The organism is Dyadobacter chenhuakuii (assembly GCF_023821985.2).
In the GTDB taxonomy this organism is placed as follows: Bacteria; Bacteroidota; Bacteroidia; order Cytophagales; family Spirosomataceae; genus Dyadobacter; species Dyadobacter chenhuakuii.
The window spans coordinates 3,056,583-3,114,253 of sequence record NZ_CP098805.1 but is presented as its reverse complement, the minus strand read 5'-3'; the positions used below and the strand labels follow the sequence as shown (position 1 = coordinate 3,114,253).

The following is a 57,671-nucleotide window of genomic DNA, read 5'->3' as shown; positions in this document are numbered from 1 at the left end:
TTTGCAATTGATCGGCCAGTTTTTTACGGAGTCGTTTTTGGTTGTAATGCTTGCATTTGGGATAGCGCTGCTCTTGTTGCATTTGTCGTTGTCCTGGTTTAACGATCTGTCTGCCAAGGCAATGGCTCTGCCATTTAGCAGCTCCGATTTTTGGTTGATGAGCGTTGCATTTATCCTCATAACAGGCATTTTGGCAGGAAGTTATCCCGCATTCTACCTCACTTCTTTCCAGCCTATGAAAGTGTTAAAGGGAAGCATTATCCACGTCGGCCGATTTGCCTCCATGCCCCGTAAAGTGCTTGTAGTTATTCAGTTCACTGTTTCAATAGCGCTTGTGATCTGCACCATCATCATTTATAGCCAGATAAGGTTTGCCAGGAACCGTCCGGTAGGGTACGCACGTGACGGATTGCTGATGATTGAGATGAAGTCAGATGATTTTTATGCAAAATCCACACTTATCAGCGCCGAGTTGAAACAGACGGGTGTTGTGAAGGAAGTGGCGCTGTCGCAAAGCCCGGTTACCGATGTCTGGTCAGCAAACGGAGGTTTCAGCTGGGAGGGTATGGCAATGGAAAACCCGCCTGGATTCAGTACGTTGACCGTATCACACGAGTACGCAGATGTTGTGAACTGGAAATTTGTTGCAGGCCGTAATTTTTCCAATATGGCTTCGGATTCTGCCGGTTTCATTATCAACGAGACAGCTGCCAGGTTACTTGGTTTTAAACAGCCTGTCGGGCAGACTGTAAGCTGGCAGAGCCAATGGATGACCGGTAATGTCAAAAAGAATTTCAGGATTTTAGGAGTTGTGGAGGACATGGTAATGGAATCGCCGTTCCAGAAAGTGGCGCCTAGCGTCTTTTTCCTTTTTGGATCTCCAAATTGGGTCAATATCAGGCTGAACGATCAAGCCAGCGCCAGCACTGCCTTACCGAAAATCGAAGCGGTTTTCAGGAAGCTGACGCCGACGGTACCATTTGAATACAAATTTGCAGACCAGGAATACGATGCCAAATTCCGGTCAGAAGAGCGTATGGGCAAGCTGGCGGGTTTCTTTGCATCGCTTGCAATATTTATCTCCTGCCTAGGGCTTTTTGGGCTGGCATCTTTCGTGGCCGAACAGCGGACAAAAGAAATCGGGATCCGCAAAGTTTTGGGTGCTTCCGTCAGTAACCTCTGGCAAATGTTGTCACAGGATTTTGTACGGCTTGTGATTATTTCGGTTCTAATTGCTACGCCGGTTGCCCGGTATGCGATGCAGGAATGGTTGATGAAATATGCTTATCGCACTGAAATTTCGGGGTGGATATTTGCCGGAACAGGCGCAGGAGCATTGGTAATCACGTTATTAACCGTTAGTTACCAGGCTATTCGCGCAGCATTGCTTGATCCGGTGCAAACATTGAAAAGTGAGTAGGGTCGGGAACGCCGTTTAATAACATTGAAATAATTTTTGGGTAGAAAGTTTTAGTGCAAACGTCTTTATCTTGCAAGGTAATCCTTCATATAATTGCGTTATGCTCAGGTTTAAGGCCATTTTTTACATTGCAATCTGCCTTTTAACATTTCAATGTCTGCGGGTGAACGCGCAAAATGGAAATGCTTTGCCCTTAGGTTTGAAAGCGGGGCTTGAAGCCGGTGCATACATTTCCTCGCCCGAAAAAACCCCATTTTGGCTGCGCACCAACCAATTCGGCATTGTGCCCAACACCGGCCCTGCGGGACAAATCCAGGGTACGATTCGAAAAGACTATGTGTTTTTTGACAGCCTTTCCAACCGTCCACAAAAAACAGATTGGGGATTTGCTGTAAATCCTGTCCTCAACTACAATGAGCAGAATCAGTTTAAGGTTCTGTTGCCGGAAGCGCATGTGAAGGCGAGGTTCAAAATGCTGGAAATTTATGTGGGTAGAAGGCGTGAGGTGATGGGACTGGGCGATACGACATTATCATCCGGGTTTTATGCAGGCTCGGGTAATGCCCTTCCTATTCCAAAGGTCCAGATCGGAACCATCACCTTCGTTCCCTTGAAATTTACACGCAATTTTCTCGCTGTCCACGCCGGCTTCTCGCATGGCTGGTTTGATACGGATTATATAAAGGGCGTGAGGCTCCATCAGAAGTTTATGTATCTGCGACTGGGCAAGCCTACATCAAAAAGTAAATTTTATTTCGGTTTAAACCACAATGTTCTTTGGGCCGGGCATTCCGAGGAGCTCAAAAAACATCCTGAACTGGCAGTGAACGGCGAATTGCCATCGTCCTGGAAGTTCTATCCCAATGTGGTGCTGGCTTACACTTCCAAAAACTGGTTTACCAAAAACGGTTACGGTTCTTTTGACAGTTACCGTTTAGGTAATCATTTGGGAAGCTATGATTTTGCGTTTGAAACTAAGGTTGGCGACAAGCAGCTGTTTGTGTATCACCAGCATCCGTTCGAAGATGTATCGAGTATGCTTTTTAAGAATGTGCCGGATGGTTTGTACGGTATTAATCTAAAAATGAATGCATTACAAAATAGTGCAGGCTTTGCTCTTTCACGGGTAACATTAGAATTCCTTTCTACAAAAGACCAGTCGGGATCCACATTTTACATTCCCGGAAGCACTTATCAGGGCGCGGATAATTATTTCAACCATTCTCAATATTCCAAAGGCTGGTCTTATTTCGACCGGACCGTGGGCACGCCGTTTATTGTGCCTGGTAAGGATATGGACCAGTCAAAAAAGACGAGTTCACGCTATTTTCCCAGCAACCGGGTGAATGTTTGGTATGCAGGCGTGCAGGGAGGCTGGGGGAATATGCTTGCGCTTACATTGAAGGTCTCGTACAGCCAGAATTTCGGGATGCCGGGCGAAAATTTCAAGCCGGTTCGCGGGCAGTTATCCACCTATTTAGCTGGCGAATACGCATTTCCACATTTGAAAAAAACCAGTCTGACAGCAAAATTCGGACTTGATAACGGCAGTTTGTTTGTCGATTCTGCGGGCGGTTATTTTGGCATTAAAAGAACCTGGTAAGAGGCCATTGGAGGGGCTGTTCAAAGGCGAACAAAGTTGTCCGATTTCGGACAACTTTGTTCGCCTTTTTGTATGTAAGGATTTGATAACTAACTGGTTAATTTTTGGCATAAGTTTGTTGCTGACACAATCTTATCCCTATCTCTGCTATGCTTAAAAACTACCTGAAAATTGCTTTTCGCAATATCTGGAAAAACAAGGTTTTTTCCGGGATCAACATTGTCGGCCTCGCCATTGGGATGGCTGCTTGCATGCTCATTATGGTTTTTGTTTTTTACGAGTTTAGTTTTGATAAAATCCACTCCAAAAACATTTACCGGCTCGATGAAGTCCAGAAGTTCAAAGGCATGGTGGCACCTCAGAAAGTGGCGCTTTCAATGTTCCCGATGGGCCCCACACTCAAAAATGAATATCCCGAGATAAAGGATTTTGTCCGCATCAGTAAGTTCGATAATGTTCCATTGCTGTATCAGGAAAAGAAGACAGAGCTTCCCAAAGCACTGTGGGTAGATGCTAATTTTCTGGAAATGTTTGATTTTAAACTGCTTGAAGGTCAGAAGCAAAGCGTGCTGAAAGAACCCAATACAGTGGTTCTCTCCGAAAAAAGTGCTGCGAGCTTGTTTGGAAAACAAAACCCGATCGGAAAGTCGGTAATCCATTATGGCGGGGATACATTGACCTTCAAAGTAACCGGCATCATGGAAAATGTTCCGGCTAGTTCGCACCTGCAATTCGATGCCTTATTTTCGTTCAGCACCATCACGCGTCCGGATTATATGAACAATTGGGGTGGCAATTGGCTGGTAACCTATCTGGAACTGGCTCCCGGTGCAGATATAGCCGCATTAGAAAAGAAATTCCCTGCTTACCTGGGCAGGCACATGAGCAAAGAAGGCGCCAGCGATTATGAGCTTTTCTTGCAGCCGCTTTCCGATGTCCACGCCAAATCCACAGATATCACCCACGATTATATCAATTATCAGAAATTCGACCGTAGTTACACGTATATATTTTCTGTAATAGGCATCATTGTGCTCGTGATAGCGTGCGTCAACTTTATGAACTTGTCCACGGCCCGCTCTACTGGCCGGGCAAAGGAGGTCGGGATCAGAAAATCGATAGGGGCGCAGCGGTTTCAGCTTGCCGGCCAATTTATCGGAGAATCGATTTTGCTGACATTTATGGCTTTGGTGCTGGCAGTTGCGATGGTGAAGTTGCTGATTCCGGTCGTAAGTAATTTTAGTCAGCGCGATCTTGACTTCGCGTTTTTTACCAATCCTTCATTGCTGGGCAGCATCCTGCTCGGAACCATTGTGATTGGCATATTTTCCGGCTTGTATCCAGCAGTATTCTTGTCTTCGTTTCAGCCTATCGCGGTTTTGAAAGGCACATTAAGGACCGGGAAGGCGAATTTCAGGAATCTGCTCGTTATCGCACAGTTTTCGAGTGCCATCTTTCTCATCATTGCCACTGGCTTCGCCGTGAAGCAATTGCGTTACATGCAGCAAAAAGACCCGGGGTTTGACAGGGAGCAAGTTGTAATCATTCCGCTCGATTCCAAGTCGGGACCAAAATATCAGGCCCTCAAACAGGAGTTGCTCGCCAGCTCATTTGTGTCGGGTGTAACCGGTTCGCAGCAACGCCTGGGCAATAACTTGCATCAGACCGGGGTGACTTTTCATGGTGACGGGCCGGAGAAACAGATCGCATCTTCGCAAGTGGTCGTTGACCCGGATTATTTGTCTTTATATAAAATCAAGATCATTGCCGGCCGGAATTTCCGGGATGATGAAGGCGATAATGCAAAGGCTTACATTGTTAACGAGTCCCTGGCCAAAGAACTTTTAAAAGACCAGCCTAAACTGACGCTTCAAACACTGGTAGGAAAGCATTTCGGCTTCTCGGGCATGGATTCCGCGGGTGTGATCGTTGGCGTAGCGAAGGATTTTAATTTCAATTCACTGCACCATAAGATAGAAACGCTTTGTCTTTTTAACCAAAAGAATTGGGGTTATGGAGAGATGTCGGTGCGTATAAAAGGCAATGATGCCAAGCGTGCTATTGCGGGCATTCAAGGGATTTGGAACAACATTGTGCCGCAGCAGGAATTTAAGTATTCTTTCCTCGACGACCATTTCGCAACATTATATAAGGCTGATAGCCAGGTTAGCGAAATTGTCGGCATCCTTGCTGCACTGGCGGTTTTCGTTTCCTGCCTGGGCTTGTTCGGGCTTGCTTCCTACTCGGCTGAACGCCGGTTCAAAGAGATCGGCGTACGAAAAGTGATGGGCGCTTCGGTGGCCGGCATCGTCGCACTGCTATCTAAGGATTTTCTAAAACTCGTTATCGCTTCCATTCTGATCGCTTCGCCCATCGCCTGGTGGGCCGTAAGCACCTGGTTAAAGGACTTCGCTTATCGGATTGACATTGAATGGTGGATTTTCGCGCTGGCTGGTGCGCTTTCAGTGGTGGTAGCGCTGTTGACGATCAGTTTCCAGAGCATTAAGGCGGCATTAACAAACCCTGTGAAGTCTTTACGAAGTGAGTAACCCATAATTTCATTGATAAACGACTCAGCTATGTTGCATTTCTAACCTTAAACAATCATGAGCCATATCGCTATCCCAATCCCGCCGCTTCAAGGAAAGCAGGAGATTAAAGTTGAAGTAACAATTAATGGCATCAAGCAAAATTTGTTTTATCGTGTTGAGCTTTTTTATTGGGAAGACTGCTCAAATCCCGTCGCGCATCGTGCTGACTGCATTAGCGAAATGCTGTCACATCACGATCCGGATTGGACGGTTTACTATATAGGTGCTCCCAATGATGATTTCGTTCCCATTACCTTCGTGAAAAAAGAGAGCCGTAACCTGCTTAGAGAGGCAATTGCATAGATCTTGAACTAAGCAATTAATATTTAAGATCTTTATTTGCATCATTGTTGCAATATTCAATCCGATGATTCTATATTTGCATCAATGTTGCATTTAAAGATTTTTTTATGAAAAAGCATTTATTCAAAACACTCTTCACAATCGGACTGGTTTTCGCACTCGCTTCCTGCGATAAGGATGACGAAAATCCGGTTACTCCCGCCGCGCAAAGCGAATTCAAATTCATCCGTATCCTGGTCAATGATGAGAGCAGCAAGGAAATCTCACTGGTAGATCCCGTTAAGCTGACTGTTGAAAAATTTGAAGCGCAGTTTCCTAAATCGGCCTTGTATGGAACGCAGGCAGGTCGTTTCGGTGCTTTGGTTAATGGTGCCAATAATTATGTACAGTTTTTTGATACTGGTTTTGAAGGCCACGGAGATCATGTGGATGTGAAAGGAACCCCTAAGTTCGGCGCCTTGACCGGAACAGGAAATAAGCCGACGCACTTCAAGAGCAAAAGCGATGAGGTCATCACTTTCAATGACGGGGACGGCACACTGGCCATTGCGAAAGAGGCAGACTTCCACACGCCGGGTGCTAAAATGACGATTGTCAATGCAGGAAATGTTGCGCACCACGGCGCAATAACGAAGTTTGATAACGGCACTTATGCTATTACCGTAAAAGACGGCTCGGTAGCGGGTACATTGCCTGAGCGTGTGAAAATCATCGACGCTTCCGGTAAAACGCTTTTTGCTTCAACGCTGGCAACGAAAGGCATTCACGGCAACGCCACTAACGGTTTGGTGTCCTTGTTTGGCTCTTCGAGTGGTATTTTGGTTGTAGAACCAAGTGGAAAACAAAGGCTCATTGCACATCCTGCGGACTTTGGTGACGCATGGTTTGGTTCGATACTGGAAGCGAAGGGAGCCGGAAAATTCATCGGTTATACTGCCGCGAAAGGCGCTTATCTGATTGATATCACTGCTAATACAGTAACGCCCATTCTTGCCAATACAGACATTATGCAGGCAAAAGTGGATTATGCAGGGAACAACCTCTTGATCCTGCTGCACAGCGGCGAAGTGCAGATTTTTGACTTAAAAACTAATACAGTTAAGAAAACCGGATCGGTCATTCCTGCAACTGCCAAAGATGAAACCCAAAAGCCGCAGCTCGAAGCAACAACGCGGTTTGTATACATTACCCAACCGAAAAACGGAGAATTGCTGCGGATCAATACCGAAGATTTTTCCAAAGTTGAGAAAATCAAAGTTTCAGCAACACCATATCGTTTGAGTGTCCTGGGCATTGAGTCAGACGAAAGTCACTAGCCATGATAAAACCTTTCGGGTTGTTATGACCCGGAAGGTTTACAAGCAATCTTGTGATTTATTTTTTGTCGGCCGCCAGCAGATCACTGGCTCTCATAGGATTACTCAATAACTTCTCAAATGCTTTCCAGCGTTTTTCCTGGTCCTGGCCGGACGTTTTCTCAATGTAGTTTTTGACCAGGTCCTGACCATAATTGTAGTTGATCACATAGCTTCCGTATTTTTTGATGAATCTGAGATAGTCCGTTGCACCCTTTTCGGTCAGCAGGCAATAGTCTGTTAACCAGCGCAATGCATCTTTGTCATTCATGGATTTATTGATAAGTCCTCTGGCAACTTCATTCCGGGCATAATTCAGGGCAGAGCTTATTTTAAACGCTTCGAAGTAAAGATGCGCGCCGGTGGTGTCAATATTCGCCAAAGGCATCAGAATCTGTTTGCAATATTGTTCCTGAGAGTCGCCGGGAAATGCGATGGAAATGCCATAGTTAGCACTTCCCTCGGCAATGAGCGACTGCGGACTGAACAGCGGATACAGTGAAATTTCCTGCGAACCCTGATCGTAATAAACATTTTTTTCCAAAAGCACATTGAACACGTGATGCCCCGGATAGCCTTCATGGCAGGCAAGGTCAATGGCCCTCTGGATAAAGATAGGCTGACTGATATTGATCTGAATCACGCTTTGGTAATTGCCCTTATACCAGTTATATCCCGACCAGGGCTTGTCCGTCACGTATTCGAGCTTGAAATTCTCGCCTGCAGGTAATGTGTAATGTTGCAGGGTTCGTCGCCTCGCTTCCGCAATGGCAACCTGAAAAACCGTGTGAATCTTATCTTTTGGGATCAAAAACCTCGCAGCTAACTTCTGAAACCGGTCCGGAAGCGCACCCTTGCCCGGCAAAATGCTGTCCATTTGTGCAATCAGGTCCTGAAAATGTTTTTCATTGTAAATCGGTGCAACGGCGTCAAACAGGTCCCGGGATTCTGTATCAAATGCATCACGCTCCCCAGCAACGATCTTTACCCGGCGTTCAAAGGCCATAAGCTGTGAGCCCAACCACTCAGCGCGCTGGCGAATTGTGTCGTTTTTTGTATTGGTTAGCAGGTCAGTAACACGACTTTTAAGCTCTGTGATCCTGAGGGTCAAACTGTCTTTCGGGAAATCAGCCGTGTCCTTTGCCGCTGCCGGTCGCAGGGAATCCGGCCCGTAATATGCATCTACAAAATCGGCGTCATACTGGCCAATGGTAAGGCCCAGTGTCACATATTCCCGACCGATTTGTTGCAGCTTTTCCTCATCATTCACCGATTGCTTTTCGGACGAACAGGCGAGAATTATACACATAAAAACAAATATGAAAAGGACTTTTAAGGTCATTGCAGTGAATAGTTAGGTAAAGTCCCGATCCCACATTGGGTGTAAATTACACAGATTGATTGGAAACGGAACTGGAACAATATTAATAAAATCACAAGAGCCGGATATAGCCGGACATGAACCCAGACAAAAAGCTATCTACATGAATGCCAAGTATACCTACACAGAAGCAGCGCTTGTATCCCTTCTGAAATCTAACGATCGTAGTGCCTTTGAATATTTGTATGATAATTACTCTTCGGCGTTATATGGTATTATTGTCAAGATTGTGAAAGACGAGGAACGTGCCTGTGATGCGATGCAAGATACCTTTCTGAAAATTTGGAAAAATATCGGCCACTACAATTCTGAGAAGGGAACCCTTTTCACCTGGATTCTGAACATTGCGCGTAATACTGCCATTGACAAACTGCGTGTAGAATTGAAAAAGGAACGCGTTATCCAGCTGGAGCTTGTCCGCGATGGCGATCTTATTTCCTCCACGATTTTTAACCCGCTTCCGGCGACAATGGATCTTCGCTCAATCGTAGAGCGCCTGCTTCCGGAGCGTAAAGTGCTTATTGAAATGGTTTATTTCCAAGGATATACGCACGAAGAAGTTTCAGAGCGGCTTAGCCTGCCTTTGGGGACTGTAAAGTCAAGAATCCGGAAAGCTTTGCAAGAACTGCGTGAGATTTTCGAGGTCTGCGCTCCCAAGCCCATCTTTGCTTAATATCAAGCTCACAGTATTTCTACATTACGCTGCTTTATACTTTTAATTTCCTGAATACGAACGTGGTCAGTAAATATGCAATTTTCTGCATTTTACTGTGGATCGACGCAACGTTGGCGTATGTCTTTAAATGAGCCTGCGGTCAATAAGCTAAGTGCACTGGCTTCATAATCTTCTGTTTATCTCCTTCGTCAATTTTTTAACGGCACATTGGCGGTTTGCTGTCTTAGCCGTTACACTATATTCTACACGGCATAAATGGGCAGGGAATTTTGTAGAACTCAAAAAATTACGCAAATTTTTTTTGTCGAATTTTCTCAATGCATTTTTAGCTTCTGCTACAAGTCTCATACAAGCTTCACATTCTCTCCAGACCCCTTTACGAACGCTCGTACTAGAAATTTTTCTCACGATCCAATTCCTTTCTTGTAGAAACGGTTCGTCTCCTACAAGCCAGTCAATGAGTTCCTGATTCTAAGTTTTTGGGATCACTAAAATGCTTCTCGGGAGTTGTAACCGCTATACACATTTAATTCACATTCTAATCGGCTCTTCTTGACAACGTGTAGTACATACCGTTTAATTTAGACTAGAATTGAAATAGTTATAAATGGATCCGTCACTGTAAGTGAATGTGCTTCCAACCACTTGTTGATATGTATAAAAAGTAAATCGCTGATCAGAAGTGAATTATTGAAAAAGTCGTTGTAATAATACTTGCTCTGAGGTTATTAGAAATAATTTAAAAATCCCATTAGACATAAGTTTAAGTGCAGTGTAATATAAAAAAAGTTATATTTTTAGTTGATCTGAACTATACATTTGCACCGTAGATTTTACTTAAACGTCTAGCTATTACAGCCAATTAACTACAAATCAATTATGTTATGAAAAATTTTACTTTACTCATTTGTTCCCTCCTGTTAACCTTCGGACTTGCCGGAAATGCCTATGCCACAGGTGATTGTGGCTGCAGTGATTCCGATAATGCGCTTAAAAACGGAAATTTTGAATCATTGGACCACTGGCAAAAGTCAGACGGTACAAATTTCCGTCTTGACAATGCATACAACCAATGCGGCAGTAAGAACGGCTTGATCGATCAGTCGGGATATGTGTATCAAAATGTGCCTGTGCAAGGTGGAAGCGCCATCAATATGACTGTGTATGGTGGTACGCACGATGTGAGGCAGACGCATAAATTCTATCTTCGTTTCTATGACAAAAACAACAACGAGATAGAAAATGAGCGTGTAACCGTTGATATGGACTACCAGGTTACCGGAAATGGCAAGCTGAAAAAATTCACATTAAAGAAGGATGTTGTTCCTGCAAATGCTGTGAAGGTTCAATTCAGATTTTACGCCAGCGGTGCATATTTCAAAGTGGATGTTGCCTGTATGTCGATCACGCCTCCTCCGGTGACTGCTGATTGCTGCAAGGATTCTGAAAACGCAGTGAAAAACGGAAGTTTCGAAAACGGAACCAATGATTGGCAGAAATTCGGAAACGGAAATTTCAGACAGGATGATCCATACAGCATCTGCGGTAGCAAAAACGGTTTGATTGATGGTGCAGCAACTGTTTACCAGGATGTAACCCTGACATCAGGAACCAGAGTGAATGTAAGCGTATATGGCGGAACGCATGACACAAATCAGGACCACAAGTTCAAACTGGAATTTTATAACAGCGCAGGCGAATTGATCCCAGTTGCCGAAACACCTCAAAACCTGGTTCATATGAACTATCAGGTAACGCAGGAGCACAAGTTACAGCAATATAACCTATCCGAAACGGCACCAGTGGGAGCTACCAAAGTACGGATCAATGTAATTTCCGGAGGTAACTATTTCAAATTCGACGTGGTGTGTATGACCCTTACGCCGCCAACAACGCCGCAATGCGAGACTTGTAACGATAATAAATTGGTTAACGCCAGCTTTGAAGAAGGAACGGCCAACTGGACAACAGTAGGACACGTATTTGCAGATGCTACCATTGCCGTGTGCGGCTCGAAAAGCCTGATCTTAGCAGGTAACGGTTCGTTCCATCAGGATTTCGCCTTTGAATCATCCCTTGGAAATTCTGTTACATTGAGCATTTGGGCAGCGGTGAAAGAGAACAGGGATCAGAAAATCGAAATGATCTTCCTTAATGGCTCCAATAAAGTGCTGGGAACATTGACACAGCAAGTTGATAAATTGGTGACCAGCGATCCTTATGGCTTGCAGAAATACATTCTTGCCGGTGCGATTCCATCAGGTACAACGGTAATTCGCATTCAGGGCTCCGGATCAGAAGATTATCTGGCGGTTGACGGAGGTTGCTTAACTTTCTCAGGTCCTCCGCTTCCGGTAACATTGTCTGCCTTTAATGTGAAAAAAGAAGGGGCTGTTGCCACATTATCCTGGTCAACAACTTCTGAAACGAACTCTGATCATTTTGAAGTTCAGCACAGCGGTGACGGTAAGAAATGGGCGGTCCTTGATATCGTAGCAGCACAAGGCGAAAGCAAATCATTGGTTCCATACAGCTATACTCACACTAACCCTCTGGCTACCAACCTTTACCGGTTAAGAATGGTTGATCAGGATGGCACATTCTCTTTCAGTTCGATCAAAAGCCTGAAATTTGATGGTGACGCACAATTGAGCGTGTATCCAAACCCGACGGTAGACCGCATCGTATTGAACAGCAGCCAGGCCATTTCAAGTGTTAAGTTCTATGATCAGCGTGGTGTGCTGGTTCTGAACACATTACCTGACGCATCTAATGCGATCGACGTTAGAAAACTGAATCAGGGAACATACTTTGTCAAAATCAATGACGGAACCCTGACGCGCAAAATCCTGATCGTGAGGTAACAGCCGCTTGATCTTTTGAGAGCCCTCCATCCGTAATTATCGGGTAGAGGGCTTTTCTTTTGTAATATGTTTCTAACTTTCCGGCACATAAAAAGGCAGCAGTGACGACGGATATTCATTTCAATAAGCAGGATTTTGGTGCTGATTTCAGCTGGGGAGTCGCTACGGCAGCTTACCAGATCGAAGGGGCGGTGGATGTGGATGGCCGTGGCCCGTGCGTCTGGGATAAGTTTGCAACGATAAAAGGCAAGATTAAAAACGGGGATGATGCACGCATAGCTTGTGATTTTTATAACCGTTTCGAAAGCGATATCGAGCTGATCCATGCATTGGGTTTCAAGGAATTCAGGTTTTCGATTTCCTGGTCACGCATTTTGCCGAAAGGTTACGGCGAAGTGAACGAGGCCGGGATTTTATTTTATAATAAATTGATAGACAAATGCTTGTCACTTGATATCGTTCCATGGATTACGCTCTATCACTGGGACCTTCCGCAAGCACTTGAAGATCTCGGCGGGTGGAAAAATCGAAGGATTCTTGAATGGTTTGAGTCCTACGCCACGATATGTGCAAATGCATTTGGCGACAGGGTCAAAAAATGGATTGTGCTCAACGAGCCGATGGCTGTTGCGGGACTAGGTTACACCACGGGATTGCATGCGCCGGGAAGGAAAAGTATCAGCAACTTTTTGCCCGTTGTGCATCATTTGGCCATGTGCCAGGCGATCGGTGGGGAAGTGATCAGGCGCAATGTTGCAGATGCTTATATTGGAACAGCCATTTCATGTTCATATGTACACCCAGCGAGTGCGAGCTTCCGGGACATACGCGCTGCCAAACGCGCCGACGCACTGATGAACCGACTCTTTATTGAGCCCGCATTGGGAATGGGTTATCCGGCAGATGCGTTCCGTTTTTTAGGAAATATTAAACGCTACATGCAACCCGGCGATGCCGAAAGGCTCAAATTTGACTTCGATTTTATTGGTATACAAAACTATTTCAGTGTGGTGGTGAAGCATTCTTATTTCGCACCGGTGGTTTGGCTAAAAGAAGTCCCTGCAAAACTCAGGAATGTGCCGGTAACAGCTATGGGCTGGGAAGTAAGCAGTGATGGAATGTATCACATTTTGAAACAATTTGACGCATACGACGGAATCCGGGAGATCATTGTTTCGGAAAACGGTGCCGCTTTTCACGATCAGGTTGAGGGAGAAAATGTTCATGATCCCGAGCGTAAGTCATTCTATCAGGAATATCTGGCTGCTATCTTGAAAGCTAAAAATGAAGGAGTCAAAGTGAAAGGTTACCTGGCCTGGACAATGATGGACAATTTTGAATGGGCAGAAGGCTACGCAGCCCGATTTGGGCTGGTGCATGTGGATTTTAAGACCCAGAAACGCACTGTTAAGGATTCGGGCAAATGGTTTGCCTCTTTTCTGAAAATGTGAAATGCGACCGGGAGTGGTCGCATAACTTATAGATTAAGAATGTCTTTGGCTTCCTTTTCGGAATAGTAGGGGCCAAGCTCTGCTTCGTCAATAATCTCGTGAACCTGGTCTTCGGATGCGCGCATAGACCTGGCGGCGGATTCATGCTCAGGAATTTCGCTGAAATGGATCATTCCTTTTTGCTGTAAATTTTCGAGGATTTTAGTGATCAATTCTTCTTCCGAGTCATTCGCCACTTCAATGTGAAAGGTTTTCATAGTAGTCTTTTTGTATTTAAAGATATTATTTCAAAAACCATACCGGCGATGCAACCTCCCAGCTAGATTCAGCATCATTCAGAAAAACCTAATCATATTAGACATGAGAAACAGAAAACTACTTTTAATAATGTTTGCGCTTTTCACAGCAGGGGCCGTTTCTGCCCAGGTTGATAGCGATAAGCCCTATGTTACCAAAAATTTCAACGGCGCAAACCTGAAAGAACTTGCCGTAGAAACATCCGGCGGCTCAATAACCGTAAATGGCGGCCAGAACAGCGGATTCAAAGTCGAAATGTATGTCAGACCCAATAATTGGAATGGCAAGAGCGAACTGACCAAGGAAGACATCGAAGACCGCCTGGAAGACTATGACATTCTCATCGGGACGGAAGGAAACCGGGTTGTTGCGACTGCAAAACGGAAAAACAATGTAAAATGGAATGATAAAAAAAGCATTTCCATAGGTTTCAAAGTTTCGGCCCCAAGAAATACACAAACAAACTTAAAAACCAGCGGCGGCAGCATCCACATAGCGTCGCTAAGCGGTGAGCAGAATTTCGAGACAAGCGGCGGAAGCCTGAAAGTGAGTGACCTCGACGGTATGGTCCGCGGACGGACTTCGGGCGGCAGCATTGATGTCATGAATTGCAAAAAGGACATCGACCTCCATACAAGTGGAGGAAGCATTAAAGCAACCGAATTGACCGGTAAAATCCAGCTCAAAACCTCCGGCGGCAGCATTGCATTGAATAGCCTTGAAGGCGACATTGAAGCACGCACGAGCGGCGGAAGCGTAAAAGGCGATGGCATTAAAGGCACATTGAATACCGGCACATCGGGCGGTTCGGTAAGGCTTGCTAATGTATCGGGAAGCTTGCGGGCCAGCACCAGTGCGGGAAGTATTGAGGTGGAAATGGCTAAATTAGGCGATTATGTGGATCTGTCGAGCTCAGCGGGAAGCGTTCGCGTGACCATGCCGATGGATAAGGGCGTAGACCTGGATCTGAAAGGAAACAAAGTGAACATTGCCCTGAAAAACTTTGATGGGGAAGCAGCAAAAGACCGTGTACGTGGAAAAATGAATGGCGGCGGCATTCCGGTTACGCTCTCAGCCAGCGCCGGAAGTGTTTCTGTGAATCAGTAATTATATTGTAAATGAGGGCTGCGAAGGTGTAAAAAACATCTTCGCAGTTTTTTTTGTGACCAAAAACGAAAGCAGCGTCTAAAGGGAAATTAATGTCCCGACAAATGTTTCGTAAAATCGCGTCACTGCTGCAATCGTATTTTGGTATTTCAAGAAAAGAAGCCAGGGGTGCGCTGGTCCTCATGGTGCTCTGCCTGCTTTTGCTGTGGTTACCCTTCTTTTTCCGGAGGTTCCTGTTGCCTGAGCTGCACATCAACGAGCGGCCGGTTAATGTGAAAATGCTCGATAGTCTGGCCGTTGTGTTGGAGAAGGCAAGCCAGGCTAAGAGCAAATCTTTTAAACCGTATCCTAAAAAAACATTCGCACGCAAACCCGGGAAGCCGGCTAAGCTGTCTAATTTTGATCCTAATGTGGCCTCCGTTGACCAACTGGAAACGCTTGGCATTCCCGCATTTCTTGCTAAAAGAATTGAAAATTTTCGAAGCAAAGGAGGCAAGTTCCGAAAGAAAAACGACCTGCTTAATATCTACGATTTTCAGTCAGAACTGTTCCATAAGCTCGAAAAGCACATTGTTTTTACGGCTCAGCCAACATTTGAAAACAACACTGCCGGAATAAAAAAGCATACTGGAAACGATAAGGCACCTTATTCAGCATTTAGTAAGCCTTCGAAAACGGTCATAACGGCATTTGACATGAACACCGCGGATACAACCGAACTTGTGAAATTGCGCGGGATTGGAAGCAAGCTTTCGTTACGCATCCTCAAATTCCGTGATGCGCTGGGCGGATTCCATTCTGTGGATCAATACGAAGAGATTTTCGGGCTGGACTCTGTGGCGCTTGCTGAGCTGCACCGTTATGGAAAGGTCAGCAGCGCAGTGAAAAAGATTAATCTCAATAGCGTGAGTGCCGAGGACTTGGGTAAGCATTCATATTTCAAAAACAAGAAAGTCACTGCCATCATTATCAATTACCGAAATCAGCACGGGCCGTTCAGGAATGTGGAAGATTTGCGGAAAGTGCGGGTTGTGGATGAAGCTATGATAAAAAAAATAGAGCCGTATCTTCGTTTTGACTAGGATACGGCTCTGGTAATGTTGCGACTTGTGTGCTTAGAAGTTTGGCTTCAACATATATTTATTGTAGAAGTTGTCGATCACTTTCACGGCTTCATCCGGCGTGTCTACAACACTGATTAGTTTCATGTCTTCGGGATTAATGTTGCCCTCGGTCAGCATTGTTCCCTTGATCCAGTCGAGCAAACCGGTCCAGTAACTGCTTCCTACAAGCACGATAGGGAAGCGGCCGATCTTCTTGGTCTGGATCAGCGTCATCGCTTCAAACATTTCGTCGAGCGTTCCAAATCCGCCAGGCATAACAATAAATCCCTGAGAATATTTAACAAACATTACTTTTCGTACAAAGAAAAAATCGAAGTTAATGTTCTTGTCAGGATCGATATAAATGTTGCTATGCTGCTCAAAAGGGAGTTTAATATTTAATCCAACCGACTTTCCGCCTTGCTCACGCGCACCTTTGTTACCCGCCTCCATAATCCCGGGCCCACCGCCCGTAATTACGCCATATCCATGTCTTACGAGCTTGGCTGCAATATCTTCGGCCGTTTTGTAATGCGGATTGCTGGATAGCGTCCGCGCCGACCCGAATATAGAAACGCAAGGCCCGATTTTCGCCAGCTTGTCAAACCCTTCGACAAACTCGGCCATTACTTTAAACACAACCCAGGAATCTGCACTTTTTATCTCATTCCAATTCCGGTCTTCAAATGCTTCCTTGATTCGCTTTTCATCTTCGGGAACAGCGGGGTTCATCAGGGAAACGTCTATTAATTCCGCATTGGTTGGCTTTGCTTCTTCACTCATATTCGGATATTCAATTTAGTTGTTGAAGTAGATAATCGTAACTTTGTAAGACCATCATTAAATGTTACAATTAACAAAAAACTAATGAGAAAAATTGCTATCGGTTCGGATCACGCGGGTTTTCCATATAAGGAGCCGGTTATCAACTGGTTAACGACGAATGGTTTTGAAGTGAAGGATTTCGGCACATACAGCGCCGATTCTGCTGACTATGCCGATTTTGCCCATCCCGTGGCTAGCGGCGTTGAAAGCGGCGAGTTCGAGAAAGGCGTGTTGCTTTGCGGCAGTGGCCAGGGCGTTTGCATTACGGCCAACAAGCATCAGGGAATCCGTGCAGCGCTGGTTTGGGATTTGCCATTGGCAGCATTAGCACGCCAGCATAACGATGCAAATATTATTTGCATACCCGTTCGATTTATCGAATTGGAAACGGCACTGGCAAGCGTAGGCGCATTCCTGGCGACGGAATTTGAAGGTGGCCGTCACCAGACCCGGGTGGATAAGATCGCCTGCTAGATCTTACGCTGATAAATCCCTTTCCAGGGACTTAATTCATATTGGCTTCTTAATGCCGGAACGCGGTAAAGCAGTTTCGGCATAATGTTCACTTTGTCGATAACGTAGTCCGGCGGATCCTTTTTGAAGTTGTCGTAGACGTGGATCACGCTGTCAAAATTATCCAGGTTGCGCAAATCATAGCTGGCGAGTTCCCAGTTGAGGTAAGGCGTGGCCGTGTAATTATTGATATACTCCCCTGAATGCTGCCCCAGCACCAGAACGCGCTTATTCTGGATCTGTTCCGGAAGCGCTGCTTGTTTTGCACGCAGATTTTCGAGCTTACCCATGGATATTCCAGGTATAATGCCGCGTAATCCCTGATATTGGATCATCAGGATCACAGCGCCCATTGTGATAAACTGAAACTCATCGGCCCAGCTTTTTTTTCTGAAACTCTGAAAATAATGTGTTGCAAAAAACGCAGCAGGCGGGATGAAGATCACAAACTGCATCGGCGCCATAAACTGCATGAGCGGAATGGTGAACACCGCAATGATAAACCAGAGCGCCATCACCTGCTGAATCCGAGTTTGATAATTGACAAAGCGCAACGTGGTGAAAATCCGCATAAAACCCATCACCCCAAAGCCCAGCGGCAGCAACAGCGACGCGATCAGCGAGGAAAAATCATTGAGGTTATATTGTTTTACCTGAAAGACAGAAGTCAGCAGGTTCCTGTTAAGACTTTCAATGCCATTGTTCATATAAAAGAACAGCACGACCATCAGCAACGGGAATAAAGATCCGAACAGCCCCAGCAAATGGTGACGCACGGTGGAACCTGTATAAAATAACAGCGCCAAAAATGCCCAGATCATGAACAATGAAGCCGGCAGATAAAACAATGTAGCAATCCCGATATAAAGCCCCATTTCAAAAACCTGGGTCGTTACTTCCCTTCTTACCAGGATCTTAACAATGGCACCGAAGGATAAAAGCAGGAATGTATTAGCCATCAGCATGGGCGAAAGCGTGCCCATATCAAAGGAAATGTTCAGGAACAATGCGTATAAAGCACCTGGAAGGAACGTGCGTTCGGGGAAAACTTCCCGGGAATGTATAACGTAGTTGAAATAAAGGATCTGCACGACTGAAACCGTGATCGCGGCGAGCTGATAAACCCATTGCGTGCGGCCGAAAAGCGTGTCGATAAGCCAGTAAGTAAGGCCCGAAAAAGGGCTTACATTGTCCCACACGTCCCGGTAGAGCATAAATCCACGGCCCATTTGCTCGCCTACCAGCATCCAGCTCAGTTCCGGGATAAGCAGCGGCGCACCCCCCAGGAAAAATGGAAGCCGGAGCAGCAGGAAAAATACGACCAGACTGATGCTCTGATACCGTGCGTTAACGCGAAAAAAACTTAACAAGAAGTATGCGGATTATGTATCTTATCAGAATAACTTTCACGAAATTACAACTCCGCATTCTACAAAAACAAAATAAGTCCGGATATTTGTACTTTTGAAACATGGAATCTAAAAGACAACAAAAAGTAGGGAGGCAGATTCAGAAGGATCTTGGGGAGATATTTCAAAAGGACGCACATCATTTGACGAATGGCTCTTTTGTTACCATTACAGCCGTGCGTGTTACGCCAGATCTGAGCATTGCAAGAGCATACCTGAGTTTTTTGCCCGATAAAAATAAGTCGATATTACTGGAAACGATTCAGGAAAACACCAAATTCATTCGTCAGAAACTGGGCGAAAGGGTGCGTCACCAGCTTCGGATCGTGCCTCATCTTCAATTCTATATGGACGATACTGCCGAGTATGCAGCCAAAATGGACCTGCTATTTTCGGATATTGTTATTCCACCAGCTCAACCGGACGAGGACGACGAATCCAATTGATTAAAGCTCCTGCCTAATGCATCTTTCGTACAGGATCGCTGTCCGCTATTTTTTTTCCCGGAACAAACGCAGCTTCATCAGCGTCATAGCCCGCATCGCGATGGCTGGCGTAGCAGTTGGAACCATGGCTATGGTCGTCGTGCTTTCTGTTTTCAATGGAATGGAGGACCTGAACCGAAAAATCTTCAAAACCTTCGATGCGGACGTTAAGATCACGCCCGCAGAAGGCAAAAGGTTTAAAACAGATAATGCGTTGATTCAAAAGGTCAGATCCGTTGAAGGCGTCAGGCTGGTTACGCAGGTTGTGGAAGACAACGCGCTTGCCCAGTATGGTAACCAGCAGATCATTGTGCGGCTCAAAGGCGTTGACAGCACATTTCAGCGGCAGGGGCAGCTCGATACGGCGATCATCGAAGGAACATTAAAACTTTATGGCCAGGGCGGCACGCCGTATGGCATCATTGCGGAAGGCGTCAGGAATGCTTTATCCATTTCTTTGGAAGACATTATTACGCCATTACAATTAATGTATCCCAAAACCGGCTCCAAAACCTTAAACCTGACCTCTTCAGAAGCATTTAACCACCTTCTGCTGAGGCCCGGCGGCATATTTTTTATAGAAACACGTTACGACGATTACGTGATCGCACCAATCGCATTGGTTGAAAAGCTGATGGGATATGAAGGTGAAAGATCTTCGCTGGAAGTGCAGGTTATGCCAGGTTACAAGGAAGGAAAGGTAAGCAGGAGGATTGCGGATCAATTGGGTGACCGGTTTGTGGTCAGAGACAGGGATTCGCTTAACTCCGACTTGCTTCGTGCGATCCGTCTGGAAAAACTTTTTGTGGCTATAACCTTGTCTTTCATTATTTTAGTAGCTGCGATCAACATTTTCTTTTCGCTCAGCATGCTGGCTATTGAGAAAAAGAAAGACGTTTCCATGCTCTATGCATTAGGCGCCACGCCGGGGTTGATCCGGAGAATTTTTCTTGCGGAAGGAGCAATTGTGGCTCTGTCTGGTGCGCTGGCTGGGCTTGGTGGTGGAATTTTGCTATGCGTATTGCAATTGAAATATGGATTTGTTTCAATGGGAATGGCAACGTCACTGGTGGATGCCTATCCCGTTAAATTAATATGGGAAGATATACTCTATACGGGCGTTATCGTCGTTATCATAACAATGCTGGTGTCGTATATTCCTGCCAGGAGAGCAGCAGAAGCAGGGAGAATCCTGCCGACCTGATATTTTATTTGAGCAAAAGAACAAAAAATACTAACAAAAACATTTTGACATACATCCACACAATCATCTTGAAAAGAGACGTTACCAGCCACGATAGGGGGCTTTTTTTGGGCCGTTTGATCTTTGTTATCTGCACAGCATTGCTATTGTTCTCCGTTCCTTCACAGGCTGCCGAGGTGGCAGATACGCTGAGAAGAAGGAATCCTGGAACAGTTTCCTCACAGGGCGCTTACCGTCCGGAGCGGCCAAGGAAAAGTGATATTCTTTATACACGCCTTGATGTCGCATTCGACTGGGAAAAGCAGCAGGTTCCGGCGTCGGCCGTTCTCATGTTCAAGCCGCATTTTTATCCGCAAAACATACTGGAACTGGATGCTAAGGGCTTTGATATAAAAGGCATCGCTCTCATGGACACGGTGGGAGATTATGGATCATTGTCCACGGAAGAGATTCAGGGAAAAGTCAAGAAAAAGCTGGAATATTCTTATGATAAGCGAAAATTGCTGATCAAGCTGGACCAGAGCTACACCAGGAAAGACACCGTTTTTGTTAAAATAGATTACATAGCGCGTCCGAATGACGTTCCGCGTGACAAGCCGGGAGACAGCGCATCCGACAAAGGACTTTATTTTATCAATGCGGATGGTATGGATGAAGGCAAACCGAAGCAGATCTGGACGCAAGGTGAGACCGAAGGAAGCAGCTGCTGGTTTCCTACCATTGACGCACCTAACCAAAAATTTACCCAGGACATTTACATTACCGTAGACAGCACCTATAAAACGTTGTCAAATGGTTTGTTAGTTGCTCAGAATGAAGGCAAAAACGGTTTGCGGACCGACCATTGGAAACAAACGCTTCCGCATGCGCCTTACCTTACTATGCTGGCCGTAGGTGACTTTGTCGTTGCCAAGGATATGATGCCAAACGGATTGGAGCTTAGTTACTACGTTGAGCCAAAATACGGACAGGATGCACACGCAATCTTTGGCCGTACGCCTGAAATGATGGGCTTTTTTGCCAACGTTTTCGGAATAGAATATCCCTGGGAAAAATACGCACAGATTGCCGTAAGGGACTTTGTGGCGGGCGCAATGGAAAATACAACCGCAACGGTTCATGAAGAAGGCGTTCAAAATGACGCCCGGTCGCTTGTGGACGGAAACTCGGACGCTGTTATTGCCCATGAATTGGCGCATCACTGGTTTGGGGATTATGTTACCGCCGAAGAGTGGGGGCAACTTCCTTTGAATGAGTCATTTGCAAATTACTCCGAATATCTTTGGAGTGAGTATAACAACGGAAAGTACGAAGCAGACTGGCAGAACTTGCAGGAAATGAAAGCATATCTGGCTGAATCCGAAACAAAGCAAGTGCCGATGATCCGCTATTTTTATAAGGATCGTGAAAATATGTTCGACAGCCATTCCTACGCCAAAGGAGGCCGGATCCTGCATATGTTGCGCAACTATGTAGGCGATGATGCTTTTTTTGCTTCCCTTCAGCATTATTTGAAAAGCCACGCATTCGGGACCGCCGAGATCGACGATCTGAGAATGTCTTTCGAAAAAGTTACGGGAGAAGATCTGAACTGGTTTTTTGACCAATGGTTTCATAAGCCGGGGCACCCAAACATTAAAATCCAGCAGGAATACGCGGCGGCAACGGGTAAGGTTCTTTTGAAATTAAAACAAACCCAGGACACACTGGCCACAACGGTTTACAGGCTTCCGCTGAAAGTGGATGTCTGGGTCAATGGTAAGAAAAGCCAGTATAATGTGCTAGTCGACAAGGTAAACCAAACACTCGAATTCCCAGCTGCTAAAAAGCCTGATCTGGTTGTTTTCGATGCGGAAGCGCAGTTGCTTGGCGTTGTGGAGCATGAAAAGAACAGACGTGAGATGGAGTTCCAATACACGCATAGCGACCGGTTTTTACATAAATATGAAGCGCTGGCTTCGTTGGAAGGAAACCTTACGGATACATTAGCAAGGGCAATTCTGGTAAAGGCAATGACGGATCCTTTCTGGAAATTCCGTCAGATGGCGATCAGTAATTTCTCGGAATATGACGGGGACGGTTTTGCTGATATTGAGAAGGTGATCCAGAGCGCTGCAAGGCAGGACGCACATCCGCAAGTGCGCTCGGAAGCGATGATCACACTGGCTTCTTTCGGTGATAACAACAGCGATTCGATTTTCAGGGAAGCATTGAGTGACAGCTCTTACCAGGTCGTTTCGGTGGCGATAGAAAAATATCTGATGGCGCAACCGACCGATGCGAATGAAATAGCCGCACAATTTGAAAACAGTCCCAATGATGCCATTGTCACATCAGTTGGCAATTATTACGCAGGACTCGCCCAGCCGGAGCGGTTCGACTGGTTTTTAGACAAGATGAAGGCGATGAAGCCTACTGAGAAGTATAATTTTTTGCAGGTTTTTGGAAAGTATCTGATCAAATCCAAGCAGGATGTGCAGCGCAAAAGCATTCCGGTTCTGGAAGGGCTAGCGCGCGAAAACCCTTCTTACTTCGTAAGATTTGGTGCATTCCAGGCTTTGGGCTTACTAACAGACATTCAGGGTGTAGCGGCTTTGCGCAAGGATATTCGTGCCAAAGAAACCGAACCTAAGCTGAAAGAGATGTACAGCCAGTTCGGCGATTTGTAAGCAGCATGACTATGCAAAACCCTGCTGATCCGAGAAACCTTATTGGGGATCCAAATAATAATCCAGGTTTTCCTTGGTGATAATGTCCAGCGGCAGGAATTTGATAGGCTGAATGTCCTTTTTAAACACAAGGAAGTTGGCCAGCTGATGAATTCCCCAGTAACCTTGTCCAAGCGGATTTTGGTTGATCAGAAAGTTAATGATCTCTTTTTCCAGGAAGTTGAGGTTCGGCTTTAACAAGTCATAACCCACCAGTTTAATGTGTTTTAAAGCCTTTCTTTCCAGGTAGGAGGCCACTTCGAATGCTTTGGAATTGGTGACATAAACGGCCTTCAGTTCCGGTTCATCTGTCAGGATCGCATCCAGCTGGTCATCGAGCGTTTCTCCATCCGGGAAATTGATCTCCTTGCTGATCACCTTGTAAGCAGCGTCGTCACTGGCCTTAAAATAATCGCGGAAGCCAGCTTCTTTTGTAATCAAATGGGCAGAGTTCGAAATGTCTTCATTCACGTGCGCCACCAAAACGGTCCCAGGCGACTGCAAGCCGAAACTCAGGATTTTTGCCGCCAGCGAGCCACTTCTGTACGAGTCCTGCCCAATGTAGCAAAGCGGGTTTACATGCTCAATCTGCGTGTTGAAAAGCACATAAGGAATATTAAGATTCGCCCATTCTTCGAAAAAAGGCAATGCTTCTTTGTAAAAAACCGGTGCGATCAAAAGTCCGTCGGGATGCTCTTTGGAAACTTCCTTAGCCTTTGCGATAAATGACTGTTCCTCATGCGAATTGAAAATGAACAGGGTAATGTATACGCCATATTGACGTAATTCTTTTTCCGCCTTTTCAAGCCCGATTTTCGGTGCTTCCCAGTACGAATCCGCATCTGGGTCGGGGATAAGGACGGCCAAATTGTAAGTCTTCTGGGATTTTAGTGATTGTGCTATGAAATTTGGCTCATAGTTAAGCTCTTTGATAATGCTCAAAATACGCTCACGCACATCATCGGCAACCCGGCCTCGGTTGTGCAATACACGGTCTACGGTTCCTTTTGACGTTTGGGCCTTTTCTGCTATGTCTTTTATTCTGACGATTCTCTTTTTCACTTTCTTGGGGTGTCTGTATCCATCACTTTCGGTTGCCAGGACGAATATCAAATTTTTATTTGAAGGATAAATAGTTTAGAACAAACTAATGTATCTGGCACAATACTTTTCAAATTTTATTTATAATAAATTTGAGATTGTCCTGAATAGAGTTTAGTTTTACGCAGTGCAAATGCATTTACGTCTGCGCTTTCGGGTACGATCCCGAGAACACATTTTGCGTGTGTGCTCGAACACTTTTTCGATTTTTAATTGGATTAACCATTTTTACAATTAATTTTGTCAGGAAGATCTCAAATAAAATAATATTCTACGTTCCTCGTCCTTAACACTTGAAAGAACCTAACCTTTAACCTTTTCCAGAATTACCCATTTTTCTGCTAATCCTAAATCCATAATAAAGCGTACGAAATCACATTCGTACGCTTTTTGCTTGAAATGGTTTAGATAATGTCAATTGAAACATCTGCGGAATCCACATAAGCTGAGCAGGTTAGGACCCATCCTTCCTCCAAATCACGGTCTGTGAGCACTTCGTTCACACTCATATGCAGCTTTCCGGACCTGCATATCCCGGCACATGTCGAACATCTTCCGCCTTTGCAGCTGTAAGGCAGCTTAATATTTGCCGCCAGGGCCGCATCCAGTACGGTGGTGTGGGCAGGAACAAAAAGATCATGTGTCTCACTCCGAAAATTAAGCTTAATTACGTGCGGGTAGGAGACAGGCGGGGGCGGTGGTGCAGCAGGAATTATGAAATTCTCCTTCCTGATCTGTAAGGACGAAAAGCCCATGAAATGCAATGTTATTTCCACCGAACGCATCAGCTCATAAGGGCCGCAAATGAAGAAACGTGCGTTCCTGGGCTGGAAACGCAACGATTTGTTGACCAGCTGTTCCAGCCTGGTGTTGTTAATTCGCCCGCGCAGCCCATTCCAGTCGTCCAGCGGCTGACTGTGAATGTGGACGACATTCAGCCGTTCCGGAAATTGCTCCTGCCATTGCCGGATCTGGTCATGAAACAGCGCATGCCGCACGTTCCTGCTGGCATATAGCAATGTAATGTTGCTTTCCTTTTCCTGCACCAGGGCTTGTTTTAAAATGGAAAAAAGTGGTGTGATGCCACTTCCAGCTGCTATAAGCACAATGTCGCGCGGCGATCCGAAGGACTCTTCCAATACAAACCTGCCCGAAGCCGGCAATACATTAAGCTGGTCGCCCACTTTTACCGTATTAATCCAGAAGCGCGATACTTCACCATTGGGAACGCGCTTCACAGTTATGGCCGGGTCTTCATCCACATCAGGCGCAGAACTCATGGAATACGAACGCCTGGTTTCGTGCCCGTGCATGGGAATCAGGAATGTAAGGAACTGACCGGCTTTGTAGGTGAATGGCTGCTTGTTCGTTCTTTCAAAAACGAATGTCTTTGCATCGGTTGCTTCCTGGATAATGTGTTTTACCTGTAAAGAAATCGTGGCTTCGGACATTGCGTTATTCGTCGGTTATGGAATGAAAGTTTAACGCATATTTTGTGCGGTGTTGTTCCAAAGTGTCTCATATTCTGCGAGAAGTGTCCAGCAATGGGCCTCGCAGATCCAATGCATATGAAATAACGGATTGATAGCGAGCTTGTAAAGGATTGGGTGCTCGTAAGCAGTAAGGAGGCCGGCTATAAAGAAAAAGAAGCCGTTAAAATCGGTTTTAGTGAAATTTTCAATGCCAATGCGCTCGGTTTTTACACCAAGCCGGATGAGCGAAGAAGAGATAATCACCTTGTCCATCGGATGATTGGTGGTTTTTAAAATGCGCTGTGCATCGGCAATAAATTTGCTCTTAACCGGCTGCAACGCAGGCGGATCAAAAGCCGCTATCAGTCGCGCGACGTGGTAAATAATGAGCGGGGTCCGCGGATACTGATGCGCGCAGCGGAACGGCATAGTAATGTATCGATCGGTTTCTATAACCGAGCGGATGTAAAGCAAGCTACCTTCATCATGCTCATTCAGAGGAAGATCGTATTGGAGAATGCAATACATTAAATTACTGAGGACGCAAACGTCAAATTCCACATACATGTTTTTGCCAAACCATGTGGAGTAGGCTTTTAGGCTTTTATATTCCTCAAATGTATTGCGAACGCTTAACTTCGTTCCGTTGGCGTGCAGTTTGAGCTTCTCTTTCAGCCAGGCTAGTTCATTAGCTGTAGGGCTGGTTGTGAGGTAAATGAATGCTGTATCATCCACATCGTCAGGAATACGGAAATGTTCAAAACGATGAAAAATGTGGCCATTCGGGAAGTGTCGTGACGGCCTGGTTTTCCAGAAGTTGTAAGTTTTAAGTCCGTCCTTGTTCTGGAAATCCGGGTAATTTTTGATTACATTCTTACAGATCCGTTCGATGGTTTTTTGCAGTTCCGGGTCGGCATATTTCGCAATGGATTGTAATGTGAAGCAAGAGATCGCGGAAAAGAAGATGGTCGTATCCGGCCGGTGGTAACCTATCAGTTTATTCTCCCTGTGCGCGGGAAATATCCCGTCAGGAAAATAGCGGGTGCCATTGGATTGCAGACTTTCAATTTGATCCAAAAATTTTTGCAGCGATTGCTTCATACGCCGAAACTAGTGAAACGGCACAAAAAAAGAAACCCTGCCAGTGAATGACAGGGTTTCGATATATGAGCTTTATGTTCTTATACGCCTTCGGCAACCACTTCCTTCACATCCGGAACCATACGCGTAAGCAGGTTTTCAATGCCCGCTTTCAATGTCAGGGTAGAAGAAGGGCAGCCGCTGCAGGATCCTTGTAACAACACCTTCACAACACCCGAATCCTCATTAAACGAATGGAAATTAATAGCGCCGCCATCCGATTCCACAGCCGGACGAACATACTGATCCAATGCTGCCTTGATTTTCTGCACTGTGTCAGAATCCCTTTCATCGACGATCAATGTATTTTTATCAATTGTCTGTTGTTCAAAAATGGGATGGTTTTCTTCGAAATATATCTTGATAAACTGCTTTGTATCACGCAGAACCTCTTCCCATGCTATGGCATCGTCCTTGGTGATCGTGACAAAATTGCTGGCGATAAAAACTCTTTTTACATGCGGAAACTGAAAGAGATCAGACGCTAGTGGTGAAGCTTTTCCTTCTTCCAGAGCTGCTTCCAATGAAGGATAGTCAAACGAAAGTCCATCGGGCACCAGCTCAAAGTTGAGCACAAACTTCATCGAGTTAGGGTTCGGACTTAATTCTGTATATACAAAAACCGGGCGTGTTAGCATTGGCTTGGTAAGTATGTTTTAAACGGGTAAATGACTTTGTGTAGGTTAAACAAGCAAATCGGGGTTTTGGTTTGATGCCTTCCTTTAAACATAAAAAAACCCAAAGGACTAAATATCCTTCGGGTTCTTTCAATGCCAGATTCTTGACCTTTGCTGACTATGCTTCTGCTGTAACAGGAGCCTCAGTTGCTGCAACAGCAAGCGGTTCAATGTGAACGTATGACTTGTTTTGACGCGTCTTACGGAAAACTACATTACCTTCAACCAATGCAAATAAAGTATGGTCACGGCCGATGCCTACATTGTTACCAGGATTGTGCTTGGTTCCACGCTGACGAACCAGGATATTTCCTGCTTTGGCAACCTGGCCACCGAATAATTTTACTCCCAGACGCTTGCTTTCCGATTCACGTCCGTTTCTCGAGCTACCTACACCTTTCTTATGTGCCATGATATCTTAACTATTAATTATAATTTCTTTATTTAAAACTGATTAAGCTACGATCTCGTCAATGCTGATCTTCGTCAGATACTGACGGTGACCATTCTTAACTTTGTAACCTTTACGTCTTTTCTTTTTGAAGACGATCACTTTTTCACCTTTAAGGTGTTCAAGGACAGTTGCCTTAACAGAAGCGCCTGCAACTGTTGGAAGACCTACCTGTACTGTGCCTGCGGTGTCAACCAGAAGGACTTTGTCAAACACAAGAGCAGCGTTCACGTCACCTTCAAGCCTATGCGTGAAGATTTCGAGACCCTTTTCAACCTTAAATTGCTGACCTGCGATTTCTACGATTGCGTACATGTTAATAAATTATGTAAAACTGATTTCTAAAATGAGGTGCAAAGATAGACACTTGCGTACAGAATTACAATGCATTAACGCAAATGTTACCTGATTTCCCGGCAAATATTTCAGTGCGTATAGTTAAAGTTTGACAAACCGTTACCTTTATATGATTACCAGCCTTCATGGCGTTGAATCGTTGAATTAACAAAACTTAACAATCCGATCTGTTACTTTATTCCATATTTTGTGTCTTAATGATAGCATGCGTATAAAAAACAGGAAAATGAAAATTTGGTTATGGGTTGCAATGTTTTTAGGTGTAGGATTTGCGTCCGATGCAAATGCATCTGAGGAAAAAATCGCACTCATTGAAGTGAAACAATCCGCTGGCTATCAGGTAGGCGACGCGGCAGCAAGCTTCCGATTGAAAAATACGGACGGCAACATGGTTTCGCTGAGTGATTTCAATAATGCTAAGGGCGTCATTGTGATTTTTACAAGCAACCATTGCCCTTTTGCCAAAGCTTACGAAGACCGGATTATTGCATTGAACAATAAGTTTGCCGCACAGGGCTTTCCTGTCATCGCCATTAACCCGAGCGATCCCGGAACGCATCAGGACGATACATTTGAGAAAATGAAAGAGCGTGCAGCCTCGAAAGGATATGGTTATCCTTACCTGGTGGATGAATCGCAGCAGGTTGCCAAAGCGTTTGGTGCAGGGCGCACGCCGCAGGTTTATATTTTACAAAAAAACGGCTCCAAATTCACGGTTCGTTACATTGGTATGATCGACGATAATCCGCAGGACCCTGCCGGGGTTACCAAGTTATATGCGGATGAAGCGGTTAGCAATCTTTTGACCGGAAAACCCGTCGTTACGACCATTACCAAGCCGGTTGGTTGCGCGATCAAATGGAAAAATTAGTGCCTTGAAATTCTTGATCATGAATAAATTTTTGCTCCTCCTGATTTCCTGCACCGTTTTTGCTCAGACATCTTTTGCACAAACGAAAAGCAAAAAATTCTCCAACGAAGGTGAATTCACAAGCAACTGTGAAGGCCCCGCGGTTGACAGTGAAGGAAACGTATATGCAGTGAATTTCGCCCGTGACGGGACAGTTGCTATTATGAGTAAAAAAGGAAGTGCAAGCTTTTTCGTAACCCTTCCCAAGGGCAGCACAGGCAACGGCATCCGGTTTGCGGATAAAAACACTTTTTTCGTAGCAGATTTTACAGGGCATAATGTGCTGAAAGTCAACCTGCTCACAAAGGACATTTCGGTCTTTGCCAACGAACCGAAAATGAACCAGCCCAATGACCTTGCTATCACCGCAAAAGGTCACATTTTTTGTTCCGACCCGAACTGGAAAGAGGGGACGGGCCAGATCTGGCACGTTTCACCCGAAGGCAAAACGCGGTTGGTAGCCGAAAATATGGGGACTACCAACGGAATAGACGTCAGCCCGGATGAAAAGAAGTTGTATGTGAACGAAAGTGTGCAAAGGAATGTGTGGGTTTTCGACCTGGCACCAGATGGATCTTTATCTAACAAAAAGCTCCTTCACAAGTTTGAAGACGGCGGAATGGACGGCATGCGCTGCGACATTGAAGGCAATCTTTACATTGCAAGGCATGGAAAAGGCGAAGTTGCCGTGCTATCTCCCGAAGGCAAAGTAATCCAGACCATTACCACCATTGGTAAGAAGGTTTCCAACATTTGCTTCGGCGGTAAAAATGGCAAAACATGCTACATTACCCTGCAAGACCGTGGCTGCCTGGAAACTTTCAAAGCAAACACAGCGGGAAGGGAATGGGCGATGATGAAGGCTTTTGAGGAGGTTAATAAGAAATAATCGAGCTTATTTTTGCAAAAGGGAAGGCACAAAACACGCATTGACGTTTTCGTTCGTGCTGATGTTGTTGTACTTTGCGTTCCATATTTTCGCAGAAATCAAACAAAATGAACGGACCCATAGATTTTCTTAAAGCCGCACGCAGTTTTCGCTTCGCGGGTGTGGGGATTTACAATCTATTTCGCTACGAGAACAATGCACGCATCCATTTAATGGCCTGCATACTGGTTTTAGTAGCCGGTGTGTTTTTCGATATTTCGTCCGTCGAATGGACCATTATTATCATTCAAATTGCGCTGGTGCTGGCTGCTGAGGCGTTTAACACGTCGATTGAAAAATTGGCAGACCTCGTTATGCCTGATTATCACCCTGTTATTAAGGTTGTAAAAGACACGGCTGCTGCGGCGGTCCTGCTTCTGGCTATCTCCGCGGTGCTGGTCGGCCTGATTATTTTTGTCCCGAAATTTTTGCTCCTTTTTTGATTTAACGCTTTTACAATCTGTTCTATGAATACGAACGAGGACTCTCTGCACACCCTGAATGAGATCCGCAACCTGATGGAGCGGTCATCAAAGTTCTTGTCGCTAAGCGGGTTAAGCGGTGTGTTTATTGGTGTTTTTGCGCTGATCGGGGCCGGGGTAGGCTATGTGAAATTCAAAACCGATTGGCTCGTTGCCGTCGCGTCACCGGCTGCACCTTACGGCGATAACAGCCAGCAAGATGTTGCCCGCTTTTTGATTGCCGATGGCATTTGTGTCCTGATCCTGTCGCTGGCTGCGGGCGTTATTTTGACTGTACGTAAAGGCAGAAAAAGAGGGTTAACTGTCTGGAATGGCAGTTCTAAAAGATTGTTGATCGGCATGCTTGTACCACTTTTAACAGGTGGGATCTTTTGCCTGGCTATGCTGCTTTACCATCGCATGTTATGGATCGTATTTCCGGCAACATTGATTTTTTACGGCATTGCACTAGTTAATGCGAGCAAATTCACTTACCCGGAGCTCTTTTACATGGGCATCTGCGAAATCGCACTCGGCAGCCTTACGCTTTTCATGACCAACTATTCCCTGCTTTTCTGGGCGCTGGGATTTGGCGTACTGCACATTATTTATGGCCTTACCATGTACAACCGGTACGAAAGGGAAAAGTTAAGCAGCAACAAAACGGTTGCCAAAGGCCTCATTTGCGTGGCGTTATTGTTGTTTTCCTTTGTCAGCAACGGCCAGTCCGTTTCCGACAGCGCCGTGGTAATGGCTAAAAAATGGTATGATAAGGAGACCATTTATCTGCAAAGCGGAAATAGTTTTGTGAAAAACAATGTATTGTACAGAGGACAAAGGGCGCTGAAACAGGAGTTTATCATCTCGCAAGGCGGGCTTCAGCTTTACAAAAGCTCCCGCCGGACTAGAAACATTGCTTATGTTTTATCCCTGGCAGGCGTCATAGGGTCGGTGAACTCGCTTGTTTCGGGAAATAGAAATAATGTGAAAACCTTTTTTTGGATATCATTAGGCACCGGATTCGTTTCGACGCTGCTGACAACGCGTGCAAACAATCAGCGTGACCAGGCCGTTTGGCTTCGAAACCGGGATGCAATGCTGTTTATGGAGCTTAACAGATAAAATTTGTCGCCAAGAATGGGGCCTTAGGCCCGTAACAAATGGAGTGGTTAGAGAAGTTTAATAAAGTTTTTGAGAGTAAAATTAGGCTTGGGCTGATGTCTGTGCTTGTGGTGAATGATTCGCTCAGTTTCAATGAATTAAAAGAACTTTTGCAGCTAACCGACGGCAATCTCGCCTCACATTTGAAAGCATTGGAAGAAACAAAATACATTGAATTCCAGAAGCAGTTCCTGGGCAGGAAGCCCCTGACAACCTATAAAGCCACAGAAGCAGGGCAAAAAGCATTTACAGATCACCTGCAAGTGCTGGAAAATATGATTCGGGCGAACTTGTAAGCTTACCTGTCAGCCTGAGCGGCCCAGTCCGCTCAGGCTGACAAGCCAATTAAAACTTCAAAGGAACAGAAAACCCTGATTTATCCCATTGGAAGTCAAGCGAGGTTGCGCTTACTTTGAAGGTGAGTTTTTCTTCTGATGTAGGATATGTTTTGCTTGGTACAGTCACTTTCAAAACATCTTTGTCTTTATTTTTTTCGTAGTCGTAAGCACCAGACTGGCCCAGAACGCTGTTAAGGATAACAGACCATTCTTTTTCTCCCGGAATTGTGAACAAGCTGTAAGTGCCTGCTTTCACAGCTTTGCCGGCAAACATGCCGTCTTTTTTGAAAGTGATTTCAGTTGAAGCATTTGCGCCGGTTCTCCATACTTTTCCATATTTTTCCAAACTTTCACTTCCCTCTTTTCCAAAAAGGACCCTTCCTTTTTTCGAAGGCTGGCCGTAAGCAATGCTGACATTAGGGCCGTCGGTTGTCACTCTCGGACTTTGTGCAGCTGCCCATGTCAATGAAACTAATGTCAGGAAAAGCGTTAAAAATGTGGTTTTCATAAATGATTAAAATTGATTTTAGGTGGATAAAAATTAATAATCCAACGAAATACGCCATTCAAAAGTTGTGAACCAAACCACGTAGTGCAAAAACCGTTGGGAAACGGGCACATTAACTTTGATTAACATATCCGAAAGCCCTGATCTTTGTTTTTTACGAATTCGCGCTATATTTGAATAATGACTTCTGATGCAAACCAAACAGTAAGAACACGCTTCTTTGATACAAAAATCGAGTTTTTGAAAGGTGTAGGTCCGCAAAAAGCGGCTCTCCTGAATCAGGAACTTGGCATTTTTACGTTTGGTGACCTCATCCAACATTATCCCTTCCGACATGAGGACAGGACCGTTTTTCATCAGATCAAAAACCTGAATGATCAGCTTCCGGCTGCGCAGATCAAGGGCAGGCTCCGCGAGTGGACCCTTACCGGCGAAGGAAACAAAAAGCGGCTCGTGGCATACTTTACGGACGGCACGGGAATACTGGAACTCGTTTGGTTTCAAAGCATTGCCTGGTACGAAAAAAATCTTCGCCCGAATACGGAATATATTGTTTTTGGAAAACCCGTTGCATTTGGCGGCAGATGGAGCATCACTCATCCGGAGCTCGACCTGATCACGCCGGAAAACGAAAGCGGCGGTTTCTGGCAGCCCATTTATCCGCTTACCGAAAAGCTTCGCAGGAAATTCGTCGACAGCCGGACGATAAGCCGGATGATGAAATCGCTGCTGGAAGTTTCCAGGTCGCACATCCGTGAAACGCTTCCCGAAACGCTCGTTCAGAAATACAGATTGGTCTCGAAGGCTGATGCACTTTGGAACTTTCACCTGCCGCAAAATGCACCGTGGCTGCATCAGGCCCAGAGGAGATTGAAATTTGAGGAGCTTTTTTACAATCAATTTCGGTTGATCAAAAACAAGCTGCTGCACAAAACGGAATATCCCGGGATGATTTTCGGCCATACTAATCTGGTAAAGCAGTTTTACGAGAATCATTTGCCCTTTACATTAACCAATGCACAGATCCGGGTTCTCTCAGAAATTCATGAGGACCTGAAAACCGGCAGGCAAATGAACCGCCTTTTGCAGGGCGATGTGGGTTCCGGTAAGACCATTGTCGCATTCATTTCCATGCTTTTCGCGCTGGATAATGATGCTCAGGCGTGCTTAATGGCCCCAACGGAAATCCTGGCAGATCAACATTATCAGGGTTTAAAGAAATTCGCTGACGCCTTGGGTGTCAACATTTGCAAGCTTACCGGCTCCACCAAAAAAAAGGAAAGGGAGCTTATCCATAAGCAGTTGCTGGACGGCTCGATGCACATTATCGTAGGTACGCACGCCCTTATAGAAGACATTGTGCAATTCAAGAACCTGGGATTGTGCATTATCGACGAGCAGCACCGTTTCGGGGTGGCACAGCGTGCGAAGTTATGGGCTAAGAACAGCCGCATTAACCCGCATATGCTTGTTATGACCGCAACGCCCATTCCACGCACATTGGCGATGACACTATACGGCGATCTTGACATTTCAGCCATTAATGAGCTCCCGGCTGGCAGGAAACCGATCAAGACCGTTCATCGCTATGATGCGCACCGGTTATCCGTTTTTGGTTTTCTGAAAGATGAAATTGCGAAAGGAAGGCAGATCTATATGGTTTATCCATTAATTGAAGAATCCGAAAAAATGGATTTGAAAGACCTTATGGATGGTTATGAAAGCGTTTCAAGAGCATTTCCCGACGTGCCGCTCAGCATTCTGCATGGAAAGATGAAATCCGCCGATAAAGATTATGAAATGGCGCGATTTGTGCGTGGGGAAACAAAGATCATGGTGGCGACGACGGTGATTGAGGTTGGCGTTAATGTGCCCAATGCATCCGTAATGGTCATTGAGAATGCCGAGAGATTTGGTTTATCTCAATTGCACCAGTTGCGCGGCAGGGTAGGAAGGGGCGCCGAACAGTCCTATTGCATTCTGATCACCGATTATAAAATCAGCAAGGAAACCAAGCTACGCATTGAAACAATGTGCAGGACAAATGATGGTTTTGAAATTGCGGAAGTGGATCTTCAATTACGCGGACCGGGCGACTTGTCCGGAACGCAGCAAAGCGGGCTTCTGGATCTTTTGGTTGCCAACCTGGCTCAGGACGGAGAAATTCTGAAAGCAGCGAGAATATCAGCAGAGGAAATCCTGAATGCAGATCCTGACCTGCTCCAACCTGTAAACCAACCCATTCGTGCGCATATTGAGCATATGGGCAAGGAGGCGACCAATTGGAGCAGGATCAGTTAGTGGATCATTGTGCTTCTATCTCGTAAATTTCTTTTGAAAAATCGAATGTTTGTGGCCTTGTCACGTGCAATGCAGCGCCTAAGGACGTTGCATAAGGAAGGTCCGTCGCGTAAACGGTGTGATTCGGGTAATTGCGCGCGATAAGCTTCGTGAAAATCTCATTTCTTGCAAAACCCCCGTCAATATAGATCGCCTGCACATCATTGATCCCGATCAGATCGAGTGATTTGAACAGCAATTCTGTAAGTCCTTTGATCAAATGATGATAGGCGCTTTCAGCTGAAGCAAATGCGCTGATCTGCCAGTCTTGTGGGCTTGGCTCAGGTGAAGGTCCGTTTCCGACCATGCAAGCGGTATAAAAAGGAGGCGTATCTTGTTTCAAGATTGCTTCATCAAAGGCAACAGTTTTGTAAAAATCCGGCTCTACGCGGAAATATTCCGCAATGCGCGCAACCTGATAATCGTGCTCCCTGCCCAAGAACAATCGAGAAGCCGTCACCCCGCTGCCCTCGGGCGTCAGGTAGTTCATGCAATCACGTTCGAGCTGATAGGAAGTCATCGGCTTGGAAGCGAATGAATTGAAATTAATACACCAGGTTCCGGTTGACAGCAATACAAATGGCTTCTTAACAGCCATGCGGTATGGAATCAGCGCAGAGGAACTATCATGCAAGCCAAATCCAGACTGAATGCCCTTGTCATTATGCCTGTATATAAATGAAGAGGACGCCAAAACGGGCGCAAGCTTTTTATGAATTCCTTCTTCTTTCACCCACTCGTGGTAATCCCACATTTCGAAACTCCAGAGTGCTGTATGACAGCCTAATGAAGTGTAATCGCTCACTTTACGGCCTGTGAGCAGATAGAGAATGTATTGTGGTAAATGTAATGTTGAAGCGATCTGCTTGTAAATGTCGGGGTAAGTGTATTTGAGCCAGTAAAGCTGCATGCCCGAATTTAACATGCCCATCGCCGGAGAACCCGTTTGCAGGGAAAGCCGCGTCGGGTCGCCATATTTGCTGTAAAATTGCTTTAAAAGATCCTCAGGAAAAGGCTTTAAGTAAGAATACAATGGTGTAAGCGGCTTATTGGAAGCATCCAGATGCACCAGACTGGCACCATATGCGGCCACGTTCACTGCCTTGATATCATATCTCGGATCTTCGAGTAAAGCTGTCCAGCGATCCTGCACCCACTTGGTTAGCAGTTCAATATCCTCGGTCGGGAACCCGTCTTCGTCCGTTGTCTCCGGAAGTGACTCTGAAAATTCATCTATAATCTGATACTTTTCATCAAAAAGTACATACTTCTTATTGGTCCTGCCAATGTCAAAAACCGCTGTTACTTTCATTATTTGAATGCGATATCACTTTTTTACCCGGAAATGTATTTTTCGGTTAATATAGTGACTTTACGTTAAAACCAATACCCTTACTGTTCTTTTAAAATCTTTGGATTTAGCTGCCAGGCCAGACATTTTCGCTACAATGCCTTTTCCAGAATCGGCTTGAAAACCTTAGTCCACCGGCGGTAACCCTCATCATTCATATGCAGGCTGTCGCCGACAAATATGCTCCCGTCCGGCCGGCCGTTTTTCAACATTACTGGCCAGACATCTATATAATGGTGTTTTTTGTCTTTCTTAATGTATTCCTGTATCAGCTGATTGGCCTTGATCACATCTTCCTTTTTCGCCCACCGGGACGGAGAAGGTTTTAGTGAAACAAAATATAGCTGCACATCAGGCAGTTTGCCGCGTACGAGTTTTACAAACGTAACGTATTCGTCCCGGACCTGTTCAGGCGTCTTGGGTTTTTTGCCGAACATATCGTTCTCGCAATAGGTCACAATTGTTCTAGGATTGTATTTCAATACGTTGCGGGGCGCGTAATAAATTACCTCGGGGAATGTTGATCCGCCGAAACCGCGGTTGATGATAGGCAGCGGTGCAAGGTCTTCGGCTGCATTCTGCCACTTGGTAAATGACGAGCTTCCGGTAAAAACGATCCCACCGGTCGCAGGCATTTTTATGGCATCCTTCTTCTCATATGCTTCAATCGACGACTCAGATCTTTTTACGTCGTAATCGGGCTGCCAGGGTTCTGCTAAATTAGCAGTGTTGGGCTTGTGACAAGCGCTCAGCCAAACGAGAATGAGAAACAGGGTATATTTTTTCATTAATATAAAAAATGTGGATATACCAGAGAAGGCATATCCACAGTGTTTTTAATGTAAAAAGTCTTAAAAATTAGAAATCGGGCAGCTTTTTAATGAGCCAAAAAATAACGCAACCCCAATCCGACGCTTGGGAAAGTGAAGGACGGCGACAGGTTATAAGTGAATTGACTTGATGTTGAGCTCGTATTGGATCCGATAAAATCATTGTTGATTTTGGTGTAGCCCAACGAAAACGGAGTGGCAAATCCAAGACTTGCATCCAGCCACCATCTTTCCGACAACCTGTAATATACACCAGCACCCACGCCTAATGCGAGCGTTGTCTCATGGGTTTTTTTATCATTGACATCGTTCTGTTCGTCAATCCGTTCTTTTCTGTAATTGTAGTTGGCGCTTACGTTAGGGCCGACATAGATGCCGATTTTTTCGTTGAAATGCTTATAAAACTGCCAGAACCGCCCCACACCAATTCCATATTGGCTGATCCCGCTATGGGACTCATTTTGACCGTTGACATAGCGTAAGGTCTTGGCTCCGCCGAGATAACCGGTCAGGTTCCAGCCAACTGCTTTATTCTGCGTAGTGAATTTTCCGACACCAATGTTGACATTTCCGCCGTAGTTATTCGTGGCTTCGGTCAGATCGGGATTGTTATTCGTGAAATTCACGCCTATGCCGCCCGACAGGAACCGCCTTCCTTCAAGCTGGGCCATTGCTGCCGTTGCAAGGCAGGTTTGCAGTAACAATATGATTAATATTTGCTTTTTCATGGCGTCGGTTAGTTAGATTTTTGGATATACCATGCAGCGCGTAACGTAAAATACTGCTGAATTTCAGACCTTAACCCTGTTCCAAAATTGATGTTGTTGCTATCGTTGAAGTTCACGTACGAAAGGTTAAGATTGAAAACGCTCACGTCCGACTCAATCCAGAAACGCGGCGTCAGCCGATACGCAACGCCGGGTACAATGTTGATTCCCGCACCATAGCCATTTTTAATCCTGGATTCTTCGTCACCGGTATTTTTGGTTCTCACATAACTAAGGCTTACTCCCGAATGAACATATAACAACCATTTGGGGCTCAATGGTTTGTATTTTCTGAGATAAGGAGTCAGATTTACGGCCAGTCCGTCGTATTTATATTTGCTTTCAGTTCCGGAAAAATCGTTTTTAGTTCTCGACAGGCTGATAGACGGACTTAGGTCAATGCCAAACATGGTATTCTCTTTGAAAACCCAACCGGTCCTCAGGGACGGATAAATGTTTGAGAGTTTTGCATTTGCTTTGTAAGCATTGGATTTCTGGGTGGTGGCTTCTCCATTGGAAGTAATAGTGGCGCCCCAATATCGGGTGCCTTTCGGAAGTTGCGCCCGGACCTCGGCAACCAGGCACAAAATCCCGAGGGACGAGAAGAGGATAAGTTTTCTCATAGCTGATGTTTTAGTTAGTTGAAGCAAGATAATAATGTTTATGTAACCAATTAGTTATTTAACTTAATTTAAGCAAATAGTACAAAAAAAGAGGCAGTGAGAATGTCACTGCCTGTTAAAGATTACCGATACCAAATTTAACCTAACATTCTTTTATATCTTAAAATACGCCCGTCCAGTTGCCCTGACGATAGTATTGCAATAATCTCTGCTGCATGACATAATCATATTTTGCCTGGATGGCATTGGCCTGTGCTTTGGCAAGATTGGCCTTGGCAAGTGAATACTCGAAGATGTTGGCAATCCCAGCATTCAGCTTACTTTCTACCACTGCAAAGCTGGCGGTCAACGATTCCACCTGTCCGGTTGCTGCCGCATATTTATCGGCCATGGCATTGAGATTGAGCACGGCGAGTTCAATGGCTTGTCTGAGTTGCTGGTTGGTTACATCCAATGTGTTCTGCGCCAGGCGTTCCTGTACTTTCGCATACTCAACACGCGGACGCGTTACCCAGCGACCCATGATCGGGATGTTCAGGCTTATGCCAATGGAGCCGTTGCGAGTCGCGTTCAATTGTTTGAAATAATCAAGATTAGCATTGGTGGAAGCATAAAAAGCCCGCATATTGCCGCCCAAACTCAGCGATGGGTAATTGTCTGCTTTAATGCTTTTGACCTGATACGCAAAGCTTTGGCGATATAACTCCGCACTCCGGAGCTCCGGAAAGGTCTTTTGCGCATCTTCATAAATGGCAGTTGCGTTATCTGCCTGGGGAATGGTTTCTTTCGGGGTCAATGCCTCGAACTGGACTTTATCGTCGGGACTAATGTTGATCCGCTGAAACAATGCGAGACGGGCTGTACGGTAATTGTTAAGCGCTGTTACCTGGGCAAATTTGTCATTGGCAAGCTGCGATTTAATTTCAAATAAGAGGTTGGATCCAATAATTCCGGCATCTACTTGCTTGCTTACCCGGTCAACTTGCTGAGCTGATGATTCAACCTGCTGGTTAGCAGCATCCAGCAATGCATTGGTTGCCAAAACATTCACATAACCCTGCATTAAAAGAACAGTTTGCGCATTCAAAACGGCGGTGCGGTTCTCTACTGCCGATTCTTTAAGCAATGTTCCCTGGCGGATTTGATTTTGTAGTTTAAAACCCTGAAAAATGGGAATACTAACACCCGTTCCAATCGCATTATAACCATAAACCTGGTCTATATACGTATTGGTATATTGGTCAATGCTGCGACCGATATTCAAGCTCTGATCCGCCGTGATTGAAATTTGCGGCAGGATCTGCGACCGCGTTTGGCGCAATTGAGCCTGAGCAGCTTCCGCTTGAAGGCTTCCTTGTTTGTAGGTAAGGTTGTTTTTGATCAACAGATCCACACATTCAGCGAGGCTGAGCGTAGATTGCGCTTTCCCGAAAACCGGTAAAAGGCATAAAAGTAAAATTAAATGTTTCATGGCTAATAGATAATGCTAGGCTAACCACCCGTCTTTTAAGCGTACAATCCGGTTTCCATAACCGGCATTGACTTCCGAGTGGGTTACCTGAACGATGGTAACTTTATCTTCCTGGTTAAGTTTTTGAAATAATTCCATAATCTCGATTGATTGCTCAGAATGCAGGTTGCCGGTTGGTTCGTCTGCAAAAATCACTTTCGGGTTATGCACAATAGCACGGGCAACGCCTACTAGTTGCTGCTGTCCACCGGAAAGCTGGTGGGGGAAAAGGTCTTTTTTGGCAACCATATTGAAGCGGTCGAGCAATTCTGCAACCCTGCTTTTACGCTCCGATCCTGGCGTTCCTTTGTACAGTAATGGTGTTTCAATGTTCTCATAAACAGTCAGTTCGTCGATGAGGTGATAAGCCTGGAAAACAAATCCTATGTGGTGGCGGTGCAGTTCAGTCCGCTTTTTCTCAGACAGTTTCTGAACGGGTTCGTCCAGGAAAAGATATTCGCCCTCGGATGGTTCTTCGAGTAACCCTAAAATATGCAGTAATGTCGATTTTCCGGAACCGGAAGGTCCCATGATCGATACAAACTCGCCTTCTTTAATGTGTAAATCAATGTGGCGCAACACATACGTTTTGCCGAAACCTGCCGGGTAATATTTGGATATCTTTTCTAACTTAATCATAAAAAATGTTGGGTTTGAGATTTTTGGTATAATTACAGACAAGCACATTTAAAAACAAATGCATATACCTCCGTCTCTTATGCCAGTCTTATTAAAAAAAGGCTTGCCAAAAGGTTAACTTATTGATAGTAAGTAGTTTCATTTTTGATTATAAACCCGAACCGTCCGAATTCGTACAAACGTGTACGGTATCGGACGATGATGAAGAAAGTGCAGGAAATAGGATAAAATGCTTGCGGAAAGCGTTAAGCGTGCGCTGGAAATTTCAGGAAAAGACCTCCATTTTGTATCCAACACCGTGGACGGCGGTAATCTTCACAGCCGGATCGCTAGCGAGCATTTTGCGGAGCCGGGAAACGAACACATCTACGCTGCGGCCCACAATTACGCCTTCATCTTCCCAGACGGATTTGAGAATAAAGTCGCGATCCAGAACCTGGTTCGGGTTTTTGGCAAACAATGCGAGCAGTTTCGCTTCGCGGAATGTAAGCTGGTGCGTGGCATCGCCGGAAATCAATGTTTGATTACTAATGTCAAAAAGCGAGGCGCCGAGGCGTGTCCGGGTATCAATAGTAATGTTGGCAGCGGGTGAAATGGGCCTCAAATCCTTTTTGTGCCTGGTTTTGTTCCAAACCATGAAACCCAGACCGGCCAGCGCGCTTCCAAACGGCAGCAGCCACCAGTTTCCGCTTGCGGTTTTAGTCTCATTGTTTTCAGGAATGAAGCTGACTTTCAGTTGGTAACAGCCTTTTTCCAGTCTTCTGCCACCGCAGGCAACGCCGTCTTTTTGGTTAAGTTCAAGGAAATTATAGCCGAGCTTGACTTCTCCGTCCGCACAATTCAGCACCATTACATTATAGCCGCGACTAACGTTTTGCATTTCAAGCGACTGTTTCAGTAACGCCGGAAGTTCCTCATAATCAAAAAAATGCTCCATCCGGATTGAGAATGTGTTCGGGTCAGTTTGCTTTACGGGCGGGATGGTTGACAGTGAATCGCCGTTTTTTAGTAACAGCAAATGCGCCGTGCGCCGAAGGGCCAGATTGGCTTTTTCAGCAAACCGGAATTGCTCATTATTTGCGAAAACCCCATTTCCCGAAAAGCATAGTTCAATGAACAGCACCAGGAAAACAATTTTCCTGAAATCCATGCAATTCTGAAACAGAGCAATTCGGAACGGTTGCATTGAAAGGGAATTAAAGAGGATAAACAAATTTAACATAATCCATCACGAATCAGCAGCCATCGCCTTTTTTGTAAAAACCAAACCATTTGAATTGCGGTGTCAACTGACCGCTGCGCACGGTGATCACGCGCCGATCGATCTGAGCCTCTTTATCGACGGGATCAATGATCAGCTGATCGCCGGCTTGTGCGGGTTTCAGAACTTCGTAAATGTCACCTTCCAGAACCGCATTATTGTGCGCATATGCATCATTATTGATGATCTTTCCGCCTCTTTTCAGGTAAATCATGAATGCCACTTTTGTAACCCGGCTGGATTGGGGATCAAACCTTACAAGCGACAATTTACCTGAACTTGCGGCAGCCAATTGCGCAGGACTTGCGGAGCGACCATTCAGCAGAACCGGGTTCCAGTAAAAACCATCCACCGTTTCCTTAGGCAACGCAACAGAGGGCGGAAGTGAAAACATGACGGTCAGCGCCGCGACGATTTTCCAGAGATTGTTTTTCATAACATTTGACTTAAAAGGTTGGCTGTTTTTTGATTAAACCAAATGTAGGGCAACATGAAAGAGACGCCGTAAAAGGCCTGTAAAACATTGTAAACGAAATGTAAAAGATTCGTGTTACCAAAAATGAACACCTAATTAACGAATTGAAAACAGTTTCTTCCCAAGATCCCTACGCAGCGCTCCGGTATTCCGACTTCCGGTTTTTTATATCCAATTCATTTCTCTTTTCCGCGTCCATCCTTATCCAGGAAGTCATTGTCGCGTATGAACTTTACAAACTTACCCATGATCCGCTGGCGCTTGGATTGATTGGGCTCGCGCAGGTAATCCCTTTTGTGATAACTTCCATTTTCGGGGGTTATGTAGCCGATCAGAAGAACAAGATCACGATCATGCACATTAGTTTGGTGGTGATTCTGCTGGGTTCTGTGATCCTTTACATGGCCTTTCAACCATTTATTTATGACAGGCTTTCGGAGACGCAGCATTTGATCGTCATATATGCTGTTTTTGCCTTAATAGGTTTTGCAAAAGGCTTTTACTCACCAGCTTCGAGTTCGCTGAAACCATTTCTTGTGCCCAGGGTGATCTATCACAATTCATCCACCTGGAGCAGCTCATTTTCACAGGCTGGATCTATTACCGGTCCGGCCATAGCCGGTTTTCTTTACGCTTACATGGGCCTTACGAACACATTACTGATTGTGATCGGCAACTTCGTAGTCTGCTGGATCTTGTTAGGGATGATTAAAACACGCCCCGAATTTCCTAAGATTGTTACGCCTATTATAGAGAGTCTGAAAGAAGGTTTCCGGTTTGTTTTCCGCACCAGGATTGTGTTATATGCGATTTCGCTGGATCTTTTTTCGGTGCTTTTCGGCGGTGTGGTGGCTATTTTGCCCGTTTTTGCAGAAGATATTTTGAAAGTCGGGCCGCAAGGGTTGGGATTGCTCAGGGCGGCTCCTTCCATTGGCTCGCTGCTCACAATGTTTGCGATGGCTTACTATCCGCCTACGCACAATGCCTGGCGAAATATGCTCATTGCCGTGGCCGGTTTTGGGGTTTGCACCATTATTTTTTCGTTATCGACCAATTTTATGTTATCCTGCGCCGCCCTGTTCGCTACCGGTGTCTTTGACAGTGTAAGTGTAATCGTCCGACAAACAATCCTACTCATTTATCCTCCGGACGAAATGCGCGGACGCGTAGCCGCCGTAAACGGCATTTTCGTAAGTTCCTCCAACGAACTCGGCGCGTTCGAATCGGGAGTTATGGCCAAAGCATTCGGCACAGTCCCATCCGTCATGGCCGGCGGCATCCTCACCATCATCGTCGTCAGCTACATTTATATGCGGTCCAAGGATCTGTTCTCCGTGCGGTTGAGTTAGGGCGCAGTCTTATGGAAAGATTTGCTATTTTTGTTTAACATATAGAATCCTGTTATGTATATCTATAAAAACATTATCAGCATAGATGAAGGCAAAAGAAGTGGAAAGCCGTGCATCCGTGAAATGCGGATTACAGTAGAGGATATTTTGCTCTGGCTCGCTTCTGGAATGTCATTCGAAGATATTATTGCTGACTTTCCGGAGTTGACAAAGGAGGATATTATGGTTGCATTAGAATTCTCCGCGAATCAGCAAAAGAAAATCTTTTACGATGTTGCTGCATGAAGTTATTAGTAGATCAGAACATTTCGCATCGGTTACTGCCTCTTATTTCAGAAGGTTATAGTGAGGTTCAGCATGTGAAGAGTTTGGATCTGATTAATGCAGATGATCATAAAATTTTCATGTTTGCCCGTGAAAATAACTATGATGCAGTTCTTACCATTGATGACGATTTTGTCCGCCTTCTTCATCTTTTTTCCATTCCTCCCAAAGTGATCTGGATAAGAACCGGAAACTGTTCAACCTCCGCACTAGCTGAGATATTACTGTCAAAAACTCAATCCATTCATGAGTTTGTAGAAAGTGATGAATATGTTCTTTATGAGGTTTTTAAATCTGTTTAGTAATTACATTACCACACCATTATTAGTTTTAAGCAGGATTAAATTTGTTTCAGTAAATCGCGATATTTAGTAAATTGCATTGGTAAAATCAGGATGGAAATGGTGTCAACATCGGAACAATTTCGTGGAAGTAGCAGGCTTAATGATATGCAGATTAGCTTGTTAAGGCTTTTCGAACAGGGCATTAGTGAGTCAGAGGAACTTGAAGTTAGGAAGATGTTGATGGATTATTTTGATCAGGGATTGCAAAAAGAATTGAAAGAAGTTTTAGACAAGAAAAAATACTCAACTCAGGATTATCATAAGATGCTTTCGGATGATAATCCCCAACCCGCATCACTCGCTCCGCAGGCTCTTAACAGGATTCATTAATGCTGCTTTTGTGGTTTGCAGGCAGACTAGGATAATGATAATCAGACAAAATCCGGTTCCGACCAGGGCGAACGGTTCCCAGCCGACCTGGATGCGGTAGGCGTAGGTTTCCAGCCAGCGTTTCATTGTCAGGAATGCCAGGGGGAAGGAGATGAGCATGGCTAATGCCATTACCAGCAAAAATTCTTTGAGAAAAAGCATGATAATGCCTATTTCCGAGGCGCCGAGGACTTTGCGGATGCCCAGTTCGCGCGTTCGGCGGGCGACATTGAGTGAAACCATGCCGAGGACGCCGAGTAAAACAATCACTACAGAAAGAATGGTCGCTATTTGCGATGCCTTTTTGAGCTGCATTTCAGATTGATACAGTTTTTGAAGCGTGTCATCCATAAATGCATATTCGAACGGCGCATCGGGCATCAGCTCCCGCCATTTGTTTTCAATAACAGCCATGGATTCACCCAAATTAGACGGGTTGAGGCGGAATGTGAGGAAGCGGAACGCGTTTCCTTCTTTTACGTGAAAAAATCCCAATGGCTTGATAACCTGATGCATAGACGCGAAATTGAAATCTGCCGAAACGCCGTCAACAGTCAGTATGCCAGGCACATTATGGACCCTTACCTGCTGGCCAACTGCGTCTTGAGGATTTGCGAAACCCAGGGCTTTCGCAGCAGTCTGGTTCAGCACGATCCGGTTGGCCTGAAATGCACCTTGTTTGGCATTAAAGAACTTTCCAGCCAGGATTTTGATCTGGTAAGTGTCGGCATATTTTTCGTCTGTGCTTACAAATTGGGTGTGAATGGCCTGTGTCGAATCCTGGCCGGACTTGTATAGCCCGGTGTGCCCGCCGTTGTTTCCGTTTGGGATTTCGTAGGACAGACTCACATTACTTACTTCCTTTAATTGCGAAAGCTGGTCCCGGATGGCTTCCATTTTTGCTAGTCCCTCTGGCGTCCAATCGCGGGGAACGGCAATGGAAACGAGCGATTCCTTGTTGTAACCCAGATTTTTGTTGAAAAAATAATCGACCTGTTTAGCGATGACGACTGCGCCCGCAAACACAAACAGGGCTATGACAAACTGCGAGGCAACAAGCCCCCGTCGCAACAGCACATTTTCCCTGATCGATTTGAGTTTGCCCTTCATGGAGTCGATTGAAGAGATGCCTGAAAGTACAAAAGCTGGGTAAATACCTGCCATTAAGCCAATTATCAATGCGCACAACAATGGCATAACAAGTGAATAAGGGAACAATACCAATGAAGACGGCAATGGTTTTCCCAAAATATCCGAAAACGCTCCGCGCGAGATTTCGTAAAACAAGATCGAAAGAAGCATGGCTAGCAATGCAAGAATAACGGATTCAGCAAGAAATTGACCGACCAGCTGCATTTTCTGACTGCCCAGCACTTTTCTAACACCAATTTCTTTCAAACGAGAGGAGGATTTACCAATGGAAATGTTGACGAAATTGACAATGGCCATCAGCAAAATGAAAAGCGTCACGCCGGAGAGCGTGTAGATCATTTTCCGAACTAATCCATTGTTTGCGTCGAGGTAATATTCTTTGAGAGGCGTGAGATAAACTTCCAGATTGGCCTTTGTATTTGCAGATCCGTGCGTCGCAAGAGTTTGAGCAACAGGCTTTTGAAGGTCTTTCGGCGTTATGCCGTTTTGCAGCTCAATATAGGTGATCATGTAGGGGAAATCCCAATTATCTTCGGCGCCCTTTCGGCCATCCAAGCTGCTTAGCGGAATAAAAATTTCCACAGGCTTCGGCAACAGATTGTTCACAGAATTATTACCAAGCGTTTTCAAAACGGCAGTAACCTGGAATTCCTGCTTACCGCCGATGAAATTGTGCAAGGTTAATGTTTCACCCAAAACATCTGTTCTGCCAAAATATTTTAATGCTTTTTCCTCGGTTATGGCCACCGAATTGCTCCTGTTCAATGCAGTTTTGGCATCGCCGTGTAACAGCGGAAAACCATACATGGCAAGCAATGTTGAATCACCCGTCTGCACCTCCTCACGGAAATGTTTATCGTTTTTGGAAACGGCAACTGTAATGCCGTCGTAACGGTAGAAATTCGCCACCAAACCCGGGTAATCAGCTTTTAACGTTGCGCCAAGCGGACCCAGCGTCGCCATATCAATGCCCATATCCGGGTTCTTCCATTTGCTGCGGACAATGTATTGATTGTCCGCATTTCGCAAGTCGCTGTTGACCCTCATTTCACCCCATACGAAGCTCATAATGAGGAATGTAAATGTCATTCCGACCGACAGCCCGAAGATCATTACCAGTGAATAGAACTTGCGTTTGAGCAGGTTACGCCAGGCGATTTTGAAGTAATTTTGGATCATTCCCAAAACTAGCCAAATTTTCGGGCGCTGATTTTCGCTGAGCTGCCGTTTAACTATTTTTAACGGTTTGCCGCCCAGCGCTTACTACGATATTATTCGCTTTTTAATGATTCAACCGGATTAACCAGCGCAGCCCGGAGCGCCTGGAAACTCACTGTGAGCAGCGCAATGACCAATGCGATAAAACCAGCCGACGCAAACACCCACCACGATAAACCAGCCTGATATTCAAAGCTTTTCAGCCATTCCTTCATGGCATAAACTGCCACAGGAATGCTGATTATGATGGCGATGATTACCAATTTTAAAAAGTCGCCCGATAGGAGCAAGACGACGTTTTGCACGCTGGCACCCAGGACTTTTCTGACGCCAATTTCCTTAGTTCTGGCTTCCGCGGCAAATGCTGCAAGCCCGAACAAACCCAGGCAAGCAATAACGACAGCCAACACTGCAAATGATAGCAAAACACTTCCCTGCTTTTGTTCTGCCTGATATTGTCTGGAAAAATTTTCGTCGATAAAGTGAAAATCAAGCTTGGCTTCGGGATCGAAAAGCTTGTAAGCATTGCTAATGTAAGCCAGCGCTTCCTGCGTTTTTCCGCGTTGGATGCGCACGTAAACATTGTCTTTGTCCGATGGCGCCGGGAGCTGGATCGCCAGCGGTTCAATCTTGTGCTGTAAAGAATAGGTGTGAAAATCGGCGACCACACCAATCACTTTTGCTTCCCTCGTTGTGCCTTTATCATCAATAAAATATCTGATCCTTTTGCCTACCGGATCATTCCAGCCTTGTTTTTTTACCAGAGCTTCATTTACCAGCAGTGCGTTAGTTTGGTCAGCCGGGGAGTTGTCGTGAAAACTTCTGCCTTGCAAAAGTTTAATTTCCAATGTTTTAACAAAATCGCCATCTGCCGAAAATCGCTTGATTACCTGTGGCGAACCGGGCATTTCACCAGACTCGGTTTCTATGAACAAACCGCCGGAACTTAACCCATTGTTCCCTAACGGATTGCTTGCAGCAGCAACGCTTTCGATAAGCGGGCTCTGGTTTAGTTTCTGCTTGATCGCATTGATCTGACTCCTGGTTTCTTCGCGATCGATATGAAATGTCAAAACCTGGTCCTTATTAAACCCCAGATCTTTATGATTAACATAATATAATTGTCGGTATACAATGCCGGAACAAGCGATCATGATCACGGTTACGGCAAATTGGAAAACCACCAGCGATTTACGAAACTGAGCACCGCCGATCTGGCTGCCCAACTGACCTTTTAAAGCAATAACCGGCCGAAATCCAGACAGCATAAAGGCAGGGTAAACGCCGCTGACCAGACCGATGATCACAACAAATCCCAATGCTGCCAAAGCCGTTGACCAACTATTACCATAACTCATTGTCAACGATTTATTCGCTAGTTCATTGAAAAAAGGCAATGCAATCATTACCAATAACACACCGATGATCCCTGCTGAAATGGTCATTAGAAATGATTCGGTCAGGAATTGGGCAACCAATTGTGAGCGCTTCGAGCCAACCGCCTTACGGACACCCACTTCACGCACCCGTTTCATGGAGCGCGCCGTGTAAAGATTCACGTAATTAATGCAGGCAATGATGAGAATGAGCGCAGCGACGACAGAGAAGATATAAATCGTGTTAATGTTTCCGTTTGCGCCGATCTCATATTCAAGGTCAGAGTGTAAGTGGATGGAAGTCAGTGGCTGTAACGACATTTTGTACTGCACATTTCCAAGCTCGCTTTTGAGATATTTTGTAAAAAATCCGTCGAGTTTATGCTCAAATTTCGCAGCGTCGACGCCGTTTTTCAATAATATATAAGTGTAAAGATCCGATTGCTGCCAGCCAGAGGTGTAATTCTCAGGAAGCGAGCGCAATGCTTGAAAATTCAAATGTGAATTAGCTGGCACGTCGGCAAGCACGCCGGTAACGGTATTTGGATAATTATTTGAAAACAAAACCGTCTTCCCCAAAGCATCGGAAGCATCGCCAAACAATTTCTCTGCCAATTTTTTAGTAAGGACTATTTTTTGCGAACCCTGCAATGCTGTTTTGGGATCGCCGTAGAGCAGCGGATAAGTGAAAATGCCAAAAATCGAAGGGTCTGTAAAGAAAATATTGCCAGCCTCTATCTTCTTTTCTGCAAAGGTGATCGTCCCGCCACCTTCCGTGCTGATTCTGGCCGTCTTTTCAATTTCGGGATAATCGTTTTGCAGCGCAGCAGCATATGGAGCCGAAGTAGGCGCAAATTTGAAGCCGCCGGTAGACCATTTTGCTTCGTGCGTAACCCGGTAAATGCGGTCCGCTTTCTCATGAAAACGATCATAGCTCAGCTCATCGGCAACATACAAAACCATCAGCCAAACCGCCGCCATGCCAATCGCCAGCCCAAAGATATTCAAGCTGCTAAACAGCCTTTGATTCCGGAAATTCCGAAGCGCGATTTTGAAGTAATTAAGGAACATGATATGAAGTTGTTATTAGTCAGGATTTGAAAAGCAATATAGTTTTAGCTTATAAAACTAATATGCCATACATGTTACTTGCTCAAAATCAACATGTTAAACAATTTTTCTTGTAAAAGTTTGTTCGGTTTCGGACATTACCGCTCCGATTTTGCAAATATTTTCTTGCACCAAAAATACCGATCGGACACTCATGCCTGCCGTCAGGTAATTGACTGAATGTCCCAAGCTATTTCTTAATAAATGTCAAATATCTTGCAGCATAAAGTCCCGCCCCCAGATTGGCGTCGGAAGGGCGGGACATGAATCATTTAAATAATATTTCACTATTTAAACAGTTACAATTTATGAAATTAAATCTGGGAAAAGCTGCCAGTTTGCTGATTTTTGGCTTCACGATTTTGTCTTGTAATGATCCGAAACTTGAACAGACGTCGGCACCAAATGCATCGGAAAAAGCAGAAACGATTGAATTCAAGGGAGAGCGCGTCATCATTCCTATCTATTTCCCAAAAGAACTTTTCGGGCAAACGCAGGAAGAATTTGATGCTTATTATGAAAAGGCGGCGCAAGATGCTAATGTTCGCTCTTCCGGTGAGAGAGCATTGATAACCTACGAAGAACTACTCCGTATTTTAGTAACGCAAAACGCTAAATATCCCACTATCAACTCGGAGGAGGGCGTTTTGGAGAAAGATCTTGAAAGAATTTACAGAGATTTTCCAGACATTGAAACGCATTTAGAAGCAAACGAAAAGCGAGCTGTCATCTTTGATTATTATCAGACACTATGCAAGCGTGATGTTGTAGCGGAGGTGATTGCGTTGGAAAACGCTAAAAATGCCAGGACTAATGGTCCATCACCGGGATCTTTGACGAAGCCTGAAAAGAATCATTTGCTGCTAAATCCGGGACTTGCTCAGCATTATATTCAGGCCGCAAAAGATGTCGAATTTTTGACTCCAAGTATATTTGGTAATAATGATGATGACAATAAAGCCAACGCCTTTAAGCATGCAACATGGAATGCATTATCAATTCGTTACATATTGAAAGGCTCCCCGGTTAGTGAAAATCAGGCGATAGATTTTACGCAAGATGGAACTTCAAAGCACGAACAGGATGATAATGGAAACCAAGTGCATACTCAAAAGGAAGCAATGGATTTGCATAACAACATGTCAGCAAGAGTATGGATGGAAAGCGAAACGAAATGGGGATTCGGGCCTTTCAGATCCATCCCAAAAAATGATGAAATTATAAATACGTTCGTCTCACGTGCAAATTCGAGCTCAAAACATACAATGACTGACATTCTCAACTTGCATGGTGGAAACGTTCAGAATACGTGGAATAATTTGTATAACAATCTTTATGGCCCATACCAGCATCTTGTAAATTTGAATTCAAATTAAGAAGAGTTGCTAAGTTTCACATTGCTTATTCTAAAACGATTATGAAATTTCAATTGTGGTTTCTGATTATGGTCACGCTATTATCCGGATGCGGGGATAGAATAGATCCTGTGATATCAACTATTTATCTAGAAGAAGGGGATAGAGCAGCACAAAGACGACAGGCTATTCCTGAATTGTATGCTCATTATCAGAACAGCGCAAAAGACAGGGAGGCATACGAAGTAATATCAAAAAAAAATGGAAGGTTCATTATAAATTATGTGCCTGGCTTGGAGCTTTTAACATTATGTGGAGATCCTGGAAGCGGTTGGTCAAGGCAATTTGCGAATGTAAGTGACGATGTGCTTAAAATCCTTGTTAACGAAAAGGTCACATTCGATGATCTTGAAATTCATGGAAGTTTCGGCAGCAAATTGGATAGCCTGCTCATATCGAAAACACCGATATATAGAGTTAGAACAAATGGAAGCCCTTCGCTTTGAACCTCTAAATTTTCCAACCTTCCTGCCGCATTGACGGCAAATTCGCTAATTTTGCCCAATTGATGATTTTAGTGGATTCAATTGTTGTTATTTATTGATTTTTAACCAAATAGAATGAACCAAGCACCTGCTACTTCTTTACAAGACATTGTTGGACATGCCAAAGAATACGGTTTTGTGTTTCCCTCTTCTGAAATATATGATGGATTGCAAGCTGTTTATGACTACGGTCAGAATGGTGTTGAGTTGAAAAATAACCTGAAAGCGGCTTGGTGGAAAGCCATGACGCAGCTGCACGACAACATTGTGGGCATTGATGCGGCTATATTTATGCATCCGCTGACCTGGAAAGCTTCCGGTCACGTGGATGGTTTTAATGATCCGATGATCGATAACAAGGATTCTAAAAAGCGTTATCGTGCGGATCAGCTGCTGGAAGGAAAAGCGGAACAATATGAGGCGGAAGGCCAGGCTGGAAAAGGACAGGCTTTGCTGGCTGAAATGGGCCGTTTGCTGAGTGCCGAAGATTTGAACGGCGTTCGTGAACTGATCATTGCAGAAAATATTAAATGCCCGGTTTCGGGAACTGCCAACTGGACGGAAGTGCGTCAGTTTAACCTGATGTTCAGTACGCAGGTTGGCTCGGTTGCAGAGGATTCGAACCTGATTTACCTGCGTCCGGAAACGGCTCAGGGAATATTTGTCAACTTTCTGAATGTGCAGAAAAGCGGCCGGATGAAGATTCCTTTCGGGATTGCGCAAATTGGAAAAGCTTTTAGAAATGAGATCGTTGCGCGTCAGTTTACATTCCGTATGCGGGAATTTGAACAAATGGAAATGCAATTTTTCATCCGCCCTGGCACCGAAATGGCTTGGTATGAGAGCTGGAAAGAAGCCAGGATGAAGTTCCATAAAGCGATTGGCTTGCCTGCGGAAAAATTGAAATTCCACGACCATGAAAAGCTGGCGCATTATGCAAACGCGGCTGTCGACATTGAATACCAGTTCCCGTTTGGTTTCAGGGAGATGGAAGGGATCCATTCAAGAACAGATTTCGACCTGAGAAACCACCAGGAATTGTCGAAAAAGAAACAACAATATTTCGATTCGGACCTGGACGAAAATGGTAAGCCTTACGGAAACTACATTCCGTATGTGGTTGAAACTTCGGTAGGGGCGGACAGGCTTTTCCTGGCTACATTCTGCAATGCTTATACTGTTGAGACGGTAGGAGAAGGCGATAATGTGAAGGAGAGAACTTATTTGAAGCTGCATCCTGCCCTGGCACCATTCAAAGTGGCAGTGCTTCCTCTGGTTAAGAAGGACGGGTTGGCTGAAAAAGCGCAGGCGATTGCCAACTCACTGAAATCGTCTTTCCGCACCACTTATGATGACGGCGCGGCCATCGGCAAACGTTATACCCGCCAGGATCTGATCGGAACGCCATTCTGCATTGCGGTGGATTATCAAACTATGGAAGACGACACGGTAACGATCCGCCACCGCGACACAATGGAGCAGGAGCGCGTTGCTATCAGCGAATTAAAAGAAAAGATTGGCTATCAGGTTGCTATCGAGCGCATTCTGGAAGCAATCTGATATTTAAGAGAAGACATAAAAAAGGGCTGTTTCATCGCGAAACAGCCCTTTTTTGCTTTCATGCAATGCTACATCATTTCGAAGTGTGCAGCCGCACCAGATCTTCCGCGTTTGCGCTTAGCAGATTGACCGTATCTACGTCCAGAATGTGTGAGATCTGTATGAGACGTTCCAGTGTAATGCGCGTGTAACCCAATTCAATCTTACTATATGCATTTTGTGAAATGCCCAGCTTCATCGCCAGATACTCCTGTGTGTAATTCCTGTACTCCCTGATCTTCCTGATATTCAATGCAACAGCCCGGATCCGCGTGTCAATTGATTCGTTCATAAATGTTGTTTTAGTGAACAAAAACCTCCTTTGTCCAGAGACATACGATTTATAAGGGTTCAAAAGATCATTTTTCAGACCAATCGGAAGAATTGAGGCACTTAACGTTTATAGGTAATGTCACACGTAAAATAGGAAATGTTTAATTTAAATAGCTGATTATCAGCCAAGCAGAATTGTTTTTATTTAAATCAAAGCGATTGGTAAAAATGCAGGCACGTTATTGAAAATTTATGCAAAAAATGCGATATGACTGACAGGCTGGTCAACTCCTTACTCCGCTTACAGACAAATGGCTTATTGATGTGTCAATTAATTTTATTAATTAGGCCCTTCATATTGTGTCAAAATGCGGGATGATTAATCAGTTATACAACACTTCACTAAGCTTACTCACTGATCTGTATCAACTTACAATGGCTTATGGCTATTGGAAAGCGGGAAAGGCCGAGCAGGAAGCGGTTTTCAATCTTTATTTCAGAAAACATCCGTTTCAGGGCGGCTTCACCATTGCCTGTGGGCTCAGCAGCGTTGTTGATTACCTGAGCGAATACCGGTTTAGCGAGGAGGATCTTGCCTACGTCGGCTCCATTACAGGAAATGACGGCGAAAAACTGTTTGAGCCAGGTTTTTTGGATTATCTCAAAAACATTGAATTCGCATGCAGCATCGACGCAATACCCGAAGGAACCACTGTCTTCCCGAATGAGCCGCTTTTACGCATCCAGGGGCCAATTTTACAATGTCAGTTGCTGGAAACGCCTCTTTTAAATCTCATAAATTTCCAATCGCTCATCGCCACAAAAGCTGCCAGGATGCGCCTGGTTGCCAAGGACGATACACTGCTTGAATTTGGTTTGCGACGAGCGCAAGGTCCTGACGGTGGCGTAACGGCAAGCCGGGCCGCCTACATTGGTGGTTTTGATGCGACGTCGAATGTCCTGGCCGGTAAACTGTACGACATTCCTGTAAAGGGCACGCACGCGCACAGCTGGGTTATGTCATTTAACAGTGAATTGGAGTCTTTTGAAACGTATGCGCAATATATGCCCAACAATGTAACGCTGCTCGTGGACACCTACGACTCACTCAATGGTGTTCGGCATGCGATCAAAGTGGGTAATCTGCTTCGCGAGCGCGGGTATGACTTGGGCGGGATCCGGCTTGATTCGGGCGATTTGGCTTATTTGAGCATCGAAGCGCGGAAGCTCCTCGATGATGCAGGGTTTGAAAAAACCAACATTGTGGCCAGCAATGATCTTGACGAGCACATTATGGACAGTTTGAAGATCCAGGGTGCAAAGATCAATGTTTGGGGAATAGGCACAAAACTCGTGACGGCCTATGATCAGCCTGCATTGGGCGGTGTATACAAGCTTGCTGCAATCCGTTCGGAATCAGGTGAATGGGATTATAAGTTAAAACTTTCAGAACAGGCTATCAAGGTTTCCACGCCCGGCATCCAGCAGGTGCGCCGTTTCAAGGATACCAAAGGATTTGTATCTGACATGATTTTTAACATCGAAACACCTGCAACCGGCAAAGCGACCATGGTGGATCCTTATGATTTCACCAGAAACCGTTCATTTTCAGAAAGCACATCTTTTGAAGACTTGCTGGTGCCGATTTTTGTTAAAGGTTATCTGGTTTATAAAATGCCTTCCGTTCATGAAACGAGAGACCGCGTTCAGGAACAGCTTTCCAACTTTCACAAAGGCATTAAGCGATTTGTGAACCCGCACACTTATCCTGTCGGTTTGGAAAAAGGTCTTTTCGATATGAAAACAAGCCTTATTCTGAAACTTCGCGCAGCAAACGAATCTTAAAACATTGTTTATGGAAGAAATGCAAGTGCCCGATCCGGCCATTTTGAAGGAGCTCTTGAAATACAAAATGCCTTTCGGGAAATACAAGGATACATTGATTGCCGATCTGCCGGTTTCATATCTGGAATGGTTTCAGCGGCAGGGATTTCCGGCAGGTAAGCTCGGAATGTTGCTCAGCACCATGTATGAAATCCAGATTAATGGGCTAGGGGAGCTGCTTTACCGACTGAGGAAGATGCAGTAAGCTCTGCATCTTCCTTCATGTCAGCATATTAGGTTACTTCTTTTCAGGCATAAGCACAACCTTGATGAAGTTTTCGTCATTGAAATACTTTTCAGCCGAGACTTTGGTGCTGGCAACGGTGATGGATTTCAATAATTTGTCCTGCATGAAAATCTCGTTCAGATCGTCGCCCAGGAATGTGTTATCATCCAGGTAATTCAGCCAGAAGTTGTTGGTTTTCAGCGCAGTTTCCGTTTTACGTTGTGTTTCCGCTACAAATTTTTCAATGTCTTTTGGATCAGCACCGTTCTGCTTCACCTTGTTCACTTCCTCTCTCGCGCGTTTCACAAGCTTGTCCACATTCTCAGGCGCGCATCCAAAACCAATGCTGAACCGGTAATGTCCTGAGGGAAATTTGTCAGTGCTTTCTGAAACACTTACGCCATACACACCACTTTCTTCTTCGCGTAATGCCTCTATGAGCTTGATTTGCAGCACTTCCTGCAATGCTTCGATCTGCATATTGTTTTCAGGGCTATATTCAAATTCACCACTTGAAATCAGTGTAACGCGGCTTTTGGGCTCTAAACCCTTGTAGATTGTTTTGTCAATAGTCCCTTTCGGAGGGAAAATGTTGGGGTGTTTAAATGTATCATCACGATCGGTTGAAGGCAGCCCGCCAATGTATTTTTCGAGCAGCGGCTTAATTTCTTCCGGCTTGAATGCACCTACGAACGTAAACACGAAATCGGATGCATCTGCAAAGCGGTCTTTGTACATTTCGACCGCACGATCCAAATTCACCTTGTCAATGCTTTCCGGCTTCAATGGTCTGCGTTTCGGGTTATAGCTGGTCAGGACGCCATTCAGGGAATCGGAATAGACTTTCTCAGGCGTAAGCGTTTTTTGCATGTTTTCGAGATAGGCCTTTTGGTTCGCCAAGATCCCGGTTACCACGTCCGCATCTTTCCTCGGTGCTGTGAAGTAGGCGTATATCAGTTGCAATGTCGTTTCCAGGTCTTTCGGATTAGTGCTGCCGCCCATTCCCTCGGTGAGCTCGCTCAGGTAAGGCCCGGCACTGGCCGTTTTTCCAGCCAGGAATTTTTGAAGTTGCGTTTGGTTATAAGGCCCTACACCGCCAGATTGAATCAGATAACTGGCGAAAATACCCGTTTCACGTTCTTCCGGAAATAGCGAATAGCCTCCTTTACCGGTTGCCTTGATCAGGATTTCATCATTTTTAAAATCTGTCGGTTTCAGCAAAATCTTTACACCGTTTGACAATGTAAGCTCGGTAACGCCCAGCTTATCCAACTGCTTTTCGCTGACCACCTTCCCGGGTTTTGGTTCGGCAGGCAAGAGGGGAGAGTCAACGACGTCATCCACATAGGCAGTTACATCTTTGCCTGCTTCAAGCAACAGCTTCCGGATTTCGGCTTCCTTAGGCAGCTCGTCCTTACTCTTTTCGGGCCCCATGACCACTACGGCCCTGTTTTTGTCTGTAATGTATTTTTTGGCAAGCGCATTGATTTCCGCCAGTGAGACGCCTTCCAAATGTTTTTTTACAAATTCAAAATAAGCCTCTGCGCTCATATAAGGCTCCTCGTGCAGGAAATGGTCCAGATATTCCTGAACATGATTTGCCGACTTAGTCTTATCCCGTTCTTTATAGTACTGCTCAATGGAGTTGTAAAAATCTTTTTTTGCCCGATCCAATTCCGGCTGTGTGAAGCCAAATTTCTGCACACGTGCGTTTTCTTCAAGTAATGCGGTCAAAGCAGTTTTCATCGAAGCGGCATCTTTGGCCAATGCTATCGAAGTATAAGAATCGAGGTCACCCAGGAAGTCGCCATACTGGCTGTCTCCGTACAGAAAAGGTGGATTCGCTTTTTGGGTAAGCTCCTGCATGCGCTGCGCCATCATTGAATTATACAATCCCTGCGCGAAGTTGTCCCGCACATTTTTCAATGTTCTCTCTTTGCTGTTGGGCTGCT

At 45.2% G+C, this 57,671-nt stretch carries 52 protein-coding genes (2 of these 52 cut by a window edge); 29 read left to right on the top strand and 23 right to left on the bottom strand.

Annotation, left to right across the window (positions count from 1 at the left end):
- The 5 genes from NFI80_RS12900 to NFI80_RS12880 all read left to right on the top strand — a co-directional run.
- Nucleotides 1–1,420: the 3' portion of an ABC transporter permease gene (locus NFI80_RS12900; RefSeq protein WP_235162821.1), read on the top strand. The gene continues 995 nt to the left of window position 1, outside the view; the window shows 1,420 of its 2,415 coding nt (coding positions 996–2,415); its start codon lies beyond the left edge, outside the window; the stop codon is at nucleotides 1,418–1,420.
- 100 nt (nucleotides 1,421–1,520) lie between these two features.
- On the top strand, nucleotides 1,521–3,023 hold the full coding sequence (locus tag NFI80_RS12895; RefSeq protein ID WP_235162822.1) for a capsule assembly Wzi family protein: 1,503 nt from the start codon (nucleotides 1,521–1,523) through the stop codon (nucleotides 3,021–3,023).
- Nucleotides 3,024–3,172: 149 nt separating this feature from the next.
- Nucleotides 3,173–5,572 carry an ABC transporter permease gene (locus NFI80_RS12890; RefSeq protein WP_235162823.1) on the top strand — a complete coding sequence of 800 codons (2,400 nt, stop codon included), beginning with the start codon at nucleotides 3,173–3,175 and terminating at the stop codon, nucleotides 5,570–5,572.
- Nucleotides 5,573–5,629: 57 nt separating this feature from the next.
- Complete coding sequence (locus NFI80_RS12885; RefSeq protein WP_026632302.1) at nucleotides 5,630–5,917, top strand: hypothetical protein; 288 nt, start codon at nucleotides 5,630–5,632, stop codon at nucleotides 5,915–5,917.
- A 107-nt stretch (nucleotides 5,918–6,024) separates the two neighbouring features.
- Nucleotides 6,025–7,233 (top strand): YncE family protein, encoded by a 1,209-nt coding sequence (locus NFI80_RS12880; RefSeq protein ID WP_235162824.1) that lies wholly within the window; start codon nucleotides 6,025–6,027, stop codon nucleotides 7,231–7,233.
- 58 nt (nucleotides 7,234–7,291) lie between these two features.
- Here NFI80_RS12880 and NFI80_RS12875 read toward each other — a convergent pair whose 3' ends face one another.
- Nucleotides 7,292–8,581, bottom strand: coding sequence for a hypothetical protein (locus NFI80_RS12875; RefSeq protein WP_235162825.1), 1,290 nt, complete (start codon nucleotides 8,579–8,581; stop codon nucleotides 7,292–7,294).
- A 175-nt stretch (nucleotides 8,582–8,756) separates the two neighbouring features.
- Between NFI80_RS12875 and NFI80_RS12870 the strand changes: the two genes are divergently transcribed.
- The 3 genes from NFI80_RS12870 (at nucleotide 8,757) to NFI80_RS12860 (ending at nucleotide 13,644) form a co-directional block, all read left to right on the top strand.
- On the top strand, nucleotides 8,757–9,326 hold the full coding sequence (locus NFI80_RS12870) for an RNA polymerase sigma factor (RefSeq protein WP_235162826.1): 570 nt from the start codon (nucleotides 8,757–8,759) through the stop codon (nucleotides 9,324–9,326).
- Between the two features lie 887 nt (nucleotides 9,327–10,213).
- Nucleotides 10,214–12,193, top strand: a complete 1,980-nt coding sequence (locus NFI80_RS12865) for a T9SS type A sorting domain-containing protein (RefSeq protein WP_235162827.1) — start codon at nucleotides 10,214–10,216, stop codon at nucleotides 12,191–12,193.
- A gap of 101 nt (nucleotides 12,194–12,294) precedes the next feature.
- Nucleotides 12,295–13,644, top strand: coding sequence for a GH1 family beta-glucosidase (locus NFI80_RS12860; protein ID WP_235162828.1), 1,350 nt, complete (start codon nucleotides 12,295–12,297; stop codon nucleotides 13,642–13,644).
- A 26-nt stretch (nucleotides 13,645–13,670) separates the two neighbouring features.
- On the opposite strand, the gene NFI80_RS12855 is transcribed toward NFI80_RS12860, so the two are convergent.
- Nucleotides 13,671–13,901, bottom strand: a complete 231-nt coding sequence (locus tag NFI80_RS12855; RefSeq protein WP_235158213.1) for a hypothetical protein — start codon at nucleotides 13,899–13,901, stop codon at nucleotides 13,671–13,673.
- Between the two features lie 103 nt (nucleotides 13,902–14,004).
- Between NFI80_RS12855 and NFI80_RS12850 the strand changes: the two genes are divergently transcribed.
- Together NFI80_RS12850 and NFI80_RS12845 are read left to right on the top strand one after the other, a co-directional pair.
- Complete coding sequence (locus NFI80_RS12850; RefSeq protein ID WP_235162829.1) at nucleotides 14,005–15,048, top strand: DUF4097 family beta strand repeat-containing protein; 1,044 nt, start codon at nucleotides 14,005–14,007, stop codon at nucleotides 15,046–15,048.
- Between the two features lie 104 nt (nucleotides 15,049–15,152).
- Nucleotides 15,153–16,130 carry a ComEA family DNA-binding protein gene (locus NFI80_RS12845; protein WP_235162830.1) on the top strand — a complete coding sequence of 326 codons (978 nt, stop codon included), beginning with the start codon at nucleotides 15,153–15,155 and terminating at the stop codon, nucleotides 16,128–16,130.
- A gap of 33 nt (nucleotides 16,131–16,163) precedes the next feature.
- On the opposite strand, the gene NFI80_RS12840 is transcribed toward NFI80_RS12845, so the two are convergent.
- Complete coding sequence (locus NFI80_RS12840; protein WP_026632311.1) at nucleotides 16,164–16,934, bottom strand: LOG family protein; 771 nt, start codon at nucleotides 16,932–16,934, stop codon at nucleotides 16,164–16,166.
- Nucleotides 16,935–17,018: 84 nt separating this feature from the next.
- Here NFI80_RS12840 and rpiB point away from each other — a divergent pair, with 84 nt between their 5' ends.
- Nucleotides 17,019–17,450 carry a ribose 5-phosphate isomerase B gene (gene rpiB / locus NFI80_RS12835; protein ID WP_082214011.1) on the top strand — a complete coding sequence of 144 codons (432 nt, stop codon included), beginning with the start codon at nucleotides 17,019–17,021 and terminating at the stop codon, nucleotides 17,448–17,450.
- Here the strand turns inward: rpiB and NFI80_RS12830 are convergent.
- Nucleotides 17,447–18,859 (bottom strand): hypothetical protein, encoded by a 1,413-nt coding sequence (locus tag NFI80_RS12830; protein ID WP_235162831.1) that lies wholly within the window; start codon nucleotides 18,857–18,859, stop codon nucleotides 17,447–17,449. The two genes, rpiB and NFI80_RS12830, sit on opposite strands and share 4 nt — an antisense overlap.
- Nucleotides 18,860–18,960: 101 nt before the next feature.
- On the opposite strand from NFI80_RS12830, the gene rbfA reads away from it, so the two are divergent.
- From rbfA to NFI80_RS12815, 3 genes are read left to right on the top strand one after another with little or no spacing between them, the layout of a single operon-like run.
- The gene (gene rbfA / locus NFI80_RS12825) at nucleotides 18,961–19,344 is read left to right on the top strand and encodes a 30S ribosome-binding factor RbfA (protein ID WP_026632313.1); all 384 of its coding nucleotides are present in this window, start codon (nucleotides 18,961–18,963) and stop codon (nucleotides 19,342–19,344) included.
- Between the two features lie 16 nt (nucleotides 19,345–19,360).
- Entirely contained in the window at nucleotides 19,361–20,587 is a 1,227-nt protein-coding gene (locus NFI80_RS12820; protein WP_233795602.1) for an ABC transporter permease, read from the top strand.
- Nucleotides 20,479–23,256 carry a M1 family metallopeptidase gene (locus NFI80_RS12815; protein WP_235162832.1) on the top strand — a complete coding sequence of 926 codons (2,778 nt, stop codon included), beginning with the start codon at nucleotides 20,479–20,481 and terminating at the stop codon, nucleotides 23,254–23,256. Before NFI80_RS12820 ends, NFI80_RS12815 begins: the two co-directional genes overlap by 109 nt.
- Before the next feature lie 39 nt (nucleotides 23,257–23,295).
- On the opposite strand, the gene NFI80_RS12810 is transcribed toward NFI80_RS12815, so the two are convergent.
- From NFI80_RS12810 to rplU, 6 genes are all read right to left on the bottom strand, one after another.
- A complete protein-coding gene (locus NFI80_RS12810; protein ID WP_233795604.1) occupies nucleotides 23,296–24,357 on the bottom strand; it encodes a LacI family DNA-binding transcriptional regulator in 1,062 nt (353 codons plus the stop codon).
- A 443-nt stretch (nucleotides 24,358–24,800) separates the two neighbouring features.
- Nucleotides 24,801–25,847 (bottom strand): ferredoxin--NADP reductase, encoded by a 1,047-nt coding sequence (locus NFI80_RS12805; RefSeq protein WP_235162833.1) that lies wholly within the window; start codon nucleotides 25,845–25,847, stop codon nucleotides 24,801–24,803.
- 30 nt (nucleotides 25,848–25,877) lie between these two features.
- Entirely contained in the window at nucleotides 25,878–26,969 is a 1,092-nt protein-coding gene (locus tag NFI80_RS12800) for a hypothetical protein (RefSeq protein ID WP_235162834.1), read from the bottom strand.
- 80 nt (nucleotides 26,970–27,049) lie between these two features.
- Complete coding sequence (locus tag NFI80_RS12795; protein ID WP_235162835.1) at nucleotides 27,050–27,646, bottom strand: NifU family protein; 597 nt, start codon at nucleotides 27,644–27,646, stop codon at nucleotides 27,050–27,052.
- Between the two features lie 157 nt (nucleotides 27,647–27,803).
- Nucleotides 27,804–28,097, bottom strand: a complete 294-nt coding sequence (gene rpmA, locus NFI80_RS12790; RefSeq protein ID WP_233795607.1) for a 50S ribosomal protein L27 — start codon at nucleotides 28,095–28,097, stop codon at nucleotides 27,804–27,806.
- 42 nt (nucleotides 28,098–28,139) lie between these two features.
- Complete coding sequence (gene rplU, locus NFI80_RS12785; RefSeq protein WP_026632321.1) at nucleotides 28,140–28,451, bottom strand: 50S ribosomal protein L21; 312 nt, start codon at nucleotides 28,449–28,451, stop codon at nucleotides 28,140–28,142.
- 268 nt (nucleotides 28,452–28,719) lie between these two features.
- On the opposite strand from rplU, the gene NFI80_RS12780 reads away from it, so the two are divergent.
- The 5 genes from NFI80_RS12780 to NFI80_RS12760 all read left to right on the top strand — a co-directional run bounded on the left by NFI80_RS12780 (nucleotide 28,720) and on the right by NFI80_RS12760 (nucleotide 32,249).
- A complete protein-coding gene (locus NFI80_RS12780; RefSeq protein ID WP_235158222.1) occupies nucleotides 28,720–29,364 on the top strand; it encodes a thioredoxin family protein in 645 nt (214 codons plus the stop codon).
- A 19-nt stretch (nucleotides 29,365–29,383) separates the two neighbouring features.
- Nucleotides 29,384–30,292: an SMP-30/gluconolactonase/LRE family protein gene (locus NFI80_RS12775; protein WP_235158223.1), complete on the top strand. Its 909-nt coding sequence runs from the start codon at nucleotides 29,384–29,386 to the stop codon at nucleotides 30,290–30,292.
- 107 nt (nucleotides 30,293–30,399) lie between these two features.
- Nucleotides 30,400–30,774: a diacylglycerol kinase family protein gene (locus tag NFI80_RS12770; protein WP_233795610.1), complete on the top strand. Its 375-nt coding sequence runs from the start codon at nucleotides 30,400–30,402 to the stop codon at nucleotides 30,772–30,774.
- A 24-nt stretch (nucleotides 30,775–30,798) separates the two neighbouring features.
- A complete protein-coding gene (locus NFI80_RS25620) occupies nucleotides 30,799–31,914 on the top strand; it encodes a hypothetical protein (RefSeq protein ID WP_310587920.1) in 1,116 nt (371 codons plus the stop codon).
- Between the two features lie 38 nt (nucleotides 31,915–31,952).
- Nucleotides 31,953–32,249, top strand: coding sequence for a winged helix-turn-helix domain-containing protein (locus tag NFI80_RS12760; protein ID WP_235162836.1), 297 nt, complete (start codon nucleotides 31,953–31,955; stop codon nucleotides 32,247–32,249).
- Between the two features lie 49 nt (nucleotides 32,250–32,298).
- On the opposite strand, the gene NFI80_RS12755 is transcribed toward NFI80_RS12760, so the two are convergent.
- Nucleotides 32,299–32,799 (bottom strand): DUF2911 domain-containing protein, encoded by a 501-nt coding sequence (locus NFI80_RS12755; RefSeq protein ID WP_233795612.1) that lies wholly within the window; start codon nucleotides 32,797–32,799, stop codon nucleotides 32,299–32,301.
- Nucleotides 32,800–32,979: 180 nt separating this feature from the next.
- Between NFI80_RS12755 and recG the strand changes: the two genes are divergently transcribed.
- On the top strand, nucleotides 32,980–35,100 hold the full coding sequence (gene recG / locus NFI80_RS12750; RefSeq protein WP_235162837.1) for an ATP-dependent DNA helicase RecG: 2,121 nt from the start codon (nucleotides 32,980–32,982) through the stop codon (nucleotides 35,098–35,100).
- A 4-nt stretch (nucleotides 35,101–35,104) separates the two neighbouring features.
- Here the strand turns inward: recG and NFI80_RS12745 are convergent, their stop codons facing one another.
- The 8 genes from NFI80_RS12745 to NFI80_RS12710 form a co-directional block, all read right to left on the bottom strand.
- Nucleotides 35,105–36,451, bottom strand: coding sequence for an FGGY-family carbohydrate kinase (locus tag NFI80_RS12745; protein WP_233795614.1), 1,347 nt, complete (start codon nucleotides 36,449–36,451; stop codon nucleotides 35,105–35,107).
- Nucleotides 36,452–36,582: 131 nt separating this feature from the next.
- Complete coding sequence (locus NFI80_RS12740) at nucleotides 36,583–37,278, bottom strand: GDSL-type esterase/lipase family protein (protein WP_235162838.1); 696 nt, start codon at nucleotides 37,276–37,278, stop codon at nucleotides 36,583–36,585.
- Between the two features lie 89 nt (nucleotides 37,279–37,367).
- Complete coding sequence (locus NFI80_RS12735; protein ID WP_235162839.1) at nucleotides 37,368–38,048, bottom strand: outer membrane beta-barrel protein; 681 nt, start codon at nucleotides 38,046–38,048, stop codon at nucleotides 37,368–37,370.
- An 8-nt stretch (nucleotides 38,049–38,056) separates the two neighbouring features.
- Nucleotides 38,057–38,710, bottom strand: a complete 654-nt coding sequence (locus tag NFI80_RS12730; RefSeq protein WP_235162840.1) for a putative outer membrane beta-barrel protein — start codon at nucleotides 38,708–38,710, stop codon at nucleotides 38,057–38,059.
- Between the two features lie 160 nt (nucleotides 38,711–38,870).
- The gene (locus tag NFI80_RS12725; protein WP_235162841.1) at nucleotides 38,871–40,181 is read right to left on the bottom strand and encodes a TolC family protein; all 1,311 of its coding nucleotides are present in this window, start codon (nucleotides 40,179–40,181) and stop codon (nucleotides 38,871–38,873) included.
- A 15-nt stretch (nucleotides 40,182–40,196) separates the two neighbouring features.
- A complete protein-coding gene (locus NFI80_RS12720) occupies nucleotides 40,197–40,859 on the bottom strand; it encodes an ABC transporter ATP-binding protein (protein WP_233795619.1) in 663 nt (220 codons plus the stop codon).
- Nucleotides 40,860–41,124: 265 nt separating this feature from the next.
- Nucleotides 41,125–42,045 carry a winged helix-turn-helix domain-containing protein gene (locus NFI80_RS12715; protein WP_254414146.1) on the bottom strand — a complete coding sequence of 307 codons (921 nt, stop codon included), beginning with the start codon at nucleotides 42,043–42,045 and terminating at the stop codon, nucleotides 41,125–41,127.
- Between the two features lie 49 nt (nucleotides 42,046–42,094).
- Entirely contained in the window at nucleotides 42,095–42,556 is a 462-nt protein-coding gene (locus tag NFI80_RS12710) for a hypothetical protein (protein WP_235162843.1), read from the bottom strand.
- A 143-nt stretch (nucleotides 42,557–42,699) separates the two neighbouring features.
- Here NFI80_RS12710 and NFI80_RS12705 point away from each other — a divergent pair, with 143 nt between their 5' ends.
- From NFI80_RS12705 to NFI80_RS12690, 4 genes are all read left to right on the top strand, one after another.
- A complete protein-coding gene (locus tag NFI80_RS12705) occupies nucleotides 42,700–43,944 on the top strand; it encodes an MFS transporter (RefSeq protein ID WP_233795623.1) in 1,245 nt (414 codons plus the stop codon).
- A 54-nt stretch (nucleotides 43,945–43,998) separates the two neighbouring features.
- The gene (locus tag NFI80_RS12700; RefSeq protein ID WP_233795624.1) at nucleotides 43,999–44,229 is read left to right on the top strand and encodes a DUF433 domain-containing protein; all 231 of its coding nucleotides are present in this window, start codon (nucleotides 43,999–44,001) and stop codon (nucleotides 44,227–44,229) included.
- Nucleotides 44,226–44,570, top strand: coding sequence for a DUF5615 family PIN-like protein (locus NFI80_RS12695; protein ID WP_235158237.1), 345 nt, complete (start codon nucleotides 44,226–44,228; stop codon nucleotides 44,568–44,570). The genes NFI80_RS12700 and NFI80_RS12695 overlap by 4 nt, the downstream gene beginning before the upstream one ends.
- A gap of 99 nt (nucleotides 44,571–44,669) precedes the next feature.
- A complete protein-coding gene (locus NFI80_RS12690) occupies nucleotides 44,670–44,942 on the top strand; it encodes a DUF8507 family protein (protein WP_235162844.1) in 273 nt (90 codons plus the stop codon).
- On the opposite strand, the gene NFI80_RS12685 is transcribed toward NFI80_RS12690, so the two are convergent.
- Together NFI80_RS12685 and NFI80_RS12680 are read right to left on the bottom strand one after the other, a co-directional pair.
- Nucleotides 44,907–47,312 carry an ABC transporter permease gene (locus NFI80_RS12685; protein WP_235162845.1) on the bottom strand — a complete coding sequence of 802 codons (2,406 nt, stop codon included), beginning with the start codon at nucleotides 47,310–47,312 and terminating at the stop codon, nucleotides 44,907–44,909. The genes NFI80_RS12690 and NFI80_RS12685 overlap by 36 nt on opposite strands.
- A 92-nt stretch (nucleotides 47,313–47,404) precedes the next feature.
- On the bottom strand, nucleotides 47,405–49,798 hold the full coding sequence (locus tag NFI80_RS12680; RefSeq protein WP_235162846.1) for an ABC transporter permease: 2,394 nt from the start codon (nucleotides 49,796–49,798) through the stop codon (nucleotides 47,405–47,407).
- A gap of 347 nt (nucleotides 49,799–50,145) precedes the next feature.
- Between NFI80_RS12680 and NFI80_RS12675 the strand changes: the two genes are divergently transcribed.
- The 3 genes from NFI80_RS12675 to NFI80_RS12665 all read left to right on the top strand — a co-directional run bounded on the left by NFI80_RS12675 (nucleotide 50,146) and on the right by NFI80_RS12665 (nucleotide 53,297).
- Nucleotides 50,146–51,213, top strand: coding sequence for a DUF6973 domain-containing protein (locus NFI80_RS12675; RefSeq protein ID WP_235162847.1), 1,068 nt, complete (start codon nucleotides 50,146–50,148; stop codon nucleotides 51,211–51,213).
- A gap of 41 nt (nucleotides 51,214–51,254) precedes the next feature.
- Nucleotides 51,255–51,698, top strand: coding sequence for a hypothetical protein (locus NFI80_RS12670; RefSeq protein WP_235162848.1), 444 nt, complete (start codon nucleotides 51,255–51,257; stop codon nucleotides 51,696–51,698).
- A gap of 114 nt (nucleotides 51,699–51,812) precedes the next feature.
- Nucleotides 51,813–53,297, top strand: a complete 1,485-nt coding sequence (locus NFI80_RS12665; RefSeq protein WP_235162849.1) for a glycine--tRNA ligase — start codon at nucleotides 51,813–51,815, stop codon at nucleotides 53,295–53,297.
- Nucleotides 53,298–53,370: 73 nt separating this feature from the next.
- On the opposite strand, the gene NFI80_RS12660 is transcribed toward NFI80_RS12665, so the two are convergent.
- Nucleotides 53,371–53,628 carry a helix-turn-helix domain-containing protein gene (locus NFI80_RS12660; RefSeq protein WP_233795633.1) on the bottom strand — a complete coding sequence of 86 codons (258 nt, stop codon included), beginning with the start codon at nucleotides 53,626–53,628 and terminating at the stop codon, nucleotides 53,371–53,373.
- A 356-nt stretch (nucleotides 53,629–53,984) separates the two neighbouring features.
- On the opposite strand from NFI80_RS12660, the gene NFI80_RS12655 reads away from it, so the two are divergent.
- Nucleotides 53,985–55,454 carry a nicotinate phosphoribosyltransferase gene (locus NFI80_RS12655; protein ID WP_235162850.1) on the top strand — a complete coding sequence of 490 codons (1,470 nt, stop codon included), beginning with the start codon at nucleotides 53,985–53,987 and terminating at the stop codon, nucleotides 55,452–55,454.
- 10 nt (nucleotides 55,455–55,464) lie between these two features.
- Nucleotides 55,465–55,698: a DUF3820 family protein gene (locus tag NFI80_RS12650; protein WP_026632347.1), complete on the top strand. Its 234-nt coding sequence runs from the start codon at nucleotides 55,465–55,467 to the stop codon at nucleotides 55,696–55,698.
- A gap of 33 nt (nucleotides 55,699–55,731) precedes the next feature.
- On the opposite strand, the gene NFI80_RS12645 is transcribed toward NFI80_RS12650, so the two are convergent.
- A protein-coding gene (locus tag NFI80_RS12645) for a M16 family metallopeptidase (protein WP_235162851.1) crosses the window boundary here: on the bottom strand, nucleotides 55,732–57,671 show its 3' portion. The gene runs 871 nt beyond the window's last position; only the last 1,940 of its 2,811 coding nucleotides appear in the window; its start codon lies beyond the right edge, outside the window; the stop codon is at nucleotides 55,732–55,734.

Bases quoted from the DNA above. Each gene is read 5' to 3' on its own strand.
- NFI80_RS12895 (WP_235162822.1), top strand. From the start codon at position 1,521: ATGCTCAGGTTTAAGGCCATTTTTTACATTGCAATCTGCCTTTTAACA.
- NFI80_RS12890 (WP_235162823.1), top strand. From the start codon at position 3,173: ATGCTTAAAAACTACCTGAAAATTGCTTTTCGCAATATCTGGAAAAAC.
- NFI80_RS12885 (WP_026632302.1), top strand. From the start codon at position 5,630: ATGAGCCATATCGCTATCCCAATCCCGCCGCTTCAAGGAAAGCAGGAG.
- NFI80_RS12880 (WP_235162824.1), top strand. From the start codon at position 6,025: ATGAAAAAGCATTTATTCAAAACACTCTTCACAATCGGACTGGTTTTC.
- NFI80_RS12875 (WP_235162825.1), bottom strand. From the start codon at position 8,581: ATGTGTATAATTCTCGCCTGTTCGTCCGAAAAGCAATCGGTGAATGAT.
- NFI80_RS12870 (WP_235162826.1), top strand. From the start codon at position 8,757: ATGAATGCCAAGTATACCTACACAGAAGCAGCGCTTGTATCCCTTCTG.
- NFI80_RS12865 (WP_235162827.1), top strand. From the start codon at position 10,214: ATGAAAAATTTTACTTTACTCATTTGTTCCCTCCTGTTAACCTTCGGA.
- NFI80_RS12855 (WP_235158213.1), bottom strand. From the start codon at position 13,901: ATGAAAACCTTTCACATTGAAGTGGCGAATGACTCGGAAGAAGAATTG.
- NFI80_RS12850 (WP_235162829.1), top strand. From the start codon at position 14,005: ATGAGAAACAGAAAACTACTTTTAATAATGTTTGCGCTTTTCACAGCA.
- NFI80_RS12845 (WP_235162830.1), top strand. From the start codon at position 15,153: ATGTTTCGTAAAATCGCGTCACTGCTGCAATCGTATTTTGGTATTTCA.
- NFI80_RS12840 (WP_026632311.1), bottom strand. From the start codon at position 16,934: ATGAGTGAAGAAGCAAAGCCAACCAATGCGGAATTAATAGACGTTTCC.
- rpiB (WP_082214011.1), top strand. From the start codon at position 17,019: ATGAGAAAAATTGCTATCGGTTCGGATCACGCGGGTTTTCCATATAAG.
- rbfA (WP_026632313.1), top strand. From the start codon at position 18,961: ATGGAATCTAAAAGACAACAAAAAGTAGGGAGGCAGATTCAGAAGGAT.
- NFI80_RS12820 (WP_233795602.1), top strand. From the start codon at position 19,361: ATGCATCTTTCGTACAGGATCGCTGTCCGCTATTTTTTTTCCCGGAAC.
- NFI80_RS12815 (WP_235162832.1), top strand. From the start codon at position 20,479: ATGGGAAGATATACTCTATACGGGCGTTATCGTCGTTATCATAACAAT.
- NFI80_RS12805 (WP_235162833.1), bottom strand. From the start codon at position 25,847: ATGTCCGAAGCCACGATTTCTTTACAGGTAAAACACATTATCCAGGAA.
- NFI80_RS12800 (WP_235162834.1), bottom strand. From the start codon at position 26,969: ATGAAGCAATCGCTGCAAAAATTTTTGGATCAAATTGAAAGTCTGCAA.
- NFI80_RS12795 (WP_235162835.1), bottom strand. From the start codon at position 27,646: ATGCTAACACGCCCGGTTTTTGTATATACAGAATTAAGTCCGAACCCT.
- rpmA (WP_233795607.1), bottom strand. From the start codon at position 28,097: ATGGCACATAAGAAAGGTGTAGGTAGCTCGAGAAACGGACGTGAATCG.
- rplU (WP_026632321.1), bottom strand. From the start codon at position 28,451: ATGTACGCAATCGTAGAAATCGCAGGTCAGCAATTTAAGGTTGAAAAG.
- NFI80_RS12780 (WP_235158222.1), top strand. From the start codon at position 28,720: ATGAAAATTTGGTTATGGGTTGCAATGTTTTTAGGTGTAGGATTTGCG.
- NFI80_RS12775 (WP_235158223.1), top strand. From the start codon at position 29,384: ATGAATAAATTTTTGCTCCTCCTGATTTCCTGCACCGTTTTTGCTCAG.
- NFI80_RS12770 (WP_233795610.1), top strand. From the start codon at position 30,400: ATGAACGGACCCATAGATTTTCTTAAAGCCGCACGCAGTTTTCGCTTC.
- NFI80_RS25620 (WP_310587920.1), top strand. From the start codon at position 30,799: ATGAATACGAACGAGGACTCTCTGCACACCCTGAATGAGATCCGCAAC.
- NFI80_RS12760 (WP_235162836.1), top strand. From the start codon at position 31,953: ATGGAGTGGTTAGAGAAGTTTAATAAAGTTTTTGAGAGTAAAATTAGG.
- NFI80_RS12755 (WP_233795612.1), bottom strand. From the start codon at position 32,799: ATGAAAACCACATTTTTAACGCTTTTCCTGACATTAGTTTCATTGACA.
- recG (WP_235162837.1), top strand. From the start codon at position 32,980: ATGACTTCTGATGCAAACCAAACAGTAAGAACACGCTTCTTTGATACA.
- NFI80_RS12745 (WP_233795614.1), bottom strand. From the start codon at position 36,451: ATGAAAGTAACAGCGGTTTTTGACATTGGCAGGACCAATAAGAAGTAT.
- NFI80_RS12740 (WP_235162838.1), bottom strand. From the start codon at position 37,278: ATGAAAAAATATACCCTGTTTCTCATTCTCGTTTGGCTGAGCGCTTGT.
- NFI80_RS12735 (WP_235162839.1), bottom strand. From the start codon at position 38,048: ATGAAAAAGCAAATATTAATCATATTGTTACTGCAAACCTGCCTTGCA.
- NFI80_RS12730 (WP_235162840.1), bottom strand. From the start codon at position 38,710: ATGAGAAAACTTATCCTCTTCTCGTCCCTCGGGATTTTGTGCCTGGTT.
- NFI80_RS12725 (WP_235162841.1), bottom strand. From the start codon at position 40,181: ATGAAACATTTAATTTTACTTTTATGCCTTTTACCGGTTTTCGGGAAA.
- NFI80_RS12720 (WP_233795619.1), bottom strand. From the start codon at position 40,859: ATGATTAAGTTAGAAAAGATATCCAAATATTACCCGGCAGGTTTCGGC.
- NFI80_RS12715 (WP_254414146.1), bottom strand. From the start codon at position 42,045: ATGCAACCGTTCCGAATTGCTCTGTTTCAGAATTGCATGGATTTCAGG.
- NFI80_RS12710 (WP_235162843.1), bottom strand. From the start codon at position 42,556: ATGAAAAACAATCTCTGGAAAATCGTCGCGGCGCTGACCGTCATGTTT.
- NFI80_RS12700 (WP_233795624.1), top strand. From the start codon at position 43,999: ATGTATATCTATAAAAACATTATCAGCATAGATGAAGGCAAAAGAAGT.
- NFI80_RS12695 (WP_235158237.1), top strand. From the start codon at position 44,226: ATGAAGTTATTAGTAGATCAGAACATTTCGCATCGGTTACTGCCTCTT.
- NFI80_RS12690 (WP_235162844.1), top strand. From the start codon at position 44,670: ATGGTGTCAACATCGGAACAATTTCGTGGAAGTAGCAGGCTTAATGAT.
- NFI80_RS12685 (WP_235162845.1), bottom strand. From the start codon at position 47,312: ATGATCCAAAATTACTTCAAAATCGCCTGGCGTAACCTGCTCAAACGC.
- NFI80_RS12680 (WP_235162846.1), bottom strand. From the start codon at position 49,798: ATGTTCCTTAATTACTTCAAAATCGCGCTTCGGAATTTCCGGAATCAA.
- NFI80_RS12675 (WP_235162847.1), top strand. From the start codon at position 50,146: ATGAAATTAAATCTGGGAAAAGCTGCCAGTTTGCTGATTTTTGGCTTC.
- NFI80_RS12670 (WP_235162848.1), top strand. From the start codon at position 51,255: ATGAAATTTCAATTGTGGTTTCTGATTATGGTCACGCTATTATCCGGA.
- NFI80_RS12665 (WP_235162849.1), top strand. From the start codon at position 51,813: ATGAACCAAGCACCTGCTACTTCTTTACAAGACATTGTTGGACATGCC.
- NFI80_RS12660 (WP_233795633.1), bottom strand. From the start codon at position 53,628: ATGAACGAATCAATTGACACGCGGATCCGGGCTGTTGCATTGAATATC.
- NFI80_RS12655 (WP_235162850.1), top strand. From the start codon at position 53,985: ATGATTAATCAGTTATACAACACTTCACTAAGCTTACTCACTGATCTG.
- NFI80_RS12650 (WP_026632347.1), top strand. From the start codon at position 55,465: ATGGAAGAAATGCAAGTGCCCGATCCGGCCATTTTGAAGGAGCTCTTG.